Annotated in this window: 46 protein-coding genes (2 of these 46 running past the window's edge); 31 read left to right on the plus strand and 15 right to left on the minus strand. The window is 71.7% G+C overall.

The genetic code is table 11. From position 1 onward, the window contains the following. The 3 genes from AVL59_RS15965 to AVL59_RS15975 all read left to right on the plus strand — a co-directional run. Positions 1 to 5760, plus strand: the 3' portion of a protein-coding gene (locus AVL59_RS15965; protein ID WP_067304455.1) for a hypothetical protein. Its footprint begins 225 nt before the window's first position; 5760 of the gene's 5985 nt are visible here — the last part of the coding sequence; its start codon lies off the left edge, out of view; its stop codon occupies positions 5758 to 5760. 654 nt (positions 5761 to 6414) lie between these two features. Then, positions 6415 to 6834, plus strand: coding sequence for an aspartate 1-decarboxylase (gene panD, locus AVL59_RS15970; protein WP_067304458.1), 420 nt, complete (start codon positions 6415 to 6417; stop codon positions 6832 to 6834). 31 nt (positions 6835 to 6865) lie between these two features. Beyond that, on the plus strand, positions 6866 to 7210 hold the full coding sequence (locus tag AVL59_RS15975; protein WP_067304461.1) for a GNAT family N-acetyltransferase: 345 nt from the start codon (positions 6866 to 6868) through the stop codon (positions 7208 to 7210). 454 nt (positions 7211 to 7664) lie between these two features. Here the strand turns inward: AVL59_RS15975 and gndA are convergent, their stop codons facing one another. Then, on the minus strand, positions 7665 to 9104 hold the full coding sequence (gene gndA / locus AVL59_RS15980; RefSeq protein WP_067304464.1) for an NADP-dependent phosphogluconate dehydrogenase: 1440 nt from the start codon (positions 9102 to 9104) through the stop codon (positions 7665 to 7667). A gap of 282 nt (positions 9105 to 9386) precedes the next feature. Here gndA and AVL59_RS15985 point away from each other — a divergent pair, with 282 nt between their 5' ends. Next, positions 9387 to 10559 carry a transglycosylase family protein gene (locus tag AVL59_RS15985; RefSeq protein ID WP_067304467.1) on the plus strand — a complete coding sequence of 391 codons (1173 nt, stop codon included), beginning with the start codon at positions 9387 to 9389 and terminating at the stop codon, positions 10557 to 10559. Here the strand turns inward: AVL59_RS15985 and AVL59_RS15990 are convergent. Continuing rightward, entirely contained in the window at positions 10549 to 11787 is a 1239-nt protein-coding gene (locus tag AVL59_RS15990; protein WP_079146722.1) for a DMT family transporter, read from the minus strand. The two genes, AVL59_RS15985 and AVL59_RS15990, sit on opposite strands and share 11 nt — an antisense overlap. Before the next feature lie 228 nt (positions 11788 to 12015). Here AVL59_RS15990 and AVL59_RS15995 point away from each other — a divergent pair, with 228 nt between their 5' ends. From AVL59_RS15995 to AVL59_RS16020, 6 genes are all read left to right on the plus strand, one after another. Further along, positions 12016 to 12774 carry a (2Fe-2S)-binding protein gene (locus AVL59_RS15995; protein ID WP_067317337.1) on the plus strand — a complete coding sequence of 253 codons (759 nt, stop codon included), beginning with the start codon at positions 12016 to 12018 and terminating at the stop codon, positions 12772 to 12774. Between the two features lie 40 nt (positions 12775 to 12814). Beyond that, positions 12815 to 13966, plus strand: a complete 1152-nt coding sequence (glgA, locus tag AVL59_RS16000) for a glycogen synthase (protein ID WP_067304469.1) — start codon at positions 12815 to 12817, stop codon at positions 13964 to 13966. 51 nt (positions 13967 to 14017) lie between these two features. Then, a complete protein-coding gene (glgC, locus tag AVL59_RS16005) occupies positions 14018 to 15238 on the plus strand; it encodes a glucose-1-phosphate adenylyltransferase (protein ID WP_067304472.1) in 1221 nt (406 codons plus the stop codon). A 126-nt stretch (positions 15239 to 15364) separates the two neighbouring features. Next, positions 15365 to 17686, plus strand: a complete 2322-nt coding sequence (locus tag AVL59_RS16010; RefSeq protein WP_067304475.1) for a GH92 family glycosyl hydrolase — start codon at positions 15365 to 15367, stop codon at positions 17684 to 17686. Positions 17687 to 17830: 144 nt separating this feature from the next. Beyond that, a complete protein-coding gene (locus AVL59_RS16015; RefSeq protein WP_067304477.1) occupies positions 17831 to 19162 on the plus strand; it encodes a wax ester/triacylglycerol synthase family O-acyltransferase in 1332 nt (443 codons plus the stop codon). A 104-nt stretch (positions 19163 to 19266) separates the two neighbouring features. Next, entirely contained in the window at positions 19267 to 20760 is a 1494-nt protein-coding gene (locus AVL59_RS16020) for an SDR family NAD(P)-dependent oxidoreductase (protein ID WP_067304480.1), read from the plus strand. 24 nt (positions 20761 to 20784) lie between these two features. Here AVL59_RS16020 and AVL59_RS16025 read toward each other — a convergent pair whose 3' ends face one another. Together AVL59_RS16025 and AVL59_RS16030 are read right to left on the minus strand one after the other, a co-directional pair. Continuing rightward, complete coding sequence (locus AVL59_RS16025; protein ID WP_067304483.1) at positions 20785 to 21609, minus strand: SDR family oxidoreductase; 825 nt, start codon at positions 21607 to 21609, stop codon at positions 20785 to 20787. Between the two features lie 176 nt (positions 21610 to 21785). Further along, positions 21786 to 22175: a hypothetical protein gene (locus tag AVL59_RS16030; protein WP_067304485.1), complete on the minus strand. Its 390-nt coding sequence runs from the start codon at positions 22173 to 22175 to the stop codon at positions 21786 to 21788. Between the two features lie 406 nt (positions 22176 to 22581). Between AVL59_RS16030 and AVL59_RS53230 the strand changes: the two genes are divergently transcribed. Both AVL59_RS53230 and AVL59_RS16035 read left to right on the plus strand, forming a co-directional pair. Next, positions 22582 to 22755 (plus strand): hypothetical protein, encoded by a 174-nt coding sequence (locus AVL59_RS53230; protein ID WP_107407368.1) that lies wholly within the window; start codon positions 22582 to 22584, stop codon positions 22753 to 22755. Between the two features lie 57 nt (positions 22756 to 22812). Continuing rightward, the gene (locus AVL59_RS16035) at positions 22813 to 23295 is read left to right on the plus strand and encodes a GNAT family N-acetyltransferase (RefSeq protein ID WP_067304488.1); all 483 of its coding nucleotides are present in this window, start codon (positions 22813 to 22815) and stop codon (positions 23293 to 23295) included. Between the two features lie 22 nt (positions 23296 to 23317). On the opposite strand, the gene AVL59_RS16040 is transcribed toward AVL59_RS16035, so the two are convergent. From AVL59_RS16040 to AVL59_RS16060, 5 genes are read right to left on the minus strand one after another with little or no spacing between them, the layout of a single operon-like run. Further along, entirely contained in the window at positions 23318 to 24028 is a 711-nt protein-coding gene (locus tag AVL59_RS16040; RefSeq protein ID WP_208870387.1) for a hypothetical protein, read from the minus strand. Beyond that, positions 24025 to 24903 carry an ATP-grasp domain-containing protein gene (locus AVL59_RS16045; RefSeq protein ID WP_067304490.1) on the minus strand — a complete coding sequence of 293 codons (879 nt, stop codon included), beginning with the start codon at positions 24901 to 24903 and terminating at the stop codon, positions 24025 to 24027. Before AVL59_RS16045 ends, AVL59_RS16040 begins: the two co-directional genes overlap by 4 nt. After that, a complete protein-coding gene (locus tag AVL59_RS54285) occupies positions 24900 to 25751 on the minus strand; it encodes a hypothetical protein (protein WP_067304493.1) in 852 nt (283 codons plus the stop codon). Before AVL59_RS54285 ends, AVL59_RS16045 begins: the two co-directional genes overlap by 4 nt. Further along, positions 25738 to 26277, minus strand: a complete 540-nt coding sequence (locus tag AVL59_RS54290) for a hypothetical protein (RefSeq protein WP_067304494.1) — start codon at positions 26275 to 26277, stop codon at positions 25738 to 25740. Before AVL59_RS54290 ends, AVL59_RS54285 begins: the two co-directional genes overlap by 14 nt. After that, positions 26274 to 27209: an LLM class flavin-dependent oxidoreductase gene (locus AVL59_RS16060; RefSeq protein ID WP_067304497.1), complete on the minus strand. Its 936-nt coding sequence runs from the start codon at positions 27207 to 27209 to the stop codon at positions 26274 to 26276. The genes AVL59_RS54290 and AVL59_RS16060 overlap by 4 nt, the downstream gene beginning before the upstream one ends. Positions 27210 to 27400: 191 nt before the next feature. Here AVL59_RS16060 and AVL59_RS16065 point away from each other — a divergent pair, with 191 nt between their 5' ends. Genes AVL59_RS16065 through AVL59_RS16075 form a run of 3 tightly spaced genes read left to right on the plus strand, consistent with a single transcriptional unit; the run spans position 27401 to position 32063 of the window. Further along, complete coding sequence (locus AVL59_RS16065) at positions 27401 to 27817, plus strand: hypothetical protein (RefSeq protein ID WP_159399926.1); 417 nt, start codon at positions 27401 to 27403, stop codon at positions 27815 to 27817. Further along, on the plus strand, positions 27814 to 31323 hold the full coding sequence (locus AVL59_RS16070; RefSeq protein ID WP_067304503.1) for a HEAT repeat domain-containing protein: 3510 nt from the start codon (positions 27814 to 27816) through the stop codon (positions 31321 to 31323). The genes AVL59_RS16065 and AVL59_RS16070 overlap by 4 nt, the downstream gene beginning before the upstream one ends. 14 nt (positions 31324 to 31337) lie before the next feature. After that, entirely contained in the window at positions 31338 to 32063 is a 726-nt protein-coding gene (locus AVL59_RS16075; protein WP_079146723.1) for a hypothetical protein, read from the plus strand. A gap of 6 nt (positions 32064 to 32069) precedes the next feature. Here the strand turns inward: AVL59_RS16075 and AVL59_RS16080 are convergent, their stop codons facing one another. Next, positions 32070 to 33413 (minus strand): amidase, encoded by a 1344-nt coding sequence (locus AVL59_RS16080; protein ID WP_067304504.1) that lies wholly within the window; start codon positions 33411 to 33413, stop codon positions 32070 to 32072. 211 nt (positions 33414 to 33624) lie between these two features. On the opposite strand from AVL59_RS16080, the gene AVL59_RS16085 reads away from it, so the two are divergent. After that, on the plus strand, positions 33625 to 35967 hold the full coding sequence (locus AVL59_RS16085; RefSeq protein ID WP_067304507.1) for an alpha-L-fucosidase: 2343 nt from the start codon (positions 33625 to 33627) through the stop codon (positions 35965 to 35967). An 83-nt stretch (positions 35968 to 36050) separates the two neighbouring features. Here AVL59_RS16085 and AVL59_RS56390 read toward each other — a convergent pair whose 3' ends face one another. Both AVL59_RS56390 and AVL59_RS16090 read right to left on the minus strand, forming a co-directional pair. Further along, a complete protein-coding gene (locus tag AVL59_RS56390; protein ID WP_159399927.1) occupies positions 36051 to 36254 on the minus strand; it encodes a hypothetical protein in 204 nt (67 codons plus the stop codon). After that, positions 36251 to 37309, minus strand: a complete 1059-nt coding sequence (locus AVL59_RS16090; protein ID WP_237281516.1) for a matrixin family metalloprotease — start codon at positions 37307 to 37309, stop codon at positions 36251 to 36253. The genes AVL59_RS56390 and AVL59_RS16090 overlap by 4 nt, the downstream gene beginning before the upstream one ends. Positions 37310 to 37402: 93 nt before the next feature. Between AVL59_RS16090 and AVL59_RS52145 the strand changes: the two genes are divergently transcribed. Continuing rightward, positions 37403 to 37540 (plus strand): hypothetical protein, encoded by a 138-nt coding sequence (locus AVL59_RS52145; protein WP_159399928.1) that lies wholly within the window; start codon positions 37403 to 37405, stop codon positions 37538 to 37540. Positions 37541 to 37552: 12 nt separating this feature from the next. Here the strand turns inward: AVL59_RS52145 and AVL59_RS16095 are convergent, their stop codons facing one another. Further along, entirely contained in the window at positions 37553 to 38563 is a 1011-nt protein-coding gene (locus tag AVL59_RS16095; RefSeq protein WP_067304509.1) for a LacI family DNA-binding transcriptional regulator, read from the minus strand. A gap of 265 nt (positions 38564 to 38828) precedes the next feature. Between AVL59_RS16095 and AVL59_RS16100 the strand changes: the two genes are divergently transcribed. From AVL59_RS16100 to AVL59_RS16125, 6 genes are read left to right on the plus strand one after another with little or no spacing between them, the layout of a single operon-like run. Beyond that, on the plus strand, positions 38829 to 40112 hold the full coding sequence (locus AVL59_RS16100) for an ABC transporter substrate-binding protein (RefSeq protein WP_099053072.1): 1284 nt from the start codon (positions 38829 to 38831) through the stop codon (positions 40110 to 40112). A 5-nt stretch (positions 40113 to 40117) separates the two neighbouring features. Continuing rightward, complete coding sequence (locus AVL59_RS16105; RefSeq protein ID WP_067304515.1) at positions 40118 to 41005, plus strand: carbohydrate ABC transporter permease; 888 nt, start codon at positions 40118 to 40120, stop codon at positions 41003 to 41005. After that, a complete protein-coding gene (locus AVL59_RS16110) occupies positions 41002 to 41913 on the plus strand; it encodes a carbohydrate ABC transporter permease (protein ID WP_067304518.1) in 912 nt (303 codons plus the stop codon). The genes AVL59_RS16105 and AVL59_RS16110 overlap by 4 nt, the downstream gene beginning before the upstream one ends. Positions 41914 to 41949: 36 nt before the next feature. Beyond that, on the plus strand, positions 41950 to 43206 hold the full coding sequence (locus tag AVL59_RS16115) for a glycoside hydrolase 5 family protein (RefSeq protein WP_099053073.1): 1257 nt from the start codon (positions 41950 to 41952) through the stop codon (positions 43204 to 43206). Beyond that, positions 43203 to 45209 (plus strand): endo-beta-N-acetylglucosaminidase, encoded by a 2007-nt coding sequence (locus AVL59_RS16120; protein ID WP_067304520.1) that lies wholly within the window; start codon positions 43203 to 43205, stop codon positions 45207 to 45209. Before AVL59_RS16115 ends, AVL59_RS16120 begins: the two co-directional genes overlap by 4 nt. Positions 45210 to 45239: 30 nt before the next feature. Then, complete coding sequence (locus AVL59_RS16125; protein ID WP_067304523.1) at positions 45240 to 48260, plus strand: alpha-mannosidase; 3021 nt, start codon at positions 45240 to 45242, stop codon at positions 48258 to 48260. Here AVL59_RS16125 and AVL59_RS48130 read toward each other — a convergent pair whose 3' ends face one another. Both AVL59_RS48130 and AVL59_RS16140 read right to left on the minus strand, forming a co-directional pair. Continuing rightward, positions 48261 to 49088, minus strand: a complete 828-nt coding sequence (locus AVL59_RS48130; RefSeq protein ID WP_079146724.1) for a LysR substrate-binding domain-containing protein — start codon at positions 49086 to 49088, stop codon at positions 48261 to 48263. It lies immediately after the preceding gene. Then, entirely contained in the window at positions 49061 to 49762 is a 702-nt protein-coding gene (locus tag AVL59_RS16140; RefSeq protein WP_067304530.1) for a FadR/GntR family transcriptional regulator, read from the minus strand. The genes AVL59_RS48130 and AVL59_RS16140 overlap by 28 nt, the downstream gene beginning before the upstream one ends. A gap of 164 nt (positions 49763 to 49926) precedes the next feature. On the opposite strand from AVL59_RS16140, the gene AVL59_RS16145 reads away from it, so the two are divergent. The 8 genes in view from AVL59_RS16145 to AVL59_RS16180 are tightly spaced (at most 39 nt apart) and all read left to right on the plus strand, a layout consistent with a single transcriptional unit that may run on beyond the window. Then, positions 49927 to 51000, plus strand: a complete 1074-nt coding sequence (locus AVL59_RS16145) for a sugar ABC transporter substrate-binding protein (protein ID WP_067304532.1) — start codon at positions 49927 to 49929, stop codon at positions 50998 to 51000. After that, positions 50997 to 52490: a sugar ABC transporter ATP-binding protein gene (locus tag AVL59_RS16150; RefSeq protein WP_067304534.1), complete on the plus strand. Its 1494-nt coding sequence runs from the start codon at positions 50997 to 50999 to the stop codon at positions 52488 to 52490. Before AVL59_RS16145 ends, AVL59_RS16150 begins: the two co-directional genes overlap by 4 nt. Beyond that, a complete protein-coding gene (locus AVL59_RS16155; protein WP_067304537.1) occupies positions 52483 to 53508 on the plus strand; it encodes an ABC transporter permease in 1026 nt (341 codons plus the stop codon). The genes AVL59_RS16150 and AVL59_RS16155 overlap by 8 nt, the downstream gene beginning before the upstream one ends. A 39-nt stretch (positions 53509 to 53547) precedes the next feature. Continuing rightward, a complete protein-coding gene (locus AVL59_RS16160) occupies positions 53548 to 54888 on the plus strand; it encodes an L-fuconate dehydratase (protein ID WP_067304540.1) in 1341 nt (446 codons plus the stop codon). Next, complete coding sequence (locus AVL59_RS16165) at positions 54885 to 55640, plus strand: SDR family NAD(P)-dependent oxidoreductase (protein WP_067304541.1); 756 nt, start codon at positions 54885 to 54887, stop codon at positions 55638 to 55640. The genes AVL59_RS16160 and AVL59_RS16165 overlap by 4 nt, the downstream gene beginning before the upstream one ends. After that, positions 55637 to 56605 (plus strand): aldo/keto reductase, encoded by a 969-nt coding sequence (locus AVL59_RS16170; protein ID WP_067304543.1) that lies wholly within the window; start codon positions 55637 to 55639, stop codon positions 56603 to 56605. Before AVL59_RS16165 ends, AVL59_RS16170 begins: the two co-directional genes overlap by 4 nt. Continuing rightward, entirely contained in the window at positions 56602 to 56916 is a 315-nt protein-coding gene (locus AVL59_RS16175; RefSeq protein ID WP_067304548.1) for an L-rhamnose mutarotase, read from the plus strand. The genes AVL59_RS16170 and AVL59_RS16175 overlap by 4 nt, the downstream gene beginning before the upstream one ends. After that, positions 56913 to 57671, plus strand: the 5' portion of a protein-coding gene (locus tag AVL59_RS16180) for an amidohydrolase family protein (protein WP_067304552.1). Its footprint extends 81 nt past the window's final position; the window shows 759 of its 840 coding nt (coding positions 1-759); the start codon lies at positions 56913 to 56915; its stop codon lies beyond the right edge, outside the window. The genes AVL59_RS16175 and AVL59_RS16180 overlap by 4 nt, the downstream gene beginning before the upstream one ends.

Genomic DNA, 57671 nt, shown 5'->3' on the forward strand with positions numbered 1-57671 from the left:
CGGCGCTTCGGGCGCGTGCTCAGCGAGCAGGTGCTCAAGCGGTTGCAGCGGGTGGAGCCGAACCACCACAAGCATGCCGCGTCCCACCTCACCGCCCGGATCATGAACGACATCGATCACGTGATCGTTGAGCACGGGACCGCCGGTACCAGCCCCGGTCTCGTGGACCGCTGGGGCGCGTGCCTGCTCCGCCTGGCGCTCTTCTCCCACCTCCGGGCTTCGGCGCATCACGCTCGACTGCTCGTATGGGCCGCGGAACACGACTGGTTCGGCATGGAGGCGGACGAGGCCGCACTGGGGGCGGTACTCAAGGCCGCTCAGCAGGTGATCGACGCGACTCCCGGGTTCGACCACCTCACCGCGCTGGACGAGGACGCGGCGGCTCAGGAACCACAGCCGACCGCTGCAGTCCCGGCTCCCCGGCGGCCCGATCACATCTCGGCTCCGGAACAGGCCGAGCCCTCAGCACAGCAGGGAGAGCAGCCCCCTGGTGAGGGGTGCTCCCTAGACGATCTGGCCTCGGCCGAGGAGGAGCTCAAGCACGTCGTCGAGGAGGCACGGGGCGCCGCCGACCGCGTGCGTGCCGCCCTGCTGGACGGGTGCCCGCCCACCGACACAGATTTGGTGCCGCTCGCTACCGTCGCCCCGGCGTTCTGCCACGTGCGGGGCGTGCTCTCCGCACTCGGCGTCACCGGGGTCACCGATCGCCTCACCGATGTCCTGAGGTCGATCGACGAGGTTCGTGCACGCGTCGAACGAAAGGAGAGGAACGCCGAGGCCCGTCACGTGGTGGAGACAGTGACGGCCCTAGGCTGCCCCCCGGGCAGTGCGGTGGCCGCGGTGATCGCGGACGCCAGGCAGAGCGCGGAGGCACTGCTCGCGAAGCAGGAGTGGGACGAACAGGACGACGCGTGCGCACACATTCTCACGCTGCTGGTGCGCCTCGCCGGCATGAAAGACCGGTCCGACGCACAGCAGGAGATCATCGAGCTCCAACAGCAGTTGTCGGTTGCACATCCCCCGTACGCTGTGGCCGCCGTCCTGTACCAGCAGATCACGCTGACCGAGCACAGGACCCCCCATCCCGACACGGCCGCCGCCCCGCATGAGGAATCCGCCGAGGTTCCCGAGGCGTCGGAACAGGCCATATCCCCGGAGGCGGCCACCGCCGCGCAGGCTGACACCGGCGTGCCTGAGACGCAGGACCACAGCACCGCCAATTCCGTCCAGGTCGAGCGACCTCCCCGGTCCGCTGAGACCGCCGAGCAGCAGCCCGCGCCGAATCGGCGGGTCATCGGCGACCTCGCGGTGACCGCGGCTGTCGACGCCACCACGGGTGCTCCCGACGGCATGGGAACGAAGGGCATCGAACCCTTCCTCGCCCGGCTCATCGCCGAGAAGCGCTTCGGGCTTGCCGCCCACCTGTCGCAGGCCGCCGACCGTCCGGACACCGAGTCCGCGGTCCTGTGCCTGGCCGCCGCGGCGACACTGCTGCACTCCAGGACCGGCCGAGCGGCTCAGGTCATCGAGGAGGCGCTGCACGAGTGGGAGGCCCGTAAGGAGAGCGACAGCGACGCGCTGTCCCTGCTCCTGCTGCCCACGCTGGTCCGGGCAGCCCTCGTGACGGGTGCGCCCGTGGTCGGTGCGCAGCTGAGGGCGCTCACCCCGCAACTGCCCGATGCCCTGCACGAGGTGGCCGCCATGGTGGCGGAACGCGCACTGCAGGGCGCACTGCTCATCGCGCCGCCCCATGCCGTTGTCGCCGATGTCTCCCACACCGAGGGCGAGCTGCGCGCAGCCGTGGACGCCTGCCAGGCTCTGCTCACCGTACCTCGGTTGCGTTTCCAACGGGCCAGCGCCATGGCGCAGCGCTGGCTGGCGCCGACCGGCCTGCTCGGCAGCGTGCTGACTGCCATCGTGGCCGGGGCCCCGGACGCCGAGTACCTGGTCGACGAGCTGCTGGAGAACCTCGCCCGCCGAGCTCAGGTCGAGGCGGCGATCGACGAGATGGACGCTGTGCTGCGTGGGCCGGGCGGTCGTGGCATCCAGGGGTCGGGCCGCAACAACGTCCGCCACTGCCTCGAGCGCGTCCGGGACGCTGTACGGCAGTGGCGTGCGGTCAAGCGCGACCTGGAAGCAGGACGCGCGGAGGAGAACGTGTGGGCGTTCCAATCCGTCGCATCCCTGCGCCTCTCCCTCCTCGGCCTGCGCGAACGGGTCGCCGACGACCTCACCGCGGCCGAACGCAGCTCCGACGTCCTGGCGAAAGCCGCTGCCTACGTGGCGCGGGACCTGTTTGCCGAGGTCTTCGACGGGCTGGATGCGAACAGTCGACCGGTCGAGACGGGAGCCGAGCCGGACGTTCAGACGGTTCTGGAAGCCGAGCTCCACAAGGCCGAGCCGGCCGTGCCGGGCGAGAAGCCGACCTTGCACGGCTTGCTGAAGGCAGTGGACCGTACCTGGGACGACGCGATCGAGCAGCAGCTCGCCCGTGACGAATTCGGCGTGATTCGCACCATCACGGACCTCGCGGACTTCGACGTCCTTCCTGCGGCCCACACCTTGTCGCTCTCGGAGGAGCGTCGCGCACACCTCAGCGCGTTCGAGAACGAGCGCCGCGCGGCGCTCGCCGAGAAACAGCGGCAACTGGCTGCCCGGCTCCGTCGGTCCCAGGCCGACGAGGCACTCACGGTCGAGCAGGACGTCAGCCTCCAGGAACTGCTCGCGGACGCCCGAGCACACCTGGAACACGACCGGCCGGGCGCGCTGGCCGCGGTCCGCCGCAACCTCGACCGAGTCGAGGATCTGCTGCCCCGCTACCGCGAGGAAGCCGCCGACCGGCTGCGCGCCCGCCTGGCCGCGCTGACGGACGTGAGCGCGGAGAACCGCGAACGAGTCCTGCGCAATCTGGACACCGACAGCCTGGCCACCGCGGCCGAACTCGTCTACTTCCTCGAACTGGGCGAACCGGTACCGGAGATCAGGTCCGAGGACTCGCACCTGGAGGCGTTCTTCCCCGCCGTGCCGGACTCGCTGCCGGGCGGCATCGACGCTGAGCTGATCGCGGCCGTCCGCGCCCGTGGCCGGTACGGCGACCGCGCCGTGCTGGACTATGCAGGACTCTCGGAGGAGGAGGCCGAACGGGCCGCCGCGGCGCTGAAGTTGTGGAGCACGCTCGCCGCGACGAAGGACCGTATCAACATCAATCCGCGCGAGAGCCTCAATCCGGCGCTGGCGCTCGTCGGATACGAGGCCCGGCGCGCACGGCCTCTGGACGATCTGCCGCGCGGCAAGGACTACCGGTTCTTCGAACTCGCGCCCGTGCACGTCACCGGCCGTGCCTGGGCACCTGCCTTCGGATCGCAGATCAAGGACCGCGGCGGCAAGCTCCGCACCCTGCTGATCTGGGGCCGGCCCGCGGCCAAACTGCTCATCACCCGCGCTCTGCAGGACCCCGACGAGAGCAGTCTGCTCGTCGTCCACTTCGGGACGCTGGACAGCAGAACCCGTAATGAGCTGGCCGTCGCCTCCCAGGACACCAAGCCGATCATGGTGGTGGATGACGCCGCGCTGGCCTACCTCATCGCGCACGGCAACCGGCGGGTAGACGCCACGACCGAGACGCTGCTTCCGTTCTCCGCGGTGAATCCGTACATCAAGGAGAAGCGGGGCCAGATCGGCCGGGAGATGTTCTACGGACGGGACCGCGAGCGCAAGAGCATCCACGACCCGGCGGGGACCCAGATCCTCTACGGCGGCCGGGGTCTCGGCAAGTCGGCCCTGCTCGCCGACGCGGGGGACCGCTTCGAGGAACAGCGGCCGGGGGCCTACCGCAAGCTCTACCTCAACCTGGACAAGATCGGCATCGGCCGGGGCACCGCACTCGGTGCCGAGGCCATCTGGCCCACGCTCGACCAGGAGCTGATCAGGCAGGGAGTTTTGGAGGAGCCCCGACGCCGGGGCCCACAACAGGAATCATGGCAGCGGGTCACCGACGGGATCGCCCGGTGGCTCGCTCAGGATCCCGACCGGCGGTTGCTCATCCTCCTCGACGAGTGCGACCGCTTCTTCGAGGCAGACGTCCCCGAGTGCACGGAGACCCGCCGGCTGCGCGGTCTGGGCGAGGACTCGCGCGGCCGGGCCAAGGTCGTGTTCGCCGGTCTGCACTCGGTGCAGCGCTTCACCAGGCTCGCCAGGAACGGCCCGTTCAGCCACCTGGCGCAGACCCCGACGGTCGTGGGACCGCTCGCCCCACAGTTCGCCGCCGACCTGATCGTGCACCCGATGCGTGCGCTCGGCTTCGAGTTCGCCGACGTCGACCTCGTCAACCGCGTGCTCGGCTTCTGCTCGTACCAGCCCTTCCTGTTGCAGATCTTCGGCAGCCGGATGGTGCAGGTCATGCAGGACAAGCGGGCGCGCGCACCACTCGCGCCGCCTCCGTACACGATCGAGGAGTTCGATGTCGACGCGGTGGAACAGGACACCTCGCTGCGCTCGGACATCACCGCGGCCTTCAAGGACACCCTCGCCCTCGACGACCGCTACCACGTCATCGCCAATGTGCTTGCCCAGCACGCCCGGGACAACGGTCTGGAAACCCGCCTCAGTGACAGGGAGCTACGGGAGGAATGTGCCGGCTGGTGGCCCCGCGGCTTCGAGCACCTGGACAGCGAGGGTTTCCGTGCCTATCTGCAGGAGATGGTCGGCCTCGGTGTCCTGGCGCCGAACAACGACGGGCAGGGCTGGCATCTGCGAGGGCCCAACGCGCTGCGCATGATCGGTACCGCCCAGGAGATCGAGGCGCGGTTGCTGCGGGCGGAGACAGAGTCCCGGCTTGAGGAGACCGTTGTCCTGGAGAGCCGTCCGGACCTCTACGACGGCAGGTCCGCCCCGCTCACCGTCAACCAGATCGACTACCTGCTGGGCGAATACGTGAACCAAGTCCGCGTCGTTCTCGGTACACAGGCGACCGGCGTCGCCGATGTGGAACGGACCCTGCGTGAGGTGACGGGCAGGGTGGCGGGATGGTCCGTGCCCGCGATCGGAAGCGCCAAGACGTTCCGCAAGGAGCTCGCCGCCGGCCGCGCGGGCGAGCGGCGACTGCTCATCAGCGATCTCTCGCTGGGCAGCGAGAAGTCCTGCCGGGAGTCCTTCGACCTGGCCAGGGCAGTGCTGCCCGAGGCCGCCGAGGCGACCCGCTCCGTGGTCCTCGTGTCGGGTGTGGAACAGCTCGGCTTCTGGTCCGGCCTCCTCACCGGTCCCGACGCCGACCACGACACCATCGTGGTGCTGCGCCGGCATGACCTGCGCAGCCTGAAGGACTGGACGCAGCGCCACAGCCTGTGCGAGACGGAGGAACGGCTGACGCGCCTGGCGGAGGCGACCGGTGGCTGGCCGTACCTGCTGGACAAGGCGCTGCAGCTGCGTGATCGCCGACCGGACCAGGACCGGGTGCTGGCGGACCTGACGTCGTGGCTGGGGCAGAGCAGCGGCGCCGAACAGTTCGTCGACGCCGTGGGGCTGCTGGAGAACGACACCCTCAAGGCCGCGTACGACGGGGTCGTCGAGCAGCTCGGTACCGATTGGCATGACGACGCCTACCTCGTCACCGCGGCCGAGATGGCCGGTCTCTCGTCCGGGGAGGCACGCGAGGCCGTCGTCTGCCTGGAAGCCCTCCAGGTGTTCGACCGGGACGGGACGCGCCTGCGCGTGGAGCCGGTTCTCCATACGGCGCTGGGCGCACTTGGGGCCAACGTCTGACCAACCGGGTGGGGCCGGGGTTGCGCCTGGCCCCACCGAGACTCGGCCGGCACACCCGCGTCCTGTCGGCGGCCACAATCGGAGTACCGACGGGGCGATCTACTGTTGACCTTTTCCAGCTCGCTGCCGAGCTTGCTTTGCCATGGGAGACCCTTGGCGCTGATAGTGATGACCGGGGAGAGGGTTAAGCATTCGGTCGGCCCCGTCGTGGCAACGGAACGAGACGGCTCACTGGTCGCGAAGAGCGTCGGTGGCTTCGCGGTCCTGAACTGAAGGTTTTGGGAAGCTACTGGCACGACGCGAAGGCCGTGCGCCTGACGTCGGCTGTGTGAGCTCCTCGCGAATCTTGCGGGCTGCAGTGCGTGCGCCCGGGGCAGCGAGTCATCCTGTGACCCACATGCACCTGATGAGGCGTCAGGTAGGTCAGTATCTGGTCAGCATCAGTTCCCGAACATCCTGAAAAGACTGTCCGAACAGGCACCCGGTCGGTGGCGTCACAACAGCCTGGTTGGCGCGGAGGCCCAGGCGGGGAGCCCTGTCTCAACGAGAAGCGATGTTCCTCGCAATCGTCGACTTCGACGCATGCCCGTGTAGAGTGAAGACCGCCCTTGACCTGCAAAAAGCCGGCAGGGAGCCGTCTTCCAGGAGTCCAAAGTGCTGCGTACTCTGTTCAAGTCCAAGATCCATCGTGCCACCGTCACCCAGGCCGACCTGCACTATGTGGGATCCGTGACCATCGACGCCGATCTCCTCGACGCCGCCGACTTGCTGCCCGGTGAACTCGTGCACATCGTGGATATCACCAACGGCGCTCGCCTGGAGACGTACGTCATCGAAGGCGAACGCGGCTCCGGGGTCATCGGGATCAACGGGGCGGCCGCCCACCTCGTGCATCCCGGCGACCTGGTGATCATCATCAGCTACGCTCAGGTCACCGACGCCGAGGCGCGCGCGTTCAGGCCGCGGGTCGTGCATGTCGACGCCGCCAACCGGATCGTCGCACTCGGTGCCGACCCGTCCGAGCCGGTTCCCGGCTCGGACCAGGAGCGCAGCCCGCAGGCCGTAACGGCCTGACCGGCGGACCACGACCAGGAGCGTGCGTGCCATGAGCGAGATCGAGATCCGTGACGACCGGGCGGCGGGCCGCCTGGAGGCCCTCGGCAACGGCGAAGTCGTCGGCCACATCGAGTACTTCGTCCTCGAATCGCCCGCGCGCGCCCTGGTCCCGGTCCACACCATCGTGGAGCCCGCCCACGAGGGCAAGGGCATCGCGGGCTCCCTGGCACGCGAGCTGTACGCCGTCGCCGAGCGCGAGGGCGTCCCGGTCGCCCCGCTGTGCCCGTACGTCGTCAAATGGGCCGAACGCCACCCCGAGACGGCCCCGCCGGCCGACCCGGAGCTGCTCGCGGCCGCGAAGGACTGGCTGCGCGCCCACCCGGGACGGTTCTGACACGGGCGCCGGGCCCGGCGAGGGGGCACGGGTGAGTGGCCCAGCGGCGCCCGGGTACGCGGGGGAGTAGTCCAGAGGCGACGTCCAGCGACCGCCCGGAGGCTCTCATGACGCACCCGTACCCCGACCCCGCCCAACCGGGACCGCCCCCGTCCCCGGCCCCGCCGGAGCCCTACCCCACCCCGGTCCCACCCCCCGAACCGAGCCCGGCCCCGGAGCCCCCACCGCCTCCGCCGGTCCCCGGCCCGCCCCCACCGGAGCCCTCTCCGTCCCCGATCCCACCGGGCCCCGAGCCCGTACCGAACCCGGAACCCGGCCCACCCCTCACCGCGCCCCGAAAAGGGGCGCGGGACTGTGCCGATGGGCGGCTCCGCCGCGTGGGCGCGACCAGCCGCGACGAACCCGCACTCGCGCGACGACGGTCCCCCCGCCCCTCTGGGCGCACATCGCGCCCCTAGGCGGAAACCTCACTCCGGTCCCCACCCCACAACGTGTGGAACGCCCCCTCCTGGTCCACCCGCCGATACGTGTGCGCACCGAAGAAGTCCCGCTGCCCCTGCGTGAGCGCCGCGGGCAGCCTCTCCGCCCGCAACGCGTCGTAGTACGCCAGCGCCGCCGCGAAGCCCGGCGTCGGCACGCCCTGCCGAGTCGCCGCGATCAGGACCTCGCGCCAGTCGTCCTGCGCGGCCGCGATCTCCTGCGCGAAGGTCTCGTCCGACAGCAGGCTCGGCAGATCGGCGCGGGCGTCGTACGCGGCGCGGATGCGGTCCAGGAAGGCCGCCCGGATGATGCAGCCGCCGCGCCAGATCGCGGAGACGGCACCGAGGTCGATGTCCCAGTCGTACTCCTCGCTGCCCGCCGCGATCTCGTGGAAGCCCTGCGTATACGAAACGATCTTGGACGCGTACAGCGCCTGCTCCACCCGGTCGGCGAACGCGGCCGCCTCCGACCCGCTCAGCGCGGTCGGCTTCGGCCCGGCCAGGTCCCGCGAAGCGGACCGCAGCGCCGCGTGCCCGGACAGCGACCGGGCGAACACGGCCTCGGCGATGCCGGACACCGGCACGCCCAGGTCCAGCGCGATCTGGACCGTCCAGCGGCCGGTGCCCTTCTGCTCGGCCTGGTCGACCACCACGTCCACGAACGGCTTGCCGGTCGCCGCGTCCACGTGGGACAGCACCTCGGCGGTGATCTCGATCAGGTAGGAGTCCAGGCGGCCGGTGTTCCAGGTGCGGAAGATGTCCGCGATCTGGGCGGGGGAGTACCCGGCGACGTCCCGCAGCAACTGGTAGGCCTCGCCGATCAGCTGCATGTCGGCGTACTCGATGCCGTTGTGCACCATCTTCACGAAGTGACCGGCACCGTCCGGGCCGACATGGGTCACGCAGGGCGCCCCGTCCTTGGCCTTCGCCGAGATCTTCTCCAGCATCGGACCGAGGGAGTCGTAGGACTCCTTCGGTCCGCCCGGCATGATGCTCGGCCCGTGCAGCGCGCCCTCCTCGCCGCCGGAGACGCCCATGCCGACGAAGTGGATGCCCTGCTCGCGCAGCGCCTTCTCACGGCGGCGGGTGTCCGCGAAGTGCGCGTTGCCCCCGTCGATGATCATGTCCCCGGGCTCCAGGAGCGGGGCGAACTCCTCGATCACCGCGTCCGTCGGACCACCGGCCTTGACCATGATGACCAGCCGACGCGGCCGCTCCAGCGCCGCCACGAACTCCTCGGCGGTCTCGGCCGCGATGAAGTCCCCCTCGGTGCCGAACCCCTCCACCAGCGCCTTCGTCCGCGACACCGTACGGTTGTGCACGGCGACCGTGTAGCCGTTGCGCGCGAAGTTCCGGGCGAGGTTGCGGCCCATGACCGCAAGACCCGTGACGCCGATCTGCGCTGAAGTGCTCATACCGCCTGCTCCCTAGCTGCCTCGTGACTACGGCTCCGTCAGTACGGGCCCTCGCCCATCCTGACGTGCCGTTCCGGCGAGCGCACATCCGACCCGCCACGTATGTCTACGGACGGAAGGCGCTCGTCGCCTCAGCGTGGCCGCCGCTCGCGGCCGATCCCGTCAAGGAGGGCCGCATCCCAGCCATTTGGTGTCCGCAGGCGGCCGATTTGCCGTCTTGTCATGGCCTGTTCGCGGCGCTTACTTTTGCCGCTCCTGACGCATGTCGAGGGGAATTCGGACATGGCCGTACGCGGCCGGCATCGCCGGTACCAGCCGAACAGGCTCAACCGCGCCTCACTCACCGTCACGGCGGGCGGCGCCGGCCTCGCGATCCCGCTGGTCGCCGTCGGTACCGCCGACGCCGCCGACGCCTCCACCTGGAACAAGGTGGCCGCCTGCGAGTCCAGCGGCAACTGGAGCATCAACACCGGCAACGGCTTCTACGGCGGGCTGCAGTTCACGCGGTCCACCTGGGAGGCCTACGGCGGCACCCGCTACGCGCCGCGCGCCGATCTCGCCTCCAGGGACCAGCAGATGGCCGTCGCCGAGAAGGTCCTCGACGGGCAGGGGCCGGGCGCCTGGCCGGTCTGCTCGGTACGCGCCGGGCTGACCCGGGACGGTGCGCCCGAAGTCCACACCGACAGTGCCGCGACCCGCCCGGCCAGGACCTCTTCCGTGCGGGACGTGCAGCCGCAGACGACCCCGCAGTCCCGTGCGGGCAAGGCCGAGATGTACACGGTCGTGCACGGCGACACCCTCTCCGGCATCGCCGGCGAGAACCACGTCCAGGGCGGCTGGCGGCGGCTGTACGCCGGCAACCGCACCACGATCGGCGCCGACCCCGACTTGATACTGCCGGGCCAGCGGCTGAGCCTGCGCGCGACCGGCTCCCCGGCGCCCGGCACCCACACCGGGCACAGCGGCACCAAGGCCAAGCCGCCGAAGAAGAAGACCCCTTCGGAGAAGAAGGCCCAGAAGACCTCCACGCACCACACGTCCACCGGCGGCCACGGACTCGTCGCCCCGGTGACCGCCGCCATCGGCACCGGCTACCACGTGGCGGGGTCGCACTGGTCGAAGGGCTATCACACCGGGGTCGACTTCCTCGTGCCCACCGGCACCTCCGTCAGAGCGGCGGCGGCCGGGCAGGTGGTGGACGCGGGCTGGGGCGGCTCCTACGGCTATCAGGTGGTGATCCGGCACGCCGACGGGCGCTACACCCAGTACGGGCACCTGTCGGCCATCTCCGTGCGCGTGGGACAGAGCGTGTCCACGGGCCAGCGCATCGGCCGCTCCGGGGCCACCGGAAACGTCACGGGCCCGCATCTGCACTTCGAGGTGCGGACGGGGCCCGGCTTCGGTACGGACATCGACCCGGTGGCCTATCTCCGGGCCGGCGGCATCAGGATCTGACCCGCGCGTGCTGCCGGTCCGGGACCGGCAGCACCACATGGAAGCTCGCGGACAGCGGGAGGTACGACATCGGGACGGCGTAGGCGGCGGCCGGTGAGCCGCCGTCGCCCTGCGCCCCGCGGACGCCGCCGGGAGCCGGTACGAAGTCGGGAGCCGACGGTACGAGCATGTCCCCGAGGACGTTCTCCAGGCCGAAGCCGTCCGTACGCCGCGTGTCCTCCAGCGCAAGGCGGTCCGGCAGGGCGTTGTCGGCGGCGGGCTCGTCCAGGAGCTCCCCGTCCCTCTCGTCAGGCTGCGGCTTCCGCGCCGGCTCCACCGCCGCGCGCTGCTGGGGCAGGGCCACGAGCACCTCACCGGCACCGGCGGACTCGGCCTCCGGCACCGGCTCCGCGGCCGGAGCGTGCTCCAGGCGCTCCGTCGTCAGCAGGATCAGGCCGCCCCCGGCCACCACGCCGCAGCCCAGCGCGAGCACGGTGCCCGTGGTGCCGTAGCTGAACGTCTCGCCGAACATCAGGATGCCGACCGCTGCGGCCAGCACCGGGTTGACCACCGTCAGCGTGGCCAGCGGCGCGGCGAGGCCACCGCCCCGGTACGAGGCCTGGGACAGCAGGACGCCCGCGGCCGCGAACACGCCGATGACCGCGAGCGAGGGCACCTCGCCGAGGCTGATCCCGTTGTCCCAGTCGACCGCGACGGTCTTGGTGAAGACCGACGACATGCCGAAGGCTATGCCGGCGCCGGTGGCGAGCAGCACGCTGCGCACGGCCGGGTGCCGGTGCGCGGCCCGGCCGGCGATCATCAGGGCCACGACCGCCCCGCCGGTGACCAGCGCGACGGCCACCCGCTGGGCCGTGTCCAGGGAGTGCGTGTCGGACGAGCCGACCACGGACAGCAGACCGGCGAGGCCCACCGTGGCCATGATCGCGCCCCGCCAGGCGGTGGCACCGGCCTTGCGGCCGACGAACAGAGCGGCCATGGGCAGGGCGAAGACGATGGTGAGCGCGCCCAGCGGCTGCACCAGGCTCAGCGGGCCGTAGGCCAGCGCCACGACGTGCAGCACGCCGCCGAGGGCGTTCAGCGCCAGCCCGGCCCACCAGCCGACCCGGCGCAGCGGCATGTACGACTCGTCGGGGCAGGACACCGCGACCTGCTCCTGCACGATCGCCCCGCCCGCGTAGGCGACGGCGGAGACGAACGACAGCAGTACGGACAACGCGAGGGCGCTCACCGGCAACTCCTGTGCGTGCGACGGGACCCGTGGGTCCGGTGCGGCGTACGGTCTGCGTTCATAGCGAACACTCTGCCCGCCCGGACCCTTCCCGTCGTCGTCCCTGAGCACGCAATGGGTCCTACTACCGATGGAGTACACCACCCGCACGATCATCCCCAAGGGGGGCGTCCACGGGTGGAGACCCCGACTCCCGGGCCGCGAAGGAGCCTGGTACTAGTGCTTGTCGTGGACCTCGACCCCGATCTCGCCGCACTCCGCCCGCTCGGCGGCTTCTTCGTCCTGCGGACCACCGCCGCCGCGCCGGGGCCGACTTCGAAAACCCTGCCGACTCTCGCGGAGACCTACGCAACGGCGGCATCGGATGTTCACCCCGACGCGCTGACACTCCGCGTCACCACCGTGGCGGCCCGTCTCCACACTCCTGAACTGCGGGTTTCCGCCTCCGTCAGTCAACAGGGCCTCGCCGCCCGGCTGTGGTCCGCGGCCCTCGCCTGCGCCGCCGTGTACGGCCGGGTGCCCGATCTGGACCCCCGGCTGCTGCGCTGGGACGCCACCGCCACGGCGCCCGACGACCTGTGGCTGACCGAGGTCCGCCCGCTTCCCGGGGACCCCGGGGCCGCCGCCGCGCTCGCGGACACCGTGCTGCACGGCCATCTCGAACCCCTAGGGGACGCCCTGAGGGCCCGCTACGGCGTCGCGGCCGGCCTGCTGTGGGGCAACGCGGGCTCGGCGCTGGCCGGCGCGGCCCGCGAACTCGACCGCTGGGCGCGCGCGAACGGCCGTACCGAAGTGGCGGCCCGGGCCCGCGCCCTCACCGACGAACTCTTCGCCCATCCGCTGCTGCGCACCACCGGCTCCCGCACCGGCACGGCCTTCCGCCGCCGCAGCTGCTGCCTGTACTACCGCGTCCCCGGCGGCGGAGTGTGCGGCGACTGCTGCTTCGTCCGTCCTCCGCGCTCTTCCCCGGGCGCCGCATCTGGGTGACCATGAAGGGAACCTGCCGCCGGTACAAGGGGGTTGTCGGGTGCGTGTGGGACTGCTGACCCGGGAGTACCCCCCGGACGTGTACGGCGGCGCGGGCGTCCATGTCGAGTTCCTGGCCCGGGAGCTGACCGATCTGGTGGACCTGGAGGTGCACTGCTGGGGCGAGGGCCGCGGCGTCGGCGTCGTACGCCACCGCCCCTGGTCCGTCCTCGACGGCTCCAACGACGCGCTGCGCACCTTCTCCGTGGACTTGTCCATCGCCGCCGCCCTCGAAGGCCGCGACCTCGTCCACTCCCACACCTGGTACGCCAATCTCGCCGGCCACCTCGCCAAGCTCCTGTACGGCATCCCGCACGTGGTGACCGCCCACTCGCTGGAGCCCCTGCGCCCCTGGAAGGCCGAGCAGCTGGGCGGCGGATACACCCTGTCGAGCTGGACCGAGCGCACCGCCGTCGAGGCCGCGGACGCGGTGATCGCCGTGTCGGGGGCCATGCGGGAGGACGTCCTGGCCTGTTACCCGGCGCTGGACCCGGCGAAGGTCCACGTCGTGCACAACGGCATCGACACGAGCCTGTACCGGCCGCACCGCGGCACCGACGCCCTCTCCCGGACCGGGCTCGACCCCGCGCGTCCCTACGTCCTGTTCGTCGGCCGGATCACCCGCCAGAAGGGCGTGCCCCATCTGCTGCGCGCGGTACGGGACATCGACCCGGGCGCGCAGGTCGTGCTCTGTGCGGGAGCACCCGACACCCCGGAGATCGACCGCGAGTTCCGGGAGCTGTACCGGGAGCTGAGCCGGGTCCGCGAGGGCGTGTTCTGGATCCCGCAGATGCTGCCCCGCACGGACGTGATCCAACTGCTCACCCACGCGGCCGTGTTCGTCTGCCCGTCGGTGTACGAGCCCCTCGGCATCGTCAACCTGGAGGCGATGGCGTGCGGCACGCCCGTCGTCGCCTCCAGGGTCGGCGGCATCCCCGAGGTGGTGGAGGAGGGCAGGACGGGTCTCCTCGTCGACGTGGACGACGGCTTCGAGGAGGGCCTCGCCCGGGCACTGGACGCCGTCCTCGGCGACCGGGAGACCGCGCGGCGGATGGGGGAGGCCGGACGCGAGCGCGCGGTCGGCGAGTTCGGCTGGGCCGCGGTGGCCCGGCGCACCGCCGGACTGTACGAGGAGATCCTCAAGCAGGCTTAGCGCGGTCCGCTCACGGGCAGCCATGATTCGACGAGGGTGAGGGGAGCGGCCATGCGTCGTGGAGGACCTTCGGTGCTCGGAATCGTACTGGCGGGCGGAGAAGGCAAGCGCCTGATGCCCCTGACCGCGGACCGCGCCAAACCGGCGGTCACCTTCGGCGGCACCTACCGGCTCGTCGACTTCGTCCTGTCCAACCTCGTCAACGCCGACGTCCTGCGCATCTGCGTGCTGACCCAGTACAAGTCGCACTCCCTGGACCGGCACATCACCACCACCTGGCGCATGTCCAGCCTGCTCGGCAACTACGTCACCCCGGTCCCGGCCCAGCAGCGGCTCGGCCCGCGCTGGTACCTGGGCAGCGCCGACGCCATCCTGCAGTCCCTGAACCTGGTCCACGACGAACAGCCCGAGTACGTGGCCGTGTTCGGCGCCGACCACGTCTACCGCATGGACCCGCGGCAGATGCTCCGGCAGCACATCGAGGGCGGCGCGGGCGTGACGGTGGCCGGCATCCGGGTGCCGCGCGCGGAGTCCTCCTCCTTCGGGGTGATCACGCCGGGCTCGGACGGCCTCGGCATCGAGCGCTTCCTGGAGAAGCCAGCCGACCCTCCCGGACTGCCGGACGACCCCGAGCGTGTGTTCGCCTCGATGGGCAACTACATCTTCACCACCAAAGCCCTCATCGAGTCGCTGCACCGTGATGCCGAGGACAGTCAGTCCGTGCACGACATGGGCGGCTCGATCCTGCCCCAGCTGACCGCCCGCGGCGAGGCGCAGCTGTACGACTTCAGCGACAACCACGTGCCCGGCGAGACCAGCCGCGACCAGGGCTACTGGCGGGACGTCGGCACCCTGGACGCCTACCACGAGGCCCATATGGACCTCATCGCCGAGCGCCCCGCCTTCAACCTCTACAACCGCCAGTGGCCCGTCTACACCCACTCCAACCAGCTCTCGCCGGCCCGCTTCAACGCGGGCGGCATCGCGAGCGAGTCCATCATCAGCGCCGGCTGTCTGATCCGCGGTCAGGTCAGCCGGTCCGTGCTGTCCCCGGGCGTACGGGTCGACCCGGGCGCGGTCGTGCAGGGCTCGGTGCTGCACGACAACGTGCGCATCGGCCGGGGCGCGGTCGTCCGCGGTTCCGTGCTGGACAAGAACGTCGAGGTACCGCCCGGCGCGACCATCGGCGTCAACCCGGAGCGGGACGCCGAGCTGTACACCGTCTCCAAAGGCGGGGTGATCGCCCTGGGGAAGGGGCAGGTAGTCCCCTGACGGACGGGTCGTCAGACCGCCCCGGAACGCGACGCGTTTGGTATCACCCTCCCGGAATGCCCGGGTTCGCATCGTTCGGCCTTCACGATGCAGGCAACGATGTCGAACCTTCGGAGGTCATCCGACATGAGAGGGACCCGGCGCACGCGGCTGTGCCTCGCCGCGGTGATGGCAGCGTCCACGCTGATCGCCACCCCTGCCGCACGGGCCGCCGAGCGGACCGACGGCCACCTCACCGACCTGGTCAACCCGTTCATCGGGAGCCAGAACGAGGGCAACACCTTCCCCGGCGCGGCCGTGCCCTTCGGCATGGTCCAGCTCTCCCCGGACACCGGGCACAGCACCGGCTACGACTACACTCAGAACCGCATTCGCGGCTTCTCGCTGGTCCATCTCTCGGGCGTCGGCTGCCGGATCGGCGGCGACCTGCCCGTCCTGCCGACCACGGGCGACGTCACACAGACGGACTACGCCAAGTACGCCGCGGGGTATTCGCACGCGGACGAGGAGGCGAGCCCCGGCTACTACCGCGTCGGCCTCGACTCCGGCATCCGCGCCGAGCTGACCGCGACCGGGCGCACCGGAGTGCAGCGTTTCACCTTCCCCGCCACCGACAAGGCCAACGTCCTGCTGAACGCCTCCCAGTCGCTGCACCAGGCGGTCGGCAGCTCGGTCGAGATCCTCGACGACCACACCGTGCGCACCGAGATCACCGGCCACGGCTTCTGCCGTGACACCGGCCCCTACAGCGTCTACACGATCACCCGCTTCAGCCGGCCCTTCACCGCGTACGGCACCTGGAAGGGCTCCGCGGTCACCGCCGGTGCCCGCACCGGCCCGGGCGGCGCCTACGTCCGCTTCGACGCGACGAAGGACCGTACCGTCGAGGCGACCACCGCGATGTCGTACGTCGACGCGCGCGGCGCCGCCGTCAACCTGCGCGCCGAGGGCGGCCGGTCCTTCGACGCCGTGCGGCAGCGGGCGCGCGAGGAGTGGGAGCGGCGGCTGGACACGGTCGGGGTCCAGGGCGGCGACCCGGCCCTGCGCCGCACGTTCTACTCGTCGCTGTACCGCTCCTTCCTCGCGCCCAACATCGGCAGCGACGCCGACGGCCGCTACACCGGCTGGGACCGCCGGATCCACCGCGCGGAGCGGTTCACGTACTACCAGAACTGGTCGCTGTGGGACACCTACCGCACCCAGGCCCAGCTCCTCGCCCTGCTCGCGCCCCGCGAGGCACGGGACATGGCCCTGTCGGTGGTGAAGGTCGCCGAGGACGGCGGCTGGCTGCCCAAGTGGGGCTACGGTCCGGTCGAGACGAACATCATGAGCGGCGACCCGGTCACCCCCTTCCTGACCACCGCCTACCAGATGGGCCTGCTCAAGGGACTCGAGGAGCGGACCTACCGGGCGCTCAAGAAGAACGCCGACGGCGTGCCGCCCGCGGCCTACCCGGGCATCGGCCGTGAGGCCAACGCCGAGTACATCGCGCACGGCTTCGCGCCCTACGACAAGGACCGCCCGTACGCCAAGATGGGCGACTCCGACTACCGGCACGGTGCCTCCGTCACCCTGGAGTACGCCCTGGCCGACGCGATGCTCGCCCAGATGGCCCGCGGCCTCGGCCACTCCGCGGACGCCGCCCGCTATGCCGCCCGGGCGCAGAACTACCGGAACATCTTCGACCCCTCCACCGGCTTCTTCCGCGCCAAGGACGCCGCCGGCGCCTTCACCGGCTCGGCCGACCCGGCCCGCGGCATCGGCTTCCACGAGGGCACCGCGTGGCAGTACCAGTGGCTGGTCCCGCAGGACCTGCCCGGCATGGTCGGCCTGATCGGCGGCGAGCACGCGGCCAACGCGCGCCTGGACACGTTCTTCGCCTACGACAAGCTGCTGGCCGACCCCGCGAAGACCGCGCGCGAGGTGTGGGTGCACGGGAACGCGTACGACTACTACAACGCCGACAAGTACAACCCGATGAACGAGCCCGACCTCATCGCGCCGTACACCTACCTGTCCACGGGCCAGCCCTGGAAGACCACGGACGTGGTCCACGCGGCCCTGACCCTCTTCACCGACGGGCCCACCGGCATGACCGGCAACGACGACCTCGGCACCATGTCCGCCTGGAACGTGCTGTCGTCGATCGGGCTCTTCCCGATCCAGCCCGGTTACGACACCTGGGGGCTGTCCACTCCGGTCTTCGACCGCGTCGACCTCACACTGGACCGCCGCTTCTGGCCCGGCGGCGGGCTGACGGTCACCGCGCCCGGCACCTCGGCCACCGACCGCTACGTCCAGTCCGTCCGCACCGACGGGAAGGCGCACACCCGGACCTATCTGACGACGGGCGCGCTGCGCTCCCTGCGCACGCTCGCCTTCACGGTCGGCTCGCGCCCGTCCGAGTGGGGTACGTCACACCAGGCGGTGCCACCGGTGCTGAAGTGACCTCAGATGTCTCATGAGTCCCGCCCCTCTCGGAGGGGCGGGACTTAATCTGCTGTTAACTGAGCGTAGCCTGATCGTACTTGACCGTAATCGTCTCTCGGGGATTGACTGCTCATCCATCCGTCGTCGACGCGAGGCAAGCCCTTGACTTCCGACCTGCTCGCACCCCTCGACCTGGCCTTCTGGAACATGGAGTCCGACCGGCACCCGATGCACCTCGGCGCGCTCGGCGTCTTCACCGCGCACTCGCCCACCGCGGGCGCCCACGCCGCCGATCTGCTCGCCGCCCGTGCCGCCGCCGTGCCCGGTCTGCGCATGCGCATCCGCGACGTCTGGCGGCCCCTCGCCTTCGGCGGTGCCGCCCGTGAGAGCGACCCGGACTTCGACCCGCTCAACCATGTGCGGCTGCACGCCCCGACCGCCGACTTCCACGCGGTCTCGGGCCGGTTGATGGAACGCCCGCTGGAGCGCGGCCGGCCGCCGTGGGAGGCGCATGTGCTGCCCGGCGCGGACGGCGTCTCCTTCGCGGTGCTGTTCAAGTTCCACCATGCCCTCGCCGACGGGCTGCGCGCGCTCAAGCTCGCCGCCGGCGTCCTGGACCCGGTCGACCTGCCCGAGCGCGGCCCGCGCGCCATCGAGCCGCCGCGCGACCTGCTGTCGGACGTGCGCCGCCTGCCCGGACTGCTTCCCGGGCTGGTCAAGGGCGCGCTGTCCGATGTGGGCCGGGCCCTGGACATCGGCGCCTCGCTGGCCCGGTCCACCTTCGGCATGCGCCCCTCGTCCGCGCTGACCTCCGCGCCCAGCGGCACCCGCCGCACAGCCGGGGTCGTCCTGGACATCGACGACGTCCACCGGGTGCGCAAGAGCGTCGGCGGCACCGTCAACGACGTCCTCATCGCCGTCGTCGCCGGCGCCCTGCGCCGCTGGCTGGACGAACGCGGTGACGGCAGCACGGGCGTGGCGCCCCGCGCCCTCATCCCCGTCTCCCGGCGCCGCCCGCACACCGCCCACCCGCAGGGCAACCGGCTCTCCGGGTACCTGATACGGCTCCCGGTGGACGACCCCGACCCGCTGCGCCGCCTCGACACCGTCCGCACCGCGATGATCCGCAACAAGGACGCGGGCCCGAACCGGGGCGCCGGCGCCGTCGCGCTGCTCGCCGACCATGTGCCCGCCCTCGGCCACCGGCTCGGCGGACCGCTGGTCGGCCAGGCCGCCCGGCTCTGGTTCGACATCCTGGTCACCAGCGTGCCGTTGCCCGGACTTGGGCTAAAGCTCGGCGGCAACCAGCTCACCGAGGTCTACCCCTTCGCCCCGCTCGCCCCGGGCCAGTCCCTGGCGGTCGCGATCTCCACGTACCGCGGCCGGGTGCACTACGGGCTGGTTGCCGACGCGCAGGCCGTGCCCGACCTCGATGTGTTCGCGCGCGCGGTGACGGTCGAGGTGGAGACGCTGCTCGCGGCCTGCCGGGTGTGAGCTGATCGGGTTTGGCCCTGAGGCGGGACGCTCCGTAAAATTCCCCGTTCGAAAGCGGGCGCGAGTCGGAGCGCTGCGCGGGTGATCAGGGAAGCGGCAGCGCGATGACGGTGACAGAGGACGGCCCGACGGCCACGGACGAGGTCGTGTACGGCCCCGGCATCGACCCGGAGCGCCTGGCCGTCTGCCTCGGCGTGCTCGAGGAACTCGACAAGCTGGAGGTCGACCACCCGGACGCGATCGCGGTGCGCCGGGCCACCGCCGGTGTCTACCGCACGGTCAAGCAGCGCCGCCGCCAGGAGCGCCGCGCCGCCAAGACCGCCCACGACAAGGCGGTCACCGAGGCCACCGCGACCGGCTCCGCCCAGCGCATCGACGACGAGACCGAGGGCATCCTGCCGTCGTCGGTCACCGAGGCGGGAAAGATCGCGGGGATACTCCAGCGCCCGCGGTCCTGCTACACCTGCAAGAGCCGCTACGTCGAGGTCGACTACTTCTACCACCAGCTCTGTCCGGACTGCGCGGGCACGAACCGGGCCAGGCGTGACGCCCGCGCCGACCTGACCGGCAAGCGTGCCCTGCTCACCGGCGGCCGCGCCAAGATCGGCATGTACATCGCGCTGCGTCTGCTGCGTGACGGCGCGCACACGACGATCACCACGCGCTTCCCCAAGGACGCCATTCGCCGCTTCAAGGCGATGGACGATTCGGCGGACTGGATCCACCGGCTGGAGGTCGTCGGCATCGACCTGCGCGACCCGGCGCAGGCCGTGGCCCTGGCCGAGCGGGTCACCGAGGCGGGTCCGCTCGACATCCTGATCAACAACGCGACGCAGACCGTGCGCCGCCTGCCCTCCGCGTACGCGGCCCTGGTCGAGGGCGAGAGCGCCCCGCTGCCCGCCGGTGAACTCCCCGCCCACCACGTCATCGGCGCCTTCAACTCCGGCGCCGTCGACGGCATCGCCGCGCTGCCCGTCGGCACCAGCGGCCTGGACGCGCAGAAGGTCGCCGACCTCGCGCTCGTCGCGGGCAACGCCAGCGTCGCCCGGCACCTCGACGGCACCGCCATCGACGCCGGCGGCCTCGTCCCCGACGTCGTCGACACCAACACCTGGGTGCAGACCATCGACCAGATCTCGCCGGTCGAGCTGCTGGAGACCCAGCTGTGCAACTACACGTCGCCGTTCATCCTGATCAGCGCCCTGCGCGTGGCGATGGCGAACGCCGCGAAGAGGGCCGCCAGCGGCCGTGCGTACGTCGTCAACGTCTCGGCGATGGAAGGCGTCTTCGGCCGCGGCTACAAGGGCGCAGGGCACCCGAACACCAACGCCGCGAAGGCGGCGATGAACATGGTCACGCGGACCAGTGCCGAGGAGATGTTCCAGACCGACGGCATCCTCATGACCTCCGTCGACACCGGCTGGATCACCGACGAGCGCCCCCACTACGACAAGCTGCGACTGGCCGAGGCCGGCTTCCACGCGCCGCTCGACCTGGTGGACGGCGCGGCCCGGGTCTACGACCCGATCGTGCGCGGCGAGGCGGGCGAGGATCTGTACGGCGTCTTTCTGAAGGACTACGCACCCGGCAAGTGGTAGCGGCTCGCGCCGGGCGTCAGCCCTCTACACAGCCCCGCGTCCCGTCGAGGGCGCGGGGCTGTGCGCCCGCAAGCGCCCGTGTACGGCGTATCCGCTCGCCGCTCGTGCGGCCCGCACCCGTGTCCCGCCGTCCACCAGCAGATCCGCCCCCGTGATCCACTCGGCCGCGTCGGAGACCAGCCACACCACCGCCCGCGCCACGTCCTCCGGCTCCCCGATCCGTCCGAGCGGCAGCGCCGCCGCCACCTCCGTCTCGGCCGTCTCCCACACGAACCGGGCCAGCTCGGTGCGCACGAGCCCGGGGGAGACGGAGTTGACCCGCACCCGGGGCGCGAGTTCCCCGGCGAGCTGCTGGGTGAGACGCAGCAGAGCCGCCTTGGTGGTGCCGTACGCGCCCACGTGCGGCCCGACATGTCCGGCGCCCTCGGTGCACACGTTGACGACGGCCCCGCCGTGCTCGCGCATCCACCCCCGCCAGGCGCACTGCACCAGCCGCAGCGGCGCCTCGACGTTGATCGCGAACGCCTCCCGCCAGGCGTCCGCGCCCGCCTCCATCAGGGGCCCGTGGGGCAGGTTGGTCGCCGCGTTGTTGACGAGGACGTCGAGGCGCCCGAACTCGCGCAGCACGAGATCCGCCAGCTCCTCGGGATGTCCCGGGTCGGCCACGCTCCCGGCCAGCCCGACGCCGCCCAGCTCGGCGGCCGTGCGTCGCACCTCGCCCGCGTCCCGCGCGGTCACGCACACCAGCACACCGGCCGCGGCGAGCGCCCCGGCGACGGCGCGTCCGATCCCGCGCGTCCCACCGGTCACGACGGCGGCCCTGCCTTCGAGCCCGTACGACGAGGTCATCGCCGCACCATCTCATGACGCCCCGTCAGACAACAGGGGCACGACGACTCCGGTGCCGGACCGCGCCCCGAAGGGGCGCGGGGCCGTGCCGACAGGCGGCTCCGCCGCGTGGGCGCGACCGACCACGACGACGCCGCAGACGAACGACGTCCCAAGCGGCCCCCGTCGCGGAGCGCTTACGCGCCCAGCCGTGAGTGCCGCGCCGCGAGCAGCTCCAGCACGGTGCGCCAGTCCTCCAGCACGCCGGCGTCGAAGCCCGCGGTCCGGCCCTCCTCGGCGGCCTGGCGCAGCCGCAGCAGATCGTCGTCGGCGGGCGCGCCGTCACCGCGGACCAGCCGGAACACCCGCTCCCCGAGCAGTGGGCGCACCGCCTCGGCCGTACTGCGCGCCCGCCCCGCCTCGTCGGCCGGGCCCAGCACCGGCCCGATGCCGTGTACCAGCCCCGCCACCTGGAGCTCCTTGTCGGCGGGGCGGCTGCGGCGCAGCAGCGCGGCGGTCCGCAGCGCGTGCTGGTGCCGTCCGGCGTACAGCAGATCCATCAGCTCCTCGACGCTGCGCAGCTCCATGCGTCAGTCCTTCCGCGAGACAGCCGTTGCCGCCAGCCACCAGATCATGGCGAGCTTGCGACCCGGCCAACGGCACCTGAACTGCGCCGCCCGTAGGCCGAGTGGGTGATTCCCTCCGACGGTCGGGTGATGCGCTTTGTGGCAAATAGCGGCATATTAAGGGGCATTGGTGGGTCAAATGATTTCGATAGTTACACCTTGTTTGCATTCCCTATCGAGCGGGTGCCCGCTCATTTGGTTAATCTGGAGGGGCGGACATCAGCACAGGGTCCCACCCACACCCATCGTCCGTACCGGCGCCACCGCGTCCGACTGGCTTTCCATCCAGACCCGAGCGGGCGACGAGTGCCGGAGCGCAGGCTGTCCGGTATGCCCCGAGGGTGACCCGACACATAAGGAGTGCGCGGTGACACCGGAGAAGACGAATCGCGACGAACGCCCCAAGGAACGCACCGAGCGCGGGCGGCGGCGGCCCGGGGAACTCGGCAGCCTCGACGTGTGGGCCCGGTCCGCCCCGATCCGCCTCGCGGGCTACGAGGACGACCTCGCCGAACCCCACATCCTGCCCAGCGTGGACTGACCCCGGGGCCGGATCCGTCGCGATCGCCGCAGACATGGGCGTGAGACACTCACGCCCATGCTGATCAGGGAAGCCGCGGCCGACGACTGGCCGCACATCTGGCCTTTCTGGCACCGCATCGTCGCCGCCGCCGAGACCTACGCGTGGGACCCGGACACCCCCGAGGAAGCGGCCCGCGCCCTGTGGATGGACCCCGCGAAGCGCGTCTTCGTCGCCGAGGACGACTCGGGCGAGGTGGTCGGCTCGGCCTACGTCACCCCCAACTACGGCGGCCCCGCGGCCCGCATCGCCAATGCCGGCTTCATGGTCGACCCCGACCGGGCCGGCCGGGGCGTCGGCCGGGCCCTCGCCGAACACGTCCTGGCCGCCGCCGAGTCCGACGGCTACCGGGGCATGGTCTTCAACGCGGTCGTCGAGACCAACCCCGCGGTGGGTCTGTGGACCTCCCTCGGTTTCACCGTCCTGGGCACGGTGCCGGAGGCGTACGAGCACCCCCGGCACGGCCTGGTCGGGCTGCACATCATGTACAAGGCCCTGTAGCCGTGCCGGGGTCTCGCGGCGGTCACCAGTAAAGAAGCCAGCGTCCGTCGCACCACACGCCGTGCCCCTGGAGGGTGAGCCGTTCGTCGCCGGGTTCGACACGGGCGCTGGGCGCGACCTGGTGCAGCGCGTGCCCGGAGTGGATCACCATCCGGCCGACCGTGTACGGCACGTACCGCAGGGCGTGGAAGCGCCTGAGGTCGGCCACGGACTCGATCCATCCCTTCTCCCTCGCACGCAGGAACTGCTCGTGGCTCACCTCCCACAGGTTCAGGCCGCCGCCCGCCGCGGGCAGCCTGATGGCCAGGGTGAAGGAGATCTGCCGCTTCAGGTCCGACCCGGGGGGCCAGGAGAAGGCCCGGTACTGCAGGTCGAAGTGGAGGGGCGCGATCGGCTTGGTGAACACCGCGGCGGACAGCCAGACGTGGAAACCGGGCAGCGCCAGGTGCTCGGGATAGTGGACGGGGGCGCCGAGATGCTCGCCGAGAACGTCCGCGAGGCGCGTGTACAGCCAGCCGAAGGATTCCCGCAGCAGCGGCCGTGAGCTGTCCGCCCGCTTCTGGTAGACGTCCGACTCCGGGTCCGGAGCGAGGTCGAGATAGCTGGGCGCGCCCAGGGTGAAGAAGGCGGCCGGTTCCGGCCCGCGGGGAGTCCAGTGCGGGCGCAGGCCGTGCACGGCGTCCCGGAGCGCGGCGCTGTTCGGTCCGGTGAGCACGGTCAGCGAGTTGATCACGGATGCGCCCCCCGGAGCAGCCCCAGGAGGGACGCGGTGATGGCTCCGTCCAGCCGCCGGTCGTACCAGTCGTAAGCGGGCATCGGGTTGACCTCCAGACACCAGTGGGTGCCGTCGTCGGCGATCTTGAAGTCCCAGCCCGCGAAGGACATGCCCAGGTCCGCGGTGTGGCGGACCATCTGCTCGGCGAGCGGCCCGGGCAGTTCGCAGGGGGTGAACTCCGCGTCCGGGTCGGTCCGGTAGTCCACCGCCCCGGAGACGATCCGCTCGGCGTGCACCCGGTCGCCGACGACATGGGCGCGCACGTCCCGGCCGGCGACGTACCGCTGGAGGTGCACCGGGCCCTGCCCGGATTCGAAGCCGGCCAGGTCGGCCGGGCCCACGAGCCTGCTGGTGGCCCGCACGCCGGAGATCGCTTTGACGAGAGTCGGCCCGGCCTCGGCGAAGGCCAGCAGACGCTGCGGCGACGAACCGGTGATGCTCGCGGGTACCTGGAACCCGGCCCGGGACAGCGACCGTTCGTGCAGCGGCTTGGAGCCGTTGTCGGAGCGGATCGATGGCCGGTTGACGACCAGGCCGGGGATGTGGTCCAGCCAGGCGGTGAGCGCCGTCGTGAGCCAGCGCCAGCGCTGGGCCGACTCGTGGTCCCCCTGAAGGGCCGCGAGATCGGCGATCCGGCAGTAGTAGGACGCCTCGGGGTCGAGGTCCTGGCCGCCGAGCCGCGCCGAGCGGTCCCCGCCCAGGGTCAGGCGCCAGTCGCCCGACTCGACGGCCTGCCGCAGGTCGATGGCCCGGACCGGCACGCCCCGGGCGCCGGCCGAGGCGGTGAAGTGCGCGAAGGTGCTCTCCGAGGCGAGGCCGACCGTGTAGATCATGGGAACAGCACCTTCACGAGTTGGGGTCCGAGGCCGAGCCACACCATGCGCAGCTGCTCCGCGTCGGGGAACGGCTCCACCACGACCGGCCAGGCCCGGGTGAGGTCGGGCGACAACCGCCAGACCACCGCCGAGAGCTGGAGTCCGAGCCGTGCGCCGATCTCCGTGCTGCGCTCCTCCAGGCCGAGGCCGTCCAGATCGACGGGGCTGCTGCGCCAGGCCTGTCCGCCGAGCACGACGACGCTCTCGAAGAGGGGTTCGGGGTCCGACCACCTCGCCCGGTAGGGGCCGCGGCAGTCGGCCGACGGGACGAGGGGGTCCGGGAGTTCGGGCCAGGGGCGCGTGGTCCAGGAGCCGAGATCCTGGATCCACCACTGGGTTCCCTGCCCGCCCGGGGGTTCGCCGGGCGGCCCGGAGGGCTCGGCGGAGAAGATCTCGGGCGAGCCGTCGGCCAGACCCGCCCGTAGTTCGGTGAGCGCCGCGGACGCGGACACGCGGGTGCCCAGGCCGCCGGGTTCCGGGCGGTTGATCACGGGCGCGGGGGTCAGGGCGGCGACGGCCCACAGATGGGCCAGGCACTCGTTGAGGTGGAACTCGGCGTCGAAGCCGGTCCGCAGCAGCGGCGGGGCGGGCAGTCGGAGGAACATCGGCAGCGCCGGCTCGACCACCGCCGTGGCGCCGTCGACGGTGATGGTGAACAACTGCGCGGCGTCGAACACGTCGAGGACCGTCGCCTCGTGGCCGCTCTCCAGCACGAAGTCCCGTACGTCGACGGCCACCGGGTCCTCGGGATCGGCGACGACGACGAGCCCGGAGGGTTCGCCGCCGGGTGCCTCAGATGATGACACCGCGCCTCCTCAGCAGACGGTTGATGCGTGAGGCCCGCAGCGCGGCCGCGGCCTGCTCCGGCCCGTCGGCAGGGGCCTCGATGCGCTGCGGTATCCCGGTCGGGCCGGGCGCCGGCGGCTCCTGCGGGTGTCGTACGACGGCGGCCGCACCGGGCGGGGCCATCGCCCCGTCGAAGCTGTCCTTGCCGTCCTTGAAGTCCTTCGAGTCCTTCGAGTCCTTGGTGTCCTTGGTGTCCTTCCTGTCTTTCCCGTCCTTGGTGTCCTTGACGTCCTTGTACTCCTTGACCTCCTTCGACTCCTTTCCGTCCTTGCCGTCCTTGTGGTCCTTGCCGTCCTTGATGTCCTTGAATTCCTTGAAGCGTTTCCTGGCCTCCGGCGGTCGGCCCGCGTCGGACGCGTCCGGGTCCTCCTGCTCGGAGAAGGCCCGGCCCGGCTGAGGGGCGTTCCACAGCAGCGCCGTGACATCGCGCCGCTCGGCGGCCGAGAGGAACGGCCGCACCCGTGACTCGTCGATGGTCCATGTCATGCGTTCACCGCTCCTGTTGTCGGACGGGACGCCGCGCGGTACAGCCGCAGTGCCGCGGCAAGGCGCCGCTGGGCGTCCCTGTGGTGCGGATTGAGGTTGAGGACCAGGTGGTCCACACCGAGTGACGCGTATGTCACAAGGCCCTGGGCGACGTCCTTCGGTGAGCCGCTGAGGATGTCCGCGTCCGGTGGTGCCGCTGCGTCGGGGCCGGGCGGACTGCCCTCGTCCACCCGGACGTTGACGCCGAGCGTGATGCCCAGAGTCGCCGGATCCCGTTGTGCCCGCAGACATGTCTGCCTGACCCGGGTCAGGGCTTCCACGGCGCCTGACGGGGAGCCGAACCAGCAGGCGTTCCACAGATCGGCGTACCGGGCCGCGAGCTCGGTCATCCGGGGCCCGCGCGCCCCCACCAGCACGGGTGGACCGCCGGGGCGCGGACCGCGGGGGCGCAACTCTGCCCCGCGCACCCGGTGATGGCGTCCGGAGAAGTCGGCGCGGCCCGTCCGCAGCAACGGGAGGATGATCCGCAGCGCCTCCTCGAACCGGTCCACCCGGTGCTCGAAGGGGATGCCGAAGGCCTCGAACTCGGGGGCGTGCCAACCGCTGCCGAGGCCGAGGACGAGCCGGCCGCGGCTGACTTCGTCGAGGGTCACGGCCATCTTGGCCAGCACCGCCGGGTTGCGGAAGGCGGTGCACAGCACGAGGGTGCCGAGTTCGACCCGGTCGGTGGCCTCGGCGAGGGCCGACAGCACCGTCCAGGACTCCCAGATACCCTCGCTCGGCCCCTCGGCCTCGCGGAACAGCAGGTGGTCGAAGACCCACACCGAATCAAAGCCGGAGTCCTCGGCCTGCTGGGCAAGCGCTCTGATCTCCCCGTAGGACGGCTGCCGCCACGGATACTCGGCGAGAGGCAGAACCAGGCCGACCTTCATCGTCCCCCCCGGTGCGCTAGCCCGGACCCCGCAGCAAAATTACACCGGGCGACAAGGCGTCACAATGGGCGCAATGAGCGGTACTTGGGGAAATATGCGCGCCGGTTCCCTCGACACACCGCACGCGCCACGGCGATCCTGGTCCGGGGCGGGCGTGGGGGCGCGGCCCCGGGGGGAGAGGGGGCCGGACCATGGCGGCAACAGGGGCGGCCAGGATCGCGGCGGTGGTGGCGGCGGCGCTCTGCGCACTGTGCGTGCCGGGGCTCGTGCTGGTGGCGGTGGTGGTCGACCTCGACACCGCCGACCGGGTGGCGAGCCTGGCCGGGGCCGCGACCGGGCTGGTCGGGCTGGCGCTCTCGGTGCTCGCCCTGCGGCGTCCGGGCGCGCCGACGGTGCTGGCCCGTGGAAACGGCGCCATCAGCGTGGGCGGGAACGTCAGCCACAGCGCGGTCGGGCCGAACAGCGAGGTCACGGGCCGGGCGGCCGCACCGACGGCCGGCGCGGCAGCGGCCGGCTCCGTCGTGGCCGAGGGCGACGGGGCGTTCGCGGCGGGCGGCGACGTCACCGGCAGCGCCCTCGGCGACGGGAGCGAGGTCGACGGCCGATGACCCGGTTCACCTGGTTACGGCGCCGCCGGCGGCAGCCGGCCGCGGGCGCCGTGGACCCGACGGCCGGGATGGTCCCGGCGCCCGCCTCCACAGCCAGATCCCTGCACGTCACAGCCGATGGCCAGGGTGCCGTCTCCGTCGGGGGCAACGTCGGCGGCAGCGCGCTGGCGCCGTACAGCAGCGTCACCAACATCTACGCGGCCGACCGCGAGCCGCCGCCCGACGACGAACTGATCGAACGGGAGGTGGCCGACTACGCGGCCCAGGTCCGCTCGTCCCACGGGCGTCTGGATCTGGAGGCGCTGATTCCCTCTCAGGAAGGGGAACACCCGGCGGTGCAGCTCCAGGCCGTCTTCGTCCCCCCGTTTCTGCGGGCCGATCCGCCGCCCGTGGAACTGCCCAGAGAACTGCGCGAGCGGCTTCAGGGCCGGGACACGGCTCTGCCGCCGGGCGAGTTCCCGCCGGGCCTCGACGAGGAGTCGCTGGAGCGGGTGCGCCGCGCCTACCGGGAACGGCCGCCGGTGGAGTCGCTGGATGTCCTGACCGATCCGCAGCTCAAGCGGGTGGTGCTCCTGGGCGATCCCGGGGCCGGCAAGTCCACCCTCGCCCGCTATGTGGCCCTGGCGCTCACCTCCGACCCGGTGCCGGGGCCACTTGCCGGGCTGGCCGGCCGGGTGCCGGTGATCGTGGAACTGCGCAGGTACGCCGACGAGCGATGGCGCGACCGGTCCTTCGAGGACTACCTGGACGACCTGAGCACCCTGGAGAGGATGTCGGTGCCGCGCGGTGTACTGGACACCCTGCTGCGCGCGGGCCGGGCGGTCGTGGTCTTCGACGGCCTGGACGAACTGTTCGACCCGGGGATCCGGGCCGGGGCGGGGAGGCGGATCGCCGCCTTCGCCGAGCGGTACCCCGACGTGCGCGTCGTGGTGACGTCCCGGGTCATCGGCTACCGGCGGACCGTCCTGGACAAGGCGGGCTTCCGGCACTACATGATCCAGGACCTGACGAGACATCAGATCGACGAGTTCACACAGCACTGGTACACGGTCGTCTGCCCGCAGGACCCGGAGCTCGCGCAGCGGCTCCACCAGCGGATGGCCGACGCGGTGGCGGGCTCCCGGCCGGTGCGGGACCTCGCGGGCAACCCGCTGCTGCTCACCATCCTCTCGATCATCGGCCGGCGGCGGGAGCTGCCACGTGACCGGCAGGGTGTGTACGAGCACGCGGTGAACATCCTGGTGGCCCGCTGGGACCAGGAGGTCAAGGACCTGCCGAACCCGGTGCAGGCCGACATGCGGATCATCGACAACAAGGACCGGTGGGCACTCCTGCGGCTGCTGGCCCGGCGGATGCAGGAGGGCGCGGGCGGCACCGCCGGCAACCACATCCACGGTGAGGATCTGGAGGCGCTGTTCACCACCTACCTGGAGCGGCGCTACCGCTCCCTGCCCAAGGAGAAGGCGGTCCTCGCGGCGCGGGCGATGATCAGGCAGCTCCGCGAGCGGAACTTCATCCTCAGCCGCTTCGGCGACGAGGTGTACGGCTTCGTCCACCGCGCGTTCCTGGAGTACCTGGCGGCCGACGACATCGCCCGCCGCTACCAGCGGGACCGTGAGTGGGGGGAGGAGGAACTGGTCCGGGAGGTCTTCGAGGCCCGGGCCCGGGATCCCGCCTGGCACGAGGTACTGCTGCTGCTCGTCGGCAAGCTGGGCGAGCGGGACGCCGGCCGGGTGATCGACGCACTCCTGCGCCTGCATGCCGAGGACGTGCGGCACGGCCTGCACCACATGCTCGCCCTCGCGGTACGGGCGCTGGCCGAGGCCGACCGGGTCGACCTCATCGCACCCCAGAGCGACGCCGTGGTGGACGCCCTGATCGACCTGCTGGAACGCGATCTGGGCTGGACCGCGCTGAACGCACTGGAGAGCATGCTCCCCGCCCTGTCCTTCCTGGGGCCCGAGTGGCGCGGGCGGGAGCGCTATCTGCGGTGGTTCCTGCTGCGCGGCCAGTTCCAGGCGGAGCACCGCATCGCGTCGGGCATCGCCTGTGCGCTGCACTCCGCCCCCGGAGCCCTGCTCCTGCTGGCGGAGCACACTCCCGACCCCGCGGCCCGGTCCGAGGTCCTGCGCCGGGTGATCGGCCGGTGGCCCAACCTCCCCGAAGCCTGGACCCTCACGCTGGGCGCGCTCGACGACCCCCGCGCGGAGTCCCGCCGGGGCACGCTGGAGAACCTGGCCAGATACTGGAGTCAGGAGGCGGACCTGCGGACATTGCTGGTCGACCGCGCCGTGACCGACCCGGACCCGGAACCCCGCAGAGAGGCACTGGAGTCGGCGGCGCAGCGATGGCCGGACGGCGAGGACGTCCACGACCTGGTCGTCCGACGGATCGAGGCCGAACCCGCCCAGGGGGTCCGCGGGCCGGCGCTTCAGGTCCTGTGCCGGCACTGGGCCGACCGCGAGGACACCTGGGAGGTCATCTCCGCCCGTGCCGTCGCCGACCCGGAGCCGGAACCGCGGCGGGAGGCGCTGCGGCTGCTGGCCCATCACCGCACGCACCACCACGGAGTACGGCGACTGCTCCTGGATCGGGCCGTGGCCGACCCGGACCCCGGCCCGCGCGCGGAGGCCCTGGAAGCCCTGGCACGCCACTGGCGGCACAGCGAGGACATCCGGGAACTGGCGCTCCGGCAGGCGGTCGCCGACCCGCATTCCGAAGCGCGGCGGGATGCGCTGGAAGTCCTGGCCTGGCGCTGGCGGGAGAAGGAGGGCGTCCGGGACCTGTTCTTCCTGAGGGCGCTCGCCGACCCGGACCCGGAGCCCCGGATGGAGGCGTTGGAAGCCCTCGTATGGTGCTGGAGGGGTGACGAGGAGGTGTGGGAACTGGTCCTGCGCCAGGCGACGGACGACCCCCACCCGGACGTTCGACGCGCGGTGATGCAACTGCTGGCACGCCGCTCGGCGGATCGCGAGACCGTACGGGACCTGCTGTCGCGGCGGGCGCTCGACGAGCCCGACCAAAAGACCCGGGCCGAGGCGCTCTGGCTGCTGACGGAATTCTGGAACGACCACGAGAGCGTGCGGAACCTGCTGGTCCGGCGTGCCGTCGCCGACCCGGAGCAGGGGCCGCGCTGGCTGGCCACGCACCTCCTGGCCCGCTACTGGCCCGCACGCGAGGACGTCCACCGGCTGATCCTGGACCGCATGACCGCCGATCCCCGCTCCACCAACAGACGCAACGCCCTGAACTGGGCGGCCTGGCTGCGGGAGGCGGAGCCGGACACGCACGAGACCGTCCGGTCCGTGGCCCTGGCCGACCCCGCTCCCAGGGTCCGTATCCTCGCGCTGCGCGTGCTGGCCTTCGGCTGGCCGTGTCATTCCGCCACCACCCGCTTCCTGCGTGAACGCGCGAACGACGACGGGGACGAAGGGGTGCGCGAGGCGGCCGGACGAGCCCTCGCGACCGCCGAAGCCTTCGCCGCCCTCCCGGACGGCGCCTGCTGACCCAAGGAGACACCGTGGAGCCACTGCCGCTGGAACCGCTCGTGGTCGATGTCGACGTCCTGGACGAGCAGGGGTGCGTCGAGGTGGGCGACCGCCTGGAGACGCTGCGGCCGCACTGGCTGATCCGGGGCATCGGCTGCTCCACCCTGGGCCTGGCGACCTACCTCGACGTCATGGCCTCCGACGATCCTGAGGAGACGTACTTCGGGCGGCTGGCGCGGCACAACCGCATGATCCGTGAGCACTTCGGCGCTCTCCTCGACCGCGTCGCCGAGGTGCTCGCCGGGCTGCTGAGGATGCCGGTCCGGTACGACGAAAGGGTGGCGCTCCCGGGTTTCCACGTGTTCGAGGGAGACGGCATCGCCGTCGAACCCAGGCCGAGTCAGCATTTCGACCTGCAGCACCGGGTGCTGCGCTGGCCCTTCCCGATCGCACCGGTCGAGCAGGCAGTGTCCTTCACGCTGCCCGTGGCCCTGCCGCGCCGGGGCGGAGCCCTGGACGTCTGGGACATCACCGAGGCGGAGATGCTCCGGCTGGAGCGCCTCGGCCGGTCGTTCGAGACGATCGACCGGACGACGCCGGCGCGGCGCCACGAATACCGGGTCGGCAGGATGACCGTGCAGCTCACGCCCGTCCTGCACCGCATCGCCGCGATCTCCGAGCGGTTTCCCGCCGATCGGCGCATCACCCTGCAAGGGCACGGAATCCGTGACGCCGACGGCTGGGTCCTGTACTGGTGAAGCCGGTCAGCCGAGCGGCGCCGTCCGCTGCCACGGCCGCAGCCGCTCCAGCTGCTCCGCCAGCTCCAGGAGGCGCTCCTCCGAGCCCGGGCGCCCCACCAGCTGGACGGCGCAAGGGGCGCCCGAGGGAAGGGCGCCGAAGGGGACGGCCATCGCGGGCCAGCCGGTCAGATTCCACGGGGGAGTGAGCGGCGAGTAGGCGGTGTTGGCGAGCACGTTGCGCAGCCAGCCCCGCTCGTGCCAGGGCCCGGCCTTGGGGGAACGCCGCGCCAGCGCCGGGGCCAGCAGCACATCGTGCTCGGCGAAGAATGGCGTCAGGTTCCGGCGCAGCCGCTCGCGGGCCTTTCCGGTACGAACGCCGTTCACGAAGCGCCGTCCGACGGCCGCGTGGACGCGGGTGCGCCGCGCCAGCCTGCTCGGATCCAGGCCCTGGACGTCCACCGAGGTGCCCGCCGTCCAGTGCGCGAGCGAGGTGACGCTCAGCGAGAGAGGGTACGGCGGCTCGGCGCGCCGCACCCGGTGACCGGCACCGGCCAGCAGCCGGGCGGCCTCGCGCACCGCCGCCGTGTAGGGCTTGCCGACGGTGACGCCGACGAGGGGGCTGCGCAGGGAGACGGCTATGGTCCGGGTGCCGGGTTCCTCCGGTCGTACGACGTCGGTGTCCGCGAGGACCGAGAACATCCGGCGGGCGTCCTCGACGGTCGTCGCCAAGGGGCCGTTCTCGGACATCCCGAACCAGTCGCCGTCGCTGATCCCCGCGGGCACGACGCCATGGCCCGGCTTCAGGGTGACCAGACCGCAGTTGGCCGCCGGGATGCGCAGCGAGCCCATGCCGTCGTTGCCGAGGGCGATCGGCACCATGGCGGCGGCGACCGCGGCCGCGCTGCCGCCCGAGGAGCCGCCCGCGGTGCGGGAGGTGTCCCAGGGGTTGCGGGCGGTGCCGTGCACGCCCTCCGTGGTGCCGAAGACGCACAGCTCGGGCACGTTGGTCAGCCCGACGACCACCGCCCCCGCCGCCCGCAGCCGGGCCACCGTGACATGGTCGCTGTCGGCGGGGGTGTCCGGGGTGGCGGCGGAGCCGACGCGATTGGCCTCGCCACGCACGGCGAGGTTGTCCTTCACGGCCACCGGCACGCCCGCCAGCGGGAGTTCGGCCAGGTCGGGCCGGGAACCCACCTCGTCCGCCTCGGCGAGCGCGGCCTCGGCGCGGACCGTGCGGAACGCGCCGATCCGGCCGTCGAGCCGCTCGATCCGCGCGAGGTGCTCCGCCACCACCTCCCGCGGCGTGACCTCCTTCTCGCGTACGGCGGCGGCGATCTCGGCGGCGGTCCGGCCGACCCAGCTGGTCACGGGCGCTCCTTGGCTACTCGTCGGTATGAATCGAGGCGCGTAGGGAGAACTGTGCACGGTCGGGCGGGGCACGTCGAGAGGCCGATCACAGACATGGGATCTGTCATCCGATCTATGGCTCAACTTCCGCCCGATGCGGCCCCGTTGACAGTTCCGCAATCCCCCCACAATCATCAGACGTCCGATGAATCGGAGTGTATGGGAGCCGCTCATGAGCATGTATCCCAGACGTGGAATCCTGGGCGCGGCGGCCGGTGTGACCGCCGCGGCCGCCCTCCCCCTCACCACGGCCGCACCCGCGCGGGCCGGCGAACGCCAGGCCCCCTGGGCCGCCGTCCCCGACCCCGTACCGGTGCCGCTGGACGCCCTCTACGACAACGACGGCATCGACACGGCCTCCGCGCGCGGTGGCGACTTCGACGGATCCGGCTACACGTTCCCGGGCGAGGAACTGCCCGCCGGCCGCGTCGAGGTCGACGGCGTGCCCTTCCTCTTCCCCGCCTCGACGGCCGGCGCCCGCAACAACGCCGTCGCCCTCGGCCAGCGCCTCGATCTCCCCAAGGGCCGCTATCTGTCGGCCTTCTTCCTCACCGCCGCCAGCTACGGCGACGCCTCCGGCCGGGCCACCGTCCACTACGCCGACGGCACGACCAGCACCGCCGGCCTCGGCGGCTCCGACTGGTACGCGACGGGCGGCCCGCTGTCGGCGTCGTACCGCTACCGGCCCGACGGCGGCAGGGACGAGCACGGCGTCGGTATCGGTGTCGCGGAGGTCTGGATCGACCCGGGCCGGGAGGCGGTCGCGCTCACCCTCCCCGTCACGAATCCGGCCCAGGCGAACAAGGCGTCCCTGCACGTGTTCGCCCTCACCCTCCAACCGGCGGCCACCGGACGGGCGTTGGCCCTGCGCTCCCCGCACTCCACCCCCTCCCTGCTGGAGCCCTCCGGCGCGCAGGGTGTGGAGGCCACCATCGTCAACGCGGGCACGGTTGCCGTGCTGGCCTCGGACGCCGTGTCGGTGACGGTCGACGTCCCGGGCGCCCGCACGGTCCAGCCCGCGCGCCTCCGCCGGCTCGACCCCGGCGAACAGGCCCGGGTCCGCATCGGCATCCGCAACCGCCCGGGCACGGCGCCGGGCACCCGCCGGGACGGCACGGTCACGGTGACCGGCCGCGGCGCCCGGGCCGCCACGGGCAAGGCCGCGTTGACCCTCGGCACCCCCGACTACGCACCCACCGAGTCCGCACTCTCCGCCCACCAGGCGCCGTACTGGTTCCAGGGCGCCAAGTTCGGCATCTTCATCCACTGGGGCGTCTACTCGGTGCCCGCCTGGTCACCGGTCGGCAAGCAGTACGCGGAGTGGTACTGGAACCACATGCAGGACCCGGCCAACGCGGTGTACGCCTACCACCGCAACACCTACGGCGAGGACTTCGCCTACGACGACTTCATCCCCCGCTTCACCGCCGAGCGGTTCGATCCGCGGGCCTGGGTGGAGCTGTTCCGGGACGCCGGCGCCCAGTACCACGTCCTGACCTCCAAGCACCACGAGGGCTTCGCCCTGTGGGACACCAAGGTCTCGGAGCGCAGCGCGGTACGGATGGGGCCCGGACGCGACCTGGTCAAGGACCTCTTCGAGGCGTCGCGCCGCTACGCCCCCGAACTCCACCGTGGGCTGTACTTCTCCATGCCCGAGTGGTTCAACCCCGACAACCCGTGGATGGGTCACGCCCCGCGCAACCCGTACACCCTCCAGCCGGTGCCGTACACCGGCTACACGGCGGGCAAGGACTACGTCCACGACTACCAGGCGCCGCAGATGCTGGAACTCGTCCACGGCTACGACCCCGAGATCATCTGGTGCGACATCGGCGGCGCGAACGACAGCCTCCATGTCCTCGCCGAGTACTTCAACCACGCCAAGAACCGCGCGAAGCCCATCGACGTCACCGTCAACAACCGCTCGGGCATCTCCTTCCACGACTACACGACCCCCGAGTACACGACGTACGACAACACGGTGATCGCCAAGTGGGAGTCGAGCCGGGGCCTGGACCCCTTCAGCTACGGCTACAACCAGGCCACCCCGGACTCCGCGTACATGACCGCCGAAGAGGTGGTCCACAGTCTGGTCGACATCGTCTCGAAGAACGGCAACTTCCTCCTCGACATCGGCCCGCGCGCCGACGGCACGATCCCCGAGATCATGCAGACCCGGCTGCGCGAGACGGGGGAGTGGCTGAAGGTCAACGGGGAGGCGGTGTACGACACCACGTACTGGTCGCGGACGGCCCAGCTCGGCGAGGACCTGCGCTTCACCGTCCGTCCGGACGAAGCCTTCTACATCCACTCCCTCGCCCGGCCCGGTGCGAAGCTGATCGTGGAGGCGCCGGTGCCCGTACGACCCGGGGACAAGGTGACGATGCTCGGTCACGACCGCCCCCTGACCTGGACCGTGACGGGCGGCTCCCTGGTCGTCGACGTGCCGGAGGCGGCCCGCGGGGCGGGCCGCTATGTGTGGGTGTTCAAGGTGGAGTGGCAGGTCACGGGGTGACCTGACCTTGACCAGGACCGAGGCGCTTCCGGCGATGACATGCCCCGGGGGATCTCCTGCTGCGGGGACTCGAAGGGAGGCACTCAGGCGGACGAGCAGGACGCGCGGCCGGCGCCGGAGTTCATCCGGCCCGACCGGTTCCCGACCCTCGACATGAAGCCCGCCGGGGACGCCGCGCCCCGGCGGTGCCGGCCGGCGAGGCCGCCCTCGCGACCGTCGTCCACCGGCACCGCCACCGGCTCACCGAGCACGAGCACCGGCTGCCGATCGCCCCTGAGCCCTCTCACCAGTACATGAGCGCGATCGAACCGCTGCCCCAGGTGGAGTACAGGCGGGCCCTGGCCACGTAGTGGTGGTCCTTGACGAGTCTGGTCTCAAGGCGTCCGTTGCGGTCCTGCCCGCTGTCGTCGTCGGCGGTGACGTACCGCAGACCGCCGGGGGTGTCCTCGAACAGCGCCAGGACGACGTCGCTGTCGCCGAACGTGCCGATCTGGTAGCTCCGGGTATCCGACGGAACGATCTCGAAGTCGGCCTGTTCCCCGGTGGCGAGCCGCAGCGGTGCCGACTGGAACGGCTCGAGCCTGGACGGCTGGGCGTGCAGGCTCGGGTACCACTGCAGGACGCGCTCCTTGTCCGTGGCGGACAGGCCCAGCGACGGCGGGATGCCACCGCGGTAGCGTTCCGGACGCACGATGAGTCCGGGCCCGAAGCTGTATTCCATGATGGAGTCGGGGTCCCAGGTGGAGCCCGTCACCTCGTCCTGCGACAGCTTGCGCAGGATGTTGTTGAACGTGACCTCATGGGGCCAGTTGTTCGGCGGTCCGCCGAGATCCTCGTAGACCTTGTCCGTGTCCCACACGATGCCGGCGAACGGGTTCTGGTGCTCGTGGGCGAAGCCGATCGCGTGCCCGGTCTCGTGCAGCGCGGTGGCCTTGCCGTACCGGGTGGTCAGGTCCCAGCCGAAGGTCATGGTCGGCTCGCTGGTCCCGATGTGCAGATTGTCCGTGCCGACGTACGACGCGGAGCCCTCGTGCTCCTGGAAGACGACGCGGATCTCGGAGTCGCCGGGATCGGTCACCTCCTGGAACTCCAGCCCGATGCCGAGGTCCTTCCACGACTGGAAGGCGTGCCGGACCTCGTCCAGCTGCTCCGGGCCTCCGATGTCACCGCCCTGGTCGAGGAAGGCGTAGTGCAGGACCGTGCCGTTGATCCACTTGGCGTGGACCAGCAGTATGGCCCTTGCCCGGGCTGGGCTGAGGTCGGGGCGCAACACGGGCTTGGTCTGCGGTGGTTGGGCGCAGTAGCGGGGCATCGTGGTCCCATTGTCGGCCGGCGCGTTCATGGCGGGTCTCCTTCGGGTGCGCGTCTCCCACCGCGAGGGCGAGCGCGTCCCCAGCCGTCGGCCGGCGGTCGGGCGGAGAAGGAGGTCGGCAGCATGCAACTGATCGCCACCACGGTGTTACGGCTCTCGGTGAAATTGCCCGATCCGATGTCTCCAGCATCTTTCCGGGCGATCGGTTCCGCAAGTTTTGGATGGTTAAGAACCATAGAAAACAAGGCGGTTGAACGATGAAGCACCGCCTTCTCAGGACGGCCGCGCGGTCCCCGTGCTGCCCCGCCCCGTCAGCCGCGGCACCGGCACCCCCACCGCACGTGCCGCGTCCCCGTCCAGCAGCGCCAGCAGCTCCCGCGCCGCCGTCCTGCCGAACTCGGAGCTGTCGCGGGAGAGCGCGGACAGCCGCGGTGTGACCATGCGGCACAGGGCCGAGTCCTCCCAGGAGACCAGCGAGACGTCCCGCGGGACACGGAAACCGAGTTCCGCCGCGGCGGCGAGGCCGGCGACGGCCATCACGTCGTTGTCGTAGATCAGCGCGGTCGGGGCCGGGGAGCCGCCGAGCACCCGGCGGGTGACGGCTGCTCCCTGCGTGTCGGAGTAGTCGGTGGTCACCGAGCTGACCTCGGTCAGACCGCGGCGTTCCGCCTCCGCGCGCAAGGTGGCGATACGGCGCTCGGTGTGCGCGAGGCCCGGCAGCCCCGCGATGTGTACGATCCGGCGATGGCCGAGGGCCGCCAACTCGTCCACCACGGACGCCATCGCGCCCGCGTCGTCCGCCCAGACCGTGGACAGACCGGCGTGGCGCACATCGGGTGCGCCGCCGATGACCACGGCGGGCAGGCCCAGTTCGTCCAGCAGACCGGGGCGCGGGTCCTCGGCGCGCGGGTCGACCACCAGCACTCCGTCCACCCGGTGCTCCGCCCACCAGCGGCGGTAGACCGCGCACTCCTCGTCCACGTCCTCGGCCACCTGGAAGAGAAGGCCCAGATGGCGCTCGGCGAGCACTTCCTGGATACCGGAGACCAGTTGCAGGAAGAAGGAGTCGACACCCAGGGTGTGCGCGGGGCGGGCCAGGACGAAGCCGACCGTGGCCGCGCCCTCGCCGGAGAGCGCGCGGGCCGCCGTACTGGGGCGCCAGCCCAGCTGCTCGGCGACCCGGCGCACCCGGGCGCGGGTGCTCTCGGAGACACCGGGACGGCCGTTGAGGGCGAAGGAGACTGCACTCTCGGAGACTCCGGCGCGCCGGGCGATGTCCTTCATCGTGGGCCGGCGTGCGGGGGACCGTCTGGTCGGCGGCACGCTTCTCCCCCTTCCGGGCGATGTTCGCTAATGCGCTTGAGTGTCAAGACTCTAAAGCGCTTTAGCGAACTACCGCAAGATCTTGGCCAATCCGCACCGACCTGCACTGATGAACGGCCGATTTCTTTAGCTCGGACGAATGCATTGACTTTTCCGGAACGGCGCGTGCAAGGTCTCTGGCACCGCCAACAGCCCCACACAGCAAGGGAGTCGTGTCACCGTGTCCATGCCTCGCAGAGCCCTCGCCGCCGCTGCCGTCGCCCTCGTCCTGCCGCTGAGCGCCTGCGGCTCGGGCGGTGACGACAGCGGCCCGACCGACGCCTCGGGCAAGATCGAGGGCGACATCACCTTCCAGACCTGGAACCTGCGCGCGAACTTCAAGCCGTACTTCGAGGGCCTGGTCGCGGACTTCGAGAAGAAGTACCCCGGTACCCGGGTGAAGTGGATCGACCAGCCCGCCGAGGGCTACCCCGACAAGATCAGCGCGGACGCGGCCGGCGGCACCCTGCCCGACGTCGTCAACGTCTCCCCGGACCTGGTCGCCCCGCTCGCCAAGGCGGGCATGGCCCTCGATCTCGACAAGGCCGCGGGCAAGTACAAGTCCGAGTACCTGTCCGGCGCCTGGGCCAGCCACCAGGTGCCCGGCATGAGCGGGACGTACGCGTTCCCGTGGTACCTGAACACCGGGCCGCTCTTCTACAACAAGTCCCTGTTCACGAGGGCCGGACTCGACCCGAGCTCCCCGCCGAAGACCTATGGCGACCTCTTCGCCGACGCCTTGCGGATGGCGAAGAAGAGCGACGGCAAAGTCGCCACGCTCGCCAACGTGCCCACCATCGAGGACTTCGGGCGTTACGGCGTCCAGCTGATGAACAAGGAGGGGACCGGGTTCGCCTTCAATGACGCCAAGGGGATCGAACTGCTCACCGAGTACAAGCAGCTGTACGACGCGAAGGCGCTCGATCCGCAGGCGCTGACCGCGACTCCGGAGTCCTCCGGGAGGAAATTCCTCACCGAGGCCGTCGCCATGAACCCCGGCAGCGCCCTGGACCTCGGCAATTTCAAGAAGCAGGCACCCGACCTGTACAAGAACATCGGGATCACCGACCAGATCACCAGTACCGGGCACGTCAACATGTACGTGATGGGCGTGATGGTCAACTCCCGCACCGCACACACCCCGGCCGCGGTCGCCTTCGCGCACTTCGTCACCGACGCCCACAACCAGATGTCCTTCGCCAAGAAGGTCGCCATCTTCCCGAGCACCGCGGGCTCCCTCGACGACCCGTACTTCACCAAGGAGGACGGCACCGACGAGACCAGGGTGCGCATCGCGGCCGCCAAGTCCCTGAAGAACGCCGTCAATTACACACCGGTGCTGTTCAGCGACCAGATGAAGACCGCACTGCGCAACGAGGTCGCCAAGGCCCTCCAGGGCAAGCAGAGCCCCAAGGCGGCCCTCGACAACGCTGTCAAGGCCTGCGACCAGCTCCTGAAGCAGCAGGGCTGACGCGGATGGCCGGCGTGTCGCGCGTGCGGCGCCAACTGCCCACCAGCCCCTGGCTGTTCGCCGCGCCCGGGCTGCTGATCACCGGCGCCTTCGTGCTCTACCCCTTCGTGTCGACCGTGGTGAACTCCTTCACCGACCGCCGCACCCTGATCCCCGGCCACTTCGTCGGCCTCGCCAACTTCCGCGAGCTGCTCCACGACGACATGTTCTGGACCGGTCTGCGCAACAGCACCCTGTACATCGTCGGGGTCGTACCGGCCCTGGTGATCCTGCCGCTGCTGCTCGCACTGCTGGTGCAGAAGAACATCCCCGGCATCACCTTCTTCCGGTCCGCCTTCTACACCCCGGTCGTCGCCTCCGTCGTGGTCGTCGGGCTGATCTGGGTGTGGCTGCTGGACGAACGCGGCCTGGTCAACTCGCTGCTTCGAACGGTGGGGATCGGACGGGTCGGGTTCCTCAGCGACCAGTGGCTGCTCCTGCTGAGCGCCATGGCCGTGACGGTGTGGAAGGGCCTCGGCTACTACATGATCATCTACTTGGCCGCGCTGGCGAACGTGCCGCGCGAGCTGCACGAGGCCGCCGCCGTGGACGGCGCGGGCCCGGTCCGCCGCTTCCTCACGGTCACGGTGCCCGCCGTGCGTTCCACCATGGTGCTGGTCGCCGCGCTCTCCTCGGTCGCCGCCTTCAAGGTGTTCTCCGAGGTGTACCTGATGGCGGGCCCGAGCGGCGGCCCGGCCGGCGAGGACACCACCCTCGTCATGCTGGTCCAGCGCACCGGCACCGGCCTGACCGGCCGCGTCGGCTACGCCTCGGCCCTCTCCGTCGTCGTGTTCGTCGTCACCGTCGCGCTGATGCTGCTCGTCCTGCGCGCCGACCGGAGGGAGGAGCCATGAGCGTCCTGGAGAGGGAGAAGGCGCGGCCCCGCGAGGAGCCCGTGGTCCGCCGCGGGCGCCGCGTCACCGACGGGCACGGCCGCCGGATCCGGGTGTGGGAGCTGGTCCTGCGCTATGCGCTGCTGCTCGCCGTACTGACGCTCACCGTCGGCCCGTTCCTGTGGCAGCTGTCCACCTCGCTCAAAGGCCCCACCGAAGACATCTTCAGCTCCCCGCCGACGTTCCTGCCGAGCCACCCCACCCTGCACAACTACCGCCGGGTCGCGGACACCATCCCCGTCTGGGACTACGCCCTCAACTCGCTGAAGGTCGCGAGCGCCAGCGTCGTCACCAACTGCGTCGGCTCGGCGCTCGCCGGGTACGCCCTGGCCCGCCTGCGCTACCGCGGGCGCGGCACGGCCACGCTGGTCTTCGTGCTGGCGATGCTCGTACCCGTGGAGGGCATCATCATCGCCCAGTTCACGACCATGCGGGAACTCGGCCTGAACAACACCCTCATCGGCGTCGTCCTGCCCGGTTCCGTCGCGGCCATGAACGTGCTGCTGATGCGCAACGCCTTCCGCAACCTGCCGTACGAGATCGAGGAGGCAGCCTACGTCGACGGCGCCGACGTCTGGCAGCGCTTCCGGCGCATCGCGCTGCCCTCGGTGAAGGGCACCCTCGCCGTCGTCGCGATCTTCGCCTTCATGGGCGCCTGGGACGACTTCCTGTGGCCGCTCATCGTGCTCAGCGACCCGGACAAGTTCACGCTCACCATCGGCCTCAACTATCTGCACGGCACCTTCGCCAACGACGAACGCCTGGTCGCCGCCGGCACCGTCATCGCCGTGGCCCCGCTCATCGCCCTCTTCGCCTGCCTGCAGCGGTACTTCTTCCGCGGGGTCGGCGAAGGCGCCGTCAAGGGCTGACCCCCGTACTCCGCCCGCAAGGAGCAAGGACACCGCATGTCCCGTGCCGTGCGCTTCGGCGTCAACTACACCCCGAGCGTCGGGTGGTTCCACCACTGGCTCGACTTCGACCTCGACTCCGTGCGCGCCGACCTCGACGCGCTCGCCGCCCTCGGCCTGGACCACATCCGCGTCTTCCCGCTGTGGCCCTACTTCCAGCCGAACCGCACCCTGATCCGCCCGCGCGCGGTCGAGGACCTGGTACGCCTGGTCGACGCGGCCGCCGAACGCGGCCTGGACGTCAGCGTCGACGGCCTGCAGGGCCATCTGAGCAGCTTCGACTTCCTGCCCGCCTGGACCCGCACCTGGCACCGGCGCAACCTCTTCACCGACCCGGACGTGATCGACGGCCAGGCCGCCTACCTGCGCACCCTCGCCGCCGCCCTCGCCGAGCGGCCCGCCTTCCTCGGCATGACGATCGGCAACGAGGTCAACCAGTTCGCCGCCGCACCTCACCCCGACCCCGACCGGATCACGGCTGAGGACGCCGAACGCTGGCTGACCCGGCTCCTCGCGGCCTGCGCCGAGGGCGCCCCGGACCGGCCCCATCTGCACGCCTCCTACGACGCCGCCTGGTACCAGGACGACCAGCCCTTCACCCCCGCCCACTCGGCCCGCCTCGGTGCCGTCACCGCCGTGCACTCCTGGGTCTTCAACGGCACCGCCCAGCGCCACGGCCGTACCTCCGTACCGGCCGAGCACCACGCCGCCTATCTGGTCGAGCTGAGCAAGGCCTGGGCCGAGCGGCCGCACCGGCCGGTGTGGCTGCAGGAGGTGGGCGCACCCGCGCCCCTCGTCCCCGCCGAGCACGCGCCCGCCTTCGCCGAGGCGACCGTCCGCAACGCTCTGGACTGCCCCGATCTGTGGGGCATCACCTGGTGGTGCTCCTACGACGTCTCCCGCGAACTGGCCGACTTCCCCGAACTCGAATACGGGCTCGGCCTGCTGACCCACGACCGGCGCCCCAAGGACATCGCCCGCGTACTGGCCGACGCGGCCCGCGCACACCATGAGCCCCCCGCCACGCGCACCACGGCCCTCGTCGTGCCCGCCGACCCGGCCCACCGCTCCCGCTGCGCCCCGGGCGGCCCCGTCTTCGACGCCTTCTTCCGCCTCGTCGCCGACGGCGCCCGCCCCACCACCGTCCTGGACACCCACGCGGACGACAAGGACCACCTCGCCGCCCGCGGAATCACCGAAGTCGTCACTCCCGGCCAGGTACTCCCCACCCCACAAGGAGGCACTTGCTCGTGAACCCCACCAGACGCACCGTTCTCGTCGCCGGGGCCGCCACGGCCCTGCTCCCGGGCGCTCCCGCCGTGGCCGCCGCCCGCCCCAAGGCCGTCGCCACCCCGCCGTACGCCTCGTACTGGTACCCGGACTCCTTCCCCTCCGGCAGCCCGAGCCCGGGTATCACCTGGCGCAGCCTGAAGACCTGGCGTGCGGCCGACGACCCCGACCTCGCCTTCAATGCCGCGTCCGTCCCACTCGCCGCCCGCTTCACCCCGACCCCGGCCAACACCACCGCGCGCTCCGGCCAGGCCCGTATCCAGTCCCTGGTCTCCTTCGGACCTACCTCCGGCAACCCCTCCCAGGGATCGGCCACCGCCGACTACTACGCCCTCACCCACTGGGCCTGCCTGGACGAGCTGGTCTTCTGGGGCGGCTCGGCGGGCGAGGGGCTGATCCTGGCGCCGAACGCGCCGATCGTGGACGCGGCCCACCGGCACGGCGTGCCCGTCCTCGGCACCGTCTTCCTGCCGCCCACCGCCTACGGCGGCCGGCTCCAGTGGACCCGTGACCTCGTCCAGAAGGATTCCTCCGGGCACTACCCGCTCGCCGCTCAACTCGTCGCGGTCGCGGCGGCCCACGGCTTCGACGGCTGGTTCCTGAACGCCGAGACGGGCGGCGGGAACACCGCGCTCGGCACCGCCATGCTCGCCTTCGTGAAGGAGCTGAAGGCGCTCGCGGCGGCCAAGGGACAGCGGGTGACCTGGTACGACGCGATGACCGTGAACGGGACGGTCAGCTGGCAGGGCGCGCTCGACAGCCAGAACCAGGCGTTCTTCCAGGCCGCCGACGACATGTTCGTCGACTTCCGCTGGAGCGCGGCCACCCTCGCGTCCTCGGGGACCAAGGCCGGCCAACTGGGACGCGGCCGCTACGAGTTGTGGGCCGGCGTCGACGTCGAGTCGAACGGGTCCGACACGTCGGTGGACTGGGACGCCGTCGTGCCGGCCGGGAAGGCGCACATCACCTCGATCGGCTTCTACCGGCCCGAGTGGACCCGCAACCACCTGCCCGACGGTCAGCGCACCCCCGGCGACTTCCACGCGGCCGACGACCGGTTCTGGACGGGGCGGTCGCTCGATCCCGCGCGGCCGGACGCGAGTGATCCGTGGCGGGCGCCGGCGGTGTCGGTGGCGGACCGGTCGACCGTGTCCTCGGTGCCGTTCGCGAGCGTGTTCAACACCGGGCACGGGCTGCGGTGGTACGAGGACGGAGCCGTCACCTCCGACGCGCCCTGGAACCACCTCGGGCTGCAGGATCTTCTGCCCTCCCGGCAGTGGGCCGTGCGGACGGCGGGGCGGCGGCCGTCCGTGTCCTTCGACTTCGCCGACGCGTGGCGGGGCGGCAGCAGCGTGCTGGTCGCCGGTGAACCGGATCGGCCGGCCGTGGTGGATCTGTACGCGACCCGGCTGCCGATCACCGCGAACACGGTGGTCGAGCTGACGCACCGGACCGACGCGGGACAAGTGAACATCGAGCTGGCTGTCGCCACCGCCGAGCCGAGCGGCGCCGGAGCGGCACCGCCGTACACCTGGCTGCCGGTCACCTCGGCCGGCACCTGGCAGACGTCGACCGTACGGCTCGCCGGGCTGTCCGGCACGGTCCATGCCCTCGGTGTCCGCCTGACCGCGCCCGGCGGCGGCCCGGTGCGCTGGCGGCTGGGCGGCCTCACCGTACGCGACACCGCCACGGCCCCGGCCGCCCCCACCGGCCTGCGGATCACCGCCGCTTCCGGAGGCGACCTGCGCTTCGCCTGGGATGCGGCTCCCGGTCCCGTGCGCCACTACGAACTGCACCGCCTCCTGCCCGACGGCACCCGCCGCTTCCTCGGCGGCACCTGCCAGCGCGCCTGCTTCGTCTCCGGACTGCGGCCCGCACAGGGAGAGACGGCCGCACGATTCGAACTGCGCGCAGTGGGGGAGCTGTACAACGCCTCGACTCCCGTGACCGTCACCCACCCCTGGTAATCATCCGGAACCCAGCAGGGAGCACCCCGCATGCATGACGACCGCAAGCTGGTCGAAGCCCGCCTGAGGCGCGTCCTCGACGAACGCATCCGTCCCGCCGTGTACCCCGAGTCCCTGCCGCTCCAGGTCGCGGTCTGGCACGCGCCGGGGGAGCCGGTGCCGGTCGCGGAGGGGCTGGCGGCCGAGCCCGTACCGATCGAGGTGGGCAGCCGGTGGGGTGCTCCGTGGGGCACCAGCTGGTTCCGGGTGACCGGAACCGTGCCCGAGGCCTGGGCGGGCCGGACCGTGGAGGCCCTGCTCGACCTGGGCTTCGACGAGAACATGCCCGGCTTCCAGTGCGAGGGCCTGGTCCACCGGCCCGACGGCACCCCGGTGAAGGGCCTCAATCCGCGCAACCAGTGGGTGCGCATCGGCGCCCCCGTCGCCGGCGGGGAGGAGGTGTGCCTGCACATCGAGGCCGCCTCCAACCCGGTCATCCTCGACTACCACCCCTTCCTGCCCACCTCGCTCGGCGACCGGGACACCGCCGGACACGAGCCGCAGTACACGCTCGCCCGGATGGACCTCGCCGTCTTCGACGAGACCGTCTGGCAGCTGGTGCTGGACCTGGAGGTGCTCGGCGAGCTGATGGCCGAACTGCCGGCCGACTCCGCGCGCCGCTGGGACATCCTGCGCGCCGTCGACCGGGCCCTGGACGCCGTCGACCTGCAGGACGTGGGCGGCACGGCGGCCCGGGCGCGTGCGCGGCTCACCGAGGTGCTGGCCGCCCCGGCCGTGCCGTCCGCCCACCGGATCAGCGCCGTCGGGCACGCCCACATCGACTCCGCCTGGCTGTGGCCGCTGCGCGAGACCGTGCGCAAGGTGGCCCGTACGACGTCCAACATGACCGCGCTCATCGAGGACGAGCCGGAGTTCGTCTTCGCCATGTCGCAGGCCCAGCAGTGGGCCTGGGTGAAGGAGCACCGGCCCGAGGTGTGGGCGCGGGTGAAGAAGGCCGTGGCTCAGGGGCGGTTCGTGCCGGCCGGCGGGATGTGGGTCGAGTCGGACACCAACATGCCCGGCTCGGAGGCGATGGCCCGTCAGTTCGTGCACGGCAAGCGCTTCTTCCTCGACGAGTTCGGCATCGAGAACGAGGAGGCCTGGCTGCCCGACACCTTCGGCTTCGCGGCAGGGCTCCCGCAGATCATCAAGGCGGCCGGGTCCAAGTGGCTGCTGACCCAGAAGATCTCGTGGTCGCAGACGAACACGTTCCCGCACCACACCTTCCGGTGGGAGGGCATCGACGGCACCCGGATCTTCACCCACTTCCCGCCCGTCGACACCTACAACTGCTCGATGAAGGGCGCCGAAATCGCCCACGCGGCCCGGAACTTCAAGGACAAGGGCAAGGCCCGGCACTCCCTCGCGCCGACCGGCTGGGGCGACGGGGGCGGCGGCACGACCCGGGAGATGGTCGCCAAGGCGGCTCGGCTGCGCGACCTCGAAGGCTCGGCGACCGTCGCCTGGGAGACGCCCCGGGCGTTCTTCGAGAAGGCCGAGGCCGAACACCCCGAACCGCCCGTCTGGGTCGGCGAGCTGTACCTGGAGCTGCACCGCGCCACCCTCACCAGCCAGGCCAGGACCAAGCAGGGCAACCGCCGCAGCGAACACCTGCTGCGCGAGGCCGAACTGTGGACGGCCACCGCCGCCGTACGCGCCGGATTCCCCTACCCGTACGAGGAGCTGGACCGCATCTGGAAGACGGTCCTGCTGCACCAGTTCCATGACATCCTGCCCGGTTCCTCCATCGCCTGGGTGCACCGGGAGGCGCGGGCCACGTACGAGCGGATCGCCGCCGAGCTGAACGCGATCATCGAGGCCGCGCAGCGCGCGCTCGCCGGCGAGGGTGAGGTGCCCCTGGTGTTCAACGCGGCCCCGCACCCGCGCGCCGGCGTCCCGGCAGGCGGGGCGGCGACACCGCGTGGTGACGGCGCGACGGCACTCGCGCCGCGGCCCGGCGGCGGACACGTCCTGGACAACGGCCTGCTGCGGATCGAGACCGACGCCCGTGGCCTGGTCGTCTCCGTCCACGACATCGAGGCCGACCGCGAGACGATCGCTCCCGGCACCGCAGCGAACCTCCTCCAGCTCCACCCCGACTTCCCCAACATGTGGGACGCCTGGGACGTGGACGAGTTCTACCGGAACACGGTCACCGACCTCACGGATGCCGACTCGGTGACGGCGGGCGAGGACGGCGCCTCGGTGCGGATCGTGCGGTCCTTCGGCGCCTCCCGCGTCACCCAGGTGCTGACGCTGCCGCCGGGGGAGCGGCGCCTGGTGCTGGACACCGAGGTCGACTGGCACGAGACGGAGAAGTTCCTGAAGCTGGCCTTCCCGCTGGACCTGCACGCGGAGCGGTACGCGTCGGAGACCCAGTTCGGGCACTTCCACCGGCCCACGCACACCAACACCTCCTGGGAGGCGGCCAAGTTCGAGGCCTGCAACCACCGCTTCGTGCACCTGGCGGAACCCGACTGGGGTGTCGCCGTCGTCAACGACTCCACGTACGGGCACGACGTGACCCGGACGGTCCGCACCGACGGCGACCGGGGTACGACCACCACGGTGCGCGTCTCCCTCCTGCGCGCCCCGCGCTTCCCCGACCCCGAGACCGACCAGGGCGTCCACCGCTTCCGGCACGCCCTGATCCCCGGCGCCCGGATCGCCGACGCGGTCCGCGAGGGCTGGCGGATCAACCTGCCCGAGCGGCGCACGACCGGCGCGGGTGCGGTCGCCCCGCTGGTCACGGTGGACAACGAGGCGGTCGTCGTCACGGCCGTGAAACTGGCGGACGACGGCAGCGGGGATGTGGTGGTGCGCTTCCACGAGGCGCACGGAGGCCGGGCCCGGGCGACCCTCACGGCCGGCTTCGCCGTCGAGGACGTCACCGTGACGGACCTGCTGGAGCGGCCCGGCGGCGACGGGGCCGCGCCGGTGCGGGACGGCGACCGGATCAGCGTGCGGCTGAGGCCCTTCGAGCTGATGACGCTGAGGTTGCGAAGGCGCTGATCACACGTCGCGCGGCGCCAGTGCGGCAAGGCGGTCCAGGACGTGGCGGGTGCCCGGATGCCCGCCCGTCCCGGCCCGGTGTACGGCGTGGACAGCGCGCCGTACCGGCACCCGCAGCGGGTGCGCGCTCAGACCCGGCGCGCCGGGGTCGGGCAGGGCGAGCCGGGGTACCAGAGCGACGCCGGCGCGCCGGGCGGCCAGCGCGCACAGCACCGCGAAGTCGCCGGCGACCGCGACCGGACGGGGCACGAAACCGGCCGCCCCGCACGCCCGTTGGGCCATCTCGTGGCAGGCGGTGTCGGCGCCGGGCAGCAGCCAGGCCGCGTCCGCGAGCGCGGTGAGGTCGGCGGCCGCACCCGGCGCCAGGCCGCGGCCGGCCGCCTCGGCCGGGTGCAGGACCAGGAACACCGGCTCCGTGAACAGGTCCCGGCGCTCGCAGCCCGCAGGGAGCGGGCGGGGCAGCAGGCTGTAGGAGTGGGTGACCGCGAGATCGACCTCGTGCCGGCCGAGCGCGGCCTCGGCCCGGTCGGGCTCGTGCTCGACCAGTTCGATCAGCGGAGCCTCGGGATCGGCGGGACCGTCCGGGTCCGGCCACAGACCCGGCAGCAGGGCACGCGCCGCGGACGGGAACGAGGCGATCCGTACCCGCCCTCGCTTGTGGCTGGGACGTGCGGTTCGCTGACCGTCGCGTTCTGACGGTCGCGTTCTGACCGTCGCGTTCCGGCATCGTGGACGGCGCTCGCCGAGCCGTCGTCCACGATGTGCATCGCCCCGCGGTCCCGGCCCCCCGCCTCGAGGACCTAGCCCCCGAGCTGCGCCCGCAGCCACTCCTCCACCTCGCCCACGTGCGCGGCCGCCGCCGCGCGGGCCGCCTCCGGGTCGCGGGCCGACAGGGCGCGGTGGATGGCGGCGTGCTCGCGGCGGGTGCGTGCGAAGGCGCCCTCCTCCTGGTAGCCGCGCCAGACGCGGGCCCGGAACGTGCGGGAGGACAGGCCCTCCAGGATGGCGGCCATCGTGTCGTTGCCCGCGGCGGCCGCGATCTCGCGGTGGAAGGCCAGGTCGTGGGCGAGGATCTCCTCGGGGTCGTCGGTGGCGTTCATCGCCGTCAAGTGCTTCTCCACCTCGGCGAGTCGGTCGTCGGTGATGCGGGCCGCGGCGAGCGCGGTCGCGGTGGACTCCAGGATCCGGCGCACCTCCAGCAGCTCCACCAGCCGCGGCCCCCGGGACAGGTCGGCCACCACCCCGAACGTCTCCAGCAGATCGCCGGCCTCCAGCGCGGTGACGTAGATGCCCGAGCCGTGCCGGGCCTCCAGGACGCCGAGGACCGTCAGCGCGCGGATCGCCTCGCGCATCGAGCTGCGGGAGATGCCCAGCTGGGCCGCGAGATCCCGCTCCGTCGGCAGGCGCTGGCCCGGCTCCAGCAGGCCCCCGGCGATCATCGCCTTGATCCGCTCGATGGCGCGCTGGGTCACCGTGCCCTTCTGCGGGGCTTCCTCGTCCACGCCGCTCCTCCCGTCACTGGGTGCGTCGCAGTCTAACCAGCGCAGTGGTCCGACCACTATGCGTCTGAGAGCGAGAAATTGCGTGCCGGAGGGTGTTCCAGCGTCTGAGTGGTCTGATAAGTATCCAGGCATCTGCTCGAACACCCTCGACGAGGAGCCGCGAGATGCCCGTCAGAACAGCGAGGAAGCAGAACAGGTCACGCATCACCGGCGTGGCGGCCGTGGCCGCCTGCGCCTCGCTGCTGCTCACCGCGTGCGGCAGCACCAAGGACACCGGCGCCTCCAGCGCGGACGGGGGAGGCGGCTCCGGCGAGGTCGGGGTGATCCTGCCCCTGCTGACCTCGCCGTTCTGGCAGTCGTACAACGACTACGTGCCCAAGAAGGCCGACTCCGAGGGCGTCGACGTGCTGAAGACCGTCAACTCCAACAGCGATCCCTCGCAGCAGATCACCGACATCAACAACGAACTCAACCAGGGCGTGAAGGGCCTGGTCGTGGCCCCGCTGGACAGCGCCGCCATCCAGGCCGGGCTCGACCAGGCCGAACGCAAGGGCGTACCCGTCGTCGCCGTGGACGTCGCGCCCGACAAGGGCAAGGTCGCCATGGTCGTGCGCGCCGACAACGTCGCCTACGGCGAGAAGGCCTGCGACTACCTCGGGCAGCACGTCACCAGCGGCAAGGTCGTGCAGATCATGGGCGACCTCGCCTCGGTCAACGGCCGCGACCGCTCGGAGGCCTTCAGGGCCTGCGTGAAGAAGAAGTACCCGAAGCTCAAGGTGCTGGAGATCCCCGCCAAGTGGGAGTCCGACTCCGCGGCCGCCAAGCTGGACACCCTGCTCAATGCCAACCCCGACATCAAGGGCATCTACCTGCAGGCCGGCGGCGTGTACCTCGCGCCGACCCTGCAGACCCTGAAGTCGAAGAACATGCTCAAGACGGCGGGCCACAAGGGCCACATCGCGATCGTCTCCAACGACGGCATCCCGCAGGAGTTCGACGCCATCCGCAAGGGCCAGATCGACGCCACCGTCTCCCAGCCCGCCGACGCCTACGCCCAGTACGGCATGTACTACATCAAGGCGGCGATGGAGGGGAAGACGTTCGAGCCCGGCCCGACCGACCACGGCTCGACCATCGTGAGGCTGCCCAGCGGCATCCTGGAGGACCAGCTGCCCGCGCCCCTGGTCACCAAGGCGAACGTCGACGACCCGAAGCTCTGGGGCAACACGGTCAAATGAGCACACCACTCGTCGAAGCCCAGGGGATCGTCAAACGGTACGGCCCCACGGTCGCCCTCGCCGACGGCCGCCTCACCGTCCGGCCGGGCGAGTCCCACGCGCTCGTCGGCCGCAACGGCGCGGGAAAGTCCACGCTCGTCACCGTCCTCACCGGCCTGCAGGCACCGGACGAGGGCACCGTACGCTTCGACGGCGAGCCCGCGCCCGCGCTCGCCGACCGGGACGCCTGGCGCCGCAGGGTCGCCTGTGTGTACCAGAGGCCCACGGTCGTCCCGGAGCTGACGGTCGCCGAGAACCTGTTCATCAACCGGCAGCCGCTCCGAAGGGGGTTCATCAGCTGGCGTCGGCTCAGGCGGGAGGCCGCCGAGCTGCTCGCCACCTGGGACGTGCACGTCGACCCCGAGGCCCGCACCGCCGACCTCAGGGTCGAGGATCGTCAAATGGTCGAGATCGCACGGGCGCTGAGCTTCGGAGCGCGGTTCATCGTGCTCGACGAGCCCACCGCCCAGCTCGACAACCGGGAGATCGAGCGGCTGTTCAGCCGGATGCGCGCGCTGCAGGACTCCGGGGTCACCTTCCTGTTCATCTCGCACCACCTCCAGGAGGTGTACGAGGTCTGCCAGACGGTGACCGTGCTGCGCGACGCCCGCTGGATCACCACGGCCCCGGTCGCCGAACTGCCACGGGCCGCGCTGGTGGAGGCGATGGCCGGGGAGACCGTCGCCGAGCGGGCGGCGACCGCACGGGAGACCGTGGCCGCAGGCGCGCCGGTCGCCCTCCAAGCGCACGGGCTCTCGTCGGCCTCGTACCAGGACATCGAGCTGACCGTCCGCCACGGCGAGGTCGTCGGACTGGCCGGCTCCAGCGGCAGCGGGAAGACCGAGCTCGCCGAGTCCCTCGCCGGACTGCACACCCCGACGAGCGGCACGGCCCGGCTCGACGGCCGCCCGCTCCCGTTCGGTGACGTCCGGGCGGCGCTCGCGGCCGGTGTCGGCTGCGTACCCCGCGACCGGCACGAACAGGGTCTGGTGACCGGGATGAGCATCGGCGACAACGCCACCCTGAGCGTCCTTGTCCGCCTGGGCCGGTACGGGTTCGTCGGCACCCGGCGCAGACGCGGCGTCGCCACCGACCTGATCGAACGCCTCGACATCCATGCCGAGGGCCCCGACCAGCCCGTCTCCGACCTCTCCGGCGGCAACGCGCAGAAGGTCGTCATGGCCCGTGCCCTGGCCTCCGATCCGCGGCTGCTCGTCCTGATCAACCCCACCGCGGGCGTCGACGTGAAGTCCAAGGAGTCCCTGCTGGCCCGGGTGGACAGTGCCCGCGAGGACGGCACCGCCGTGCTCGTCGTCTCCGACGAACTCGACGACCTGCGGCGCTGCGACCGCGTTCTCGTCCTCTTCCACGGCCGGATCGTCGCCGAGCACCCGGCGGGCTGGCCCGACCACGAGCTGATCGCCTCCATCGAAGGAGTGGACCATGGCTGACACCAAGGCTCCGCCGCTCACGCCCGTCAAGGTCCAGGGCGACCGCTCGGCCAAGGCCGTCCTGCTCCGTCGGGCCCGCGAACTCGCCCTGGTTCCGGCCTTGTTGCTGCTGATGGTGCTGGGCGCCTTCGTCAACGACTCCTTCCTCACCGAGCGCAACATCATCTCGATCCTCGGCGCCTCCGCGGCCCTGGCCATGGTGGTGCTCGCCGAGTCGCTCGTCCTGATCACCGGAAAGTTCGACCTGTCGCTGGAATCGGTGGTCGGCATCGCGCCCGCCGTCGGTGCCCTGCTCGTCCTGCCCGCCGCCCAGTCCGGCTGGGGCACCGAGTGGCCCACCGCGCTCGCCCTCGTCGCGATTCTCGCCGTCGGCGCCGTGATCGGCGCCTTCAACGGCATCCTCGTGGTCAAGTTCAAGCTCAACGCCTTCATCGTCACCCTGGCGATGCTGATCATCCTGCGCGGACTGCTGGTCGGTGCCACCAAGGGCAAGACGCTGTTCGGGATGCCCGACGCGTTCTTCAGCCTGGCCACGACGACCTTCCTGCGCGTCCCGATGTCCGTGTGGCTGGCGGCCCTCGCCTTCGTGGTCACCGGTCTCCTGCTGCGCCACCACCGCGTCGGCCGTGCCCTGTACGCGATCGGCGGCAACCCGGACGCGGCCCGCGCGGCCGGCATCCGGGTGGATCGCGTGATGCTCGGGGTGTTCGTCGCAGCCGGTGTGCTCGCCTCTGTGGGCGGGCTCCTGCAGACCGGGTACGTCGGCGCGATCAGCGCCAACCAGGGCAACAACATGATCTTCACCGTGTTCGCGGCGGCCGTGATCGGCGGTATCAGCCTGGACGGTGGCAAGGGCACCATGTTCGGCGCCCTCACCGGCGTCCTCCTGCTCGGCGTCGTACAGAACCTGCTGACCCTCGCGCAGGTGCCGTCGTTCTGGATCCAGGCCATCTACGGCGGGATCATCCTCGTCGCCCTCGTGATCGCCCGCGTGACGACGGGCCGGGCCCAGGACTGAACCGCGGTGCCCGACTGCCCCCTGACCGAAAGGACTTCAGTGTCCCAGGCCACCGCCCGCATCACCGCGGTCGACACCCACGACATCCGATTCCCCACCTCGCGCGAGCTGGACGGCTCCGACGCGATGAACCCGGACCCCGACTACTCGGCGGCCTACGTCGTCCTGCGCACGGACGCCGCCGACGGGCACGAGGGGCACGGGTTCACCTTCACCATCGGGCGGGGCAACGACGTCCAGGTCGCGGCGATCGACGCGCTGCGGGGCCATGTGCTCGGCCGCCCGGTCGAGGAGCTGTGCGCCGATCCCGGCTCGCTCTTCAGGGATCTGATCGCGGACAGCCAGCTGCGCTGGCTCGGCCCCGAGAAGGGCGTGATGCACATGGCGATCGGGGCCGTGGTCAACGCCGTCTGGGACCTCGCCGCCCGGCGCGCCGGAAAGCCGCTGTGGCAGCTGCTCGCCGACGCCGAACCGGAGTGGCTGGTGGGCCAGATCGACTTCCGCTACATCACCGACGCGCTCTCCCCCGAGGAGGCCCTCGACCTGCTCAGACGCGGCAGGGAAGGCGCCGAGGGCCGCCGGGCCCGGCTGCTGGAGCGCGGCTTCCCCGCCTACACCACATCCCCGGGCTGGCTCGGCTACGACGACGACAAGCTCACCCGGCTCGCCGCCCGGGCCGTCGCCGACGGCTTCCGGCAGATCAAGCTCAAGGTGGGCGCCGACCTGGCGGACGACGTACGGCGCTGCCGGGTCGCCCGCGAGGTCGTCGGCCCGGACGTCCGCCTCGCCGTCGACGCCAACCAGCGCTGGAACGTGGACGAGGCGATCGCCTGGACCAAGGCCCTCGCCGCCTTCGACCCGTACTGGATCGAGGAGCCCACCAGCCCCGACGACGTCCTCGGACACGCCGCGATCCGCCGCGCGGTCGCCCCGGTCAAGGTCGCCAGCGGCGAACACGTGCACAACCGGATCGTGTTCAAGCAGATGCTCCAGGCCGGCGCCCTCGACATCGTGCAGATCGACGCGGCCCGGGTCGCCGGAGTCAACGAGAACCTCGCCATCCTGCTGCTCGCCGCCAGGTTCGGCGTCCCCGTCTGCCCGCACGCGGGCGGGGTCGGCCTGTGCGAACTCGTCCAGCACCTGTCCATGTTCGACTACCTGGCCGTCTCCGGCACCACCGAGGACCGGGTCATCGAGTACGTCGACCACCTCCACGAGCACTTCCTCACCCCCGTGGTGATCCGCGACGGCCACTACACGGCCCCGACCGCGCCCGGCTTCTCGGCCGCCATGCGCCCGGAGTCCCTCGCGCGGTACACCTTTCCCGGCGGCACCTTCTGGGCCGCCGACCCCGACACCCGGAAGGGACAGGCGGCATGAGCGACTTCGAGGGCCTCAAAGCCCTGGTCACCGGCGGCGCTTCCGGGATCGGCCGGGCCACCGCCGACCTGCTCGCCGAACGCGGCGCCCAGGTCGCCGTCCTCGACCTGGACCCGTCCTCGGTGGACAAGCCGCTGCTCGCACTGGCCGCGGACGTCGGCGACGACGTTTCGGTGCGGACCGCCGTCGCCGAGGCCGCCGAGACCCTCGGCGGCCTGGACGTCCTGGTCAACAACGCCGGCATCGGTGCCCAGGGCACCGTCGAGGACAACGATGACGCCGAGTGGCGGCGGGTCTTCGAGGTCAACGTCCTCGGCATGGTCCGCGCCGCCCGGGCCGCCCTCCCGCACCTGCGCCGCTCCCGGCACGCGGCCATCGTCAACACCTGCTCCATCGCCGCCACCGCCGGGCTGCCGCGACGTGCCCTGTACAGCGCCACCAAGGGCGCCGTGTACTCCCTCACCCTGGCCATGGCGGCCGACCACGTCCGCGAAGGCATCCGCGTCAACTGCGTCAACCCCGGTACGGTCGACACCCCGTGGGTCGGCCGTCTCCTGGACGCGGCCCCCGACCCGGCGGCGGAGCGCGCCGCCCTGGAGGCCCGCCAGCCCACCGGCCGCCTCGTCTCGGCGGCCGAGGTCGCGGGCGCCATCGCCTACCTGGCCGGCCCCCTGTCCGGCGCCACCACCGGCACCGCCCTCGCCGTCGACGGCGGCATGCAGGGCCTCAGGCTGCGCCCGGCGGCCCGGTGAACCGCCTGGGCCGCAGCGGCGTCGAGGTCGGCCCCCTGGGATTCGGCGCCGCGGGGATCGGCAACCTCTACACCCCGGTGGGCGACGAGCAGGCGCACGAGGCGGTGACCGCCGCCTGGGAGCGGGGCATCCGCTACTTCGACACCGCTCCGCACTACGGCCTCGGCCTCTCCGAGCGCCGTCTGGGAGCGGCCCTGCGGGGATACGACCGCGCCGCGTACACGGTCTCCACCAAGGTCGGGCGCCGTCTGGAACCCGCCGCCGGCACCGGAGACGATCTCGCCAACGGCTTCGCCGTCCCCGCCACCCTGCGCCGCGTCTGGGACTTCAGCGCCGACGGCGTCCGCCGCACCCTGGAGGCGAGCCTGGACCGCCTCGGCCTCGACCGCGTCGACATCGTCTACCTGCACGACCCCGACCACCACGCCGAGCAGGCCTTCCGCGAGGGCTACCCCGCACTGGAGAAGCTGCGCTCCGAGGGTGTCGTCGGCGCGATCGGCGCGGGGATGAACCAGACGCGGATGCTCACCCGGTTCGTCCGCGACACGGACGTGGACGTGGTGCTCTGCGCGGGCCGCCACACCCTGCTCGACCAGAGCGCGGCGGCCGACCTGCTGCCCGAGGCCCTCGCGCGGGGCGTGCCGGTCGTCCTCGGCGGCGCCTTCAACTCGGGCCTGCTGGCCGACCCGACGCCCGACGCCACGTACGACTACGGGCGCGCACCCAGGGAGTTGCTGGACCGCGCCCTGCTGCTGAAGACCGTCGCGGACCGGCACGGCATCACCCTGCGCGCCGCCGCCCTGGCCTTCTGCGCCGCCCACCCCGCCGTCGCCTGCGTGCTGGCCGGCGCCCGCTCGGCCGCCGAAGTCCACGACAGCGCCGAGCAGTTCGCCACCTCCGTCCCGGACGCCCTCTGGCAGGAACTGCGGGACACCGGTCTGCTGCCCCCCGAGGAGCCGTCATGAGAGTCGCCCTGCACACCAAGGTCCGCGCCGACCGCGTCGCCGACTACGAGGCGGCCCACCGCGAGGTCCCCCAAGAACTCACCGACGCCATCCGCGCCGCGGGGGCCACCTCCTGGACCATCTGGCGCAACGGCACCGACCTCTTCCACCTCCTCGAATGCGAGGACTACGCCCGCCTGCTCGCCGCACTCGAACGGCTGCCGGTCAACGTCGCCTGGCAGGCCCGCATGGCCGAGCTGCTCGACGTCGCGCACGACTACTCCGAGGGCGGCGCGGACGCCGGGCTGCCCGTCGTCTGGGAGCTGCCGTGACCGTCGACGCCCACCACCACGTCTGGGACCTGTCCGTCCGCGACCAGGACTGGATCACCGGCCCCGGACTCCAGCCGCTCAGGCGGAACTTCGGCATCGCGGACCTGGAACCGGAGGCCCGGGCGGTGGGAGTGGACCGTACCGTTCTCGTCCAGACGGTCACCGTGTCCGAGGAGACCCCCGAATTCCTGGCCCTGGCGGCGGCACACGACCTGGTCGCGGGCGTCGTCGGCTGGAGCGACCTCACCAGCCCCGGCATCGCCGACGAGCTGGCCCGCCTGCGCGAACTGCCCGGCGGCCGCTTCCTGAAGGGCATCCGCCACCAGGTCCAGAGCGAGCCCGACCCCGAGTGGCTGCTGCGGGCCGACGTGCGCCGCGGCCTCGCCGCCGTGGCGGAGGCGGGCCTGGTCTACGACCTCGTGGTCCTGCCCCACCAGCTCCCGGCCTGTGCCGAGGCCGCCGCGTCGCTGCCCCACCTCACCTTCGTACTCGACCACCTGGGCAAGCCGCCCGTCGCCTCGGGGGAACGCGAACCCTGGACGACCCACCTCCGTGCCCTCGCCGCACTCCCCAACACCGTCGCCAAACTGTCCGGCCTGGTCACCGAGGCCGACCCCGCCTCCTGGACGACCGCCGACCTGCGCCCGTACACCGACGCCGCCCTTCAGGCCTTCGGTCCTGACCGTCTGATGTTCGGCTCCGACTGGCCGGTGTGCACCTTGGCGGCCGGATACGCGGACGTGCACGCGACAGCA

Source organism: Streptomyces griseochromogenes (assembly GCF_001542625.1).
Lineage (GTDB): Bacteria > Actinomycetota > Actinomycetes > Streptomycetales > Streptomycetaceae > Streptomyces > Streptomyces griseochromogenes.

What these genes read in the sequence shown, in the direction of transcription:
- AVL59_RS52145 (WP_159399928.1), top strand. Translation starts at nt 37,403, where the DNA reads ATGCAACTGATCGCCACCACGGTGTTACGGCTCTCGGTGAAATTGCCC.
- AVL59_RS15975 (WP_067304461.1), top strand. Translation starts at nt 6,866, where the DNA reads ATGAGCGAGATCGAGATCCGTGACGACCGGGCGGCGGGCCGCCTGGAG.
- AVL59_RS16085 (WP_067304507.1), top strand. Translation starts at nt 33,625, where the DNA reads ATGAGCATGTATCCCAGACGTGGAATCCTGGGCGCGGCGGCCGGTGTG.
- AVL59_RS16145 (WP_067304532.1), top strand. Translation starts at nt 49,927, where the DNA reads ATGCCCGTCAGAACAGCGAGGAAGCAGAACAGGTCACGCATCACCGGC.
- AVL59_RS16035 (WP_067304488.1), top strand. Translation starts at nt 22,813, where the DNA reads ATGCTGATCAGGGAAGCCGCGGCCGACGACTGGCCGCACATCTGGCCT.
- AVL59_RS16105 (WP_067304515.1), top strand. Translation starts at nt 40,118, where the DNA reads ATGGCCGGCGTGTCGCGCGTGCGGCGCCAACTGCCCACCAGCCCCTGG.
- AVL59_RS16070 (WP_067304503.1), top strand. Translation starts at nt 27,814, where the DNA reads ATGACCCGGTTCACCTGGTTACGGCGCCGCCGGCGGCAGCCGGCCGCG.
- AVL59_RS16150 (WP_067304534.1), top strand. Translation starts at nt 50,997, where the DNA reads ATGAGCACACCACTCGTCGAAGCCCAGGGGATCGTCAAACGGTACGGC.
- AVL59_RS16125 (WP_067304523.1), top strand. Translation starts at nt 45,240, where the DNA reads ATGCATGACGACCGCAAGCTGGTCGAAGCCCGCCTGAGGCGCGTCCTC.
- AVL59_RS16155 (WP_067304537.1), top strand. Translation starts at nt 52,483, where the DNA reads ATGGCTGACACCAAGGCTCCGCCGCTCACGCCCGTCAAGGTCCAGGGC.
- AVL59_RS16165 (WP_067304541.1), top strand. Translation starts at nt 54,885, where the DNA reads ATGAGCGACTTCGAGGGCCTCAAAGCCCTGGTCACCGGCGGCGCTTCC.
- AVL59_RS16110 (WP_067304518.1), top strand. Translation starts at nt 41,002, where the DNA reads ATGAGCGTCCTGGAGAGGGAGAAGGCGCGGCCCCGCGAGGAGCCCGTG.
- AVL59_RS16175 (WP_067304548.1), top strand. Translation starts at nt 56,602, where the DNA reads ATGAGAGTCGCCCTGCACACCAAGGTCCGCGCCGACCGCGTCGCCGAC.
- gndA (WP_067304464.1), bottom strand. Translation starts at nt 9,104, where the DNA reads ATGAGCACTTCAGCGCAGATCGGCGTCACGGGTCTTGCGGTCATGGGC.
- AVL59_RS16020 (WP_067304480.1), top strand. Translation starts at nt 19,267, where the DNA reads ATGACGGTGACAGAGGACGGCCCGACGGCCACGGACGAGGTCGTGTAC.
- AVL59_RS16090 (WP_237281516.1), bottom strand. Translation starts at nt 37,309, where the DNA reads ATGAACGCGCCGGCCGACAATGGGACCACGATGCCCCGCTACTGCGCC.
- glgC (WP_067304472.1), top strand. Translation starts at nt 14,018, where the DNA reads ATGCGTCGTGGAGGACCTTCGGTGCTCGGAATCGTACTGGCGGGCGGA.
- AVL59_RS54290 (WP_067304494.1), bottom strand. Translation starts at nt 26,277, where the DNA reads ATGACATGGACCATCGACGAGTCACGGGTGCGGCCGTTCCTCTCGGCC.
- AVL59_RS16010 (WP_067304475.1), top strand. Translation starts at nt 15,365, where the DNA reads ATGAGAGGGACCCGGCGCACGCGGCTGTGCCTCGCCGCGGTGATGGCA.
- AVL59_RS16065 (WP_159399926.1), top strand. Translation starts at nt 27,401, where the DNA reads ATGGCGGCAACAGGGGCGGCCAGGATCGCGGCGGTGGTGGCGGCGGCG.
- AVL59_RS16095 (WP_067304509.1), bottom strand. Translation starts at nt 38,563, where the DNA reads ATGAAGGACATCGCCCGGCGCGCCGGAGTCTCCGAGAGTGCAGTCTCC.
- AVL59_RS16115 (WP_099053073.1), top strand. Translation starts at nt 41,950, where the DNA reads ATGTCCCGTGCCGTGCGCTTCGGCGTCAACTACACCCCGAGCGTCGGG.
- AVL59_RS16045 (WP_067304490.1), bottom strand. Translation starts at nt 24,903, where the DNA reads ATGATCTACACGGTCGGCCTCGCCTCGGAGAGCACCTTCGCGCACTTC.
- AVL59_RS16100 (WP_099053072.1), top strand. Translation starts at nt 38,829, where the DNA reads ATGCCTCGCAGAGCCCTCGCCGCCGCTGCCGTCGCCCTCGTCCTGCCG.
- AVL59_RS16060 (WP_067304497.1), bottom strand. Translation starts at nt 27,209, where the DNA reads ATGAAGGTCGGCCTGGTTCTGCCTCTCGCCGAGTATCCGTGGCGGCAG.
- AVL59_RS15985 (WP_067304467.1), top strand. Translation starts at nt 9,387, where the DNA reads ATGGCCGTACGCGGCCGGCATCGCCGGTACCAGCCGAACAGGCTCAAC.
- AVL59_RS16030 (WP_067304485.1), bottom strand. Translation starts at nt 22,175, where the DNA reads ATGGAGCTGCGCAGCGTCGAGGAGCTGATGGATCTGCTGTACGCCGGA.
- AVL59_RS16025 (WP_067304483.1), bottom strand. Translation starts at nt 21,609, where the DNA reads ATGACCTCGTCGTACGGGCTCGAAGGCAGGGCCGCCGTCGTGACCGGT.